The 57,133-nt window shown below is 62.9% G+C and carries 47 protein-coding genes and 2 pseudogenes (1 of these 49 cut by a window edge); 35 read left to right on the top strand and 14 right to left on the bottom strand.

The window, feature by feature from the left end; translation table 11 throughout:
- Both ACGLHT_RS07935 and ampC read right to left on the bottom strand, forming a co-directional pair.
- Positions 1-321: the 5' portion of a hypothetical protein gene (locus ACGLHT_RS07935; protein ID WP_003253895.1), read on the bottom strand. 12 nt of this gene lie to the left of the window's left edge; 321 of the gene's 333 nt are visible here — the first part of the coding sequence; the start codon lies at positions 319-321; its stop codon lies beyond the left edge, outside the window.
- 301 nt (positions 322-622) lie between these two features.
- The gene (ampC, locus tag ACGLHT_RS07930) at positions 623-1,765 is read right to left on the bottom strand and encodes a class C beta-lactamase (RefSeq protein WP_137164165.1); all 1,143 of its coding nucleotides are present in this window, start codon (positions 1,763-1,765) and stop codon (positions 623-625) included.
- A 119-nt stretch (positions 1,766-1,884) separates the two neighbouring features.
- On the opposite strand from ampC, the gene ACGLHT_RS07925 reads away from it, so the two are divergent.
- Positions 1,885-2,877 (top strand): bile acid:sodium symporter family protein, encoded by a 993-nt coding sequence (locus tag ACGLHT_RS07925; protein WP_015270181.1) that lies wholly within the window; start codon positions 1,885-1,887, stop codon positions 2,875-2,877.
- A gap of 170 nt (positions 2,878-3,047) precedes the next feature.
- On the opposite strand, the gene ACGLHT_RS07920 is transcribed toward ACGLHT_RS07925, so the two are convergent.
- Both ACGLHT_RS07920 and ACGLHT_RS07915 read right to left on the bottom strand, forming a co-directional pair.
- Complete coding sequence (locus ACGLHT_RS07920; protein WP_274119924.1) at positions 3,048-3,641, bottom strand: DUF4157 domain-containing protein; 594 nt, start codon at positions 3,639-3,641, stop codon at positions 3,048-3,050.
- Positions 3,628-4,191: a TetR/AcrR family transcriptional regulator gene (locus ACGLHT_RS07915; RefSeq protein ID WP_274119923.1), complete on the bottom strand. Its 564-nt coding sequence runs from the start codon at positions 4,189-4,191 to the stop codon at positions 3,628-3,630. The genes ACGLHT_RS07920 and ACGLHT_RS07915 overlap by 14 nt, the downstream gene beginning before the upstream one ends.
- A gap of 89 nt (positions 4,192-4,280) precedes the next feature.
- On the opposite strand from ACGLHT_RS07915, the gene ACGLHT_RS07910 reads away from it, so the two are divergent.
- Both ACGLHT_RS07910 and ACGLHT_RS07905 read left to right on the top strand, forming a co-directional pair.
- The gene (locus tag ACGLHT_RS07910; RefSeq protein WP_013972478.1) at positions 4,281-5,012 is read left to right on the top strand and encodes an SDR family oxidoreductase; all 732 of its coding nucleotides are present in this window, start codon (positions 4,281-4,283) and stop codon (positions 5,010-5,012) included.
- A 29-nt stretch (positions 5,013-5,041) separates the two neighbouring features.
- Positions 5,042-5,653, top strand: coding sequence for a 2-hydroxychromene-2-carboxylate isomerase (locus tag ACGLHT_RS07905; RefSeq protein ID WP_075045380.1), 612 nt, complete (start codon positions 5,042-5,044; stop codon positions 5,651-5,653).
- 95 nt (positions 5,654-5,748) lie between these two features.
- Here the strand turns inward: ACGLHT_RS07905 and ACGLHT_RS07900 are convergent, their stop codons facing one another.
- The 4 genes from ACGLHT_RS07900 to ACGLHT_RS07885 all read right to left on the bottom strand — a co-directional run bounded on the left by ACGLHT_RS07900 (position 5,749) and on the right by ACGLHT_RS07885 (position 9,248).
- Positions 5,749-6,294: a cupin domain-containing protein gene (locus ACGLHT_RS07900; RefSeq protein ID WP_003248033.1), complete on the bottom strand. Its 546-nt coding sequence runs from the start codon at positions 6,292-6,294 to the stop codon at positions 5,749-5,751.
- Between the two features lie 81 nt (positions 6,295-6,375).
- Complete coding sequence (locus ACGLHT_RS07895; RefSeq protein WP_274119922.1) at positions 6,376-7,581, bottom strand: MFS transporter; 1,206 nt, start codon at positions 7,579-7,581, stop codon at positions 6,376-6,378.
- A gap of 84 nt (positions 7,582-7,665) precedes the next feature.
- Positions 7,666-8,199, bottom strand: coding sequence for a cytochrome b (locus tag ACGLHT_RS07890; protein ID WP_085591230.1), 534 nt, complete (start codon positions 8,197-8,199; stop codon positions 7,666-7,668).
- Positions 8,196-9,248: a catalase family peroxidase gene (locus ACGLHT_RS07885; RefSeq protein WP_075045377.1), complete on the bottom strand. Its 1,053-nt coding sequence runs from the start codon at positions 9,246-9,248 to the stop codon at positions 8,196-8,198. Before ACGLHT_RS07885 ends, ACGLHT_RS07890 begins: the two co-directional genes overlap by 4 nt.
- Positions 9,249-9,372: 124 nt before the next feature.
- Here ACGLHT_RS07885 and ACGLHT_RS07880 point away from each other — a divergent pair, with 124 nt between their 5' ends.
- Both ACGLHT_RS07880 and ACGLHT_RS07875 read left to right on the top strand, forming a co-directional pair.
- On the top strand, positions 9,373-9,894 hold the full coding sequence (locus ACGLHT_RS07880; RefSeq protein ID WP_075045376.1) for a sigma-70 family RNA polymerase sigma factor: 522 nt from the start codon (positions 9,373-9,375) through the stop codon (positions 9,892-9,894).
- The gene (locus ACGLHT_RS07875) at positions 9,891-10,643 is read left to right on the top strand and encodes an anti-sigma factor (protein WP_025339389.1); all 753 of its coding nucleotides are present in this window, start codon (positions 9,891-9,893) and stop codon (positions 10,641-10,643) included. Before ACGLHT_RS07880 ends, ACGLHT_RS07875 begins: the two co-directional genes overlap by 4 nt.
- Positions 10,644-10,768: 125 nt before the next feature.
- Here ACGLHT_RS07875 and ACGLHT_RS07870 read toward each other — a convergent pair whose 3' ends face one another.
- Together ACGLHT_RS07870 and ACGLHT_RS07865 are read right to left on the bottom strand one after the other, a co-directional pair.
- Entirely contained in the window at positions 10,769-11,920 is a 1,152-nt protein-coding gene (locus ACGLHT_RS07870) for an acyl-CoA dehydrogenase family protein (protein WP_003258582.1), read from the bottom strand.
- A gap of 16 nt (positions 11,921-11,936) precedes the next feature.
- Complete coding sequence (locus tag ACGLHT_RS07865; RefSeq protein ID WP_274119921.1) at positions 11,937-13,007, bottom strand: enoyl-CoA hydratase/isomerase family protein; 1,071 nt, start codon at positions 13,005-13,007, stop codon at positions 11,937-11,939.
- A 365-nt stretch (positions 13,008-13,372) separates the two neighbouring features.
- On the opposite strand from ACGLHT_RS07865, the gene mdcA reads away from it, so the two are divergent.
- The 9 genes from mdcA to madM all read left to right on the top strand — a co-directional run bounded on the left by mdcA (position 13,373) and on the right by madM (position 20,835).
- Positions 13,373-15,034 (top strand): malonate decarboxylase subunit alpha, encoded by a 1,662-nt coding sequence (mdcA, locus tag ACGLHT_RS07860; protein ID WP_274119920.1) that lies wholly within the window; start codon positions 13,373-13,375, stop codon positions 15,032-15,034.
- The gene (locus tag ACGLHT_RS07855) at positions 15,034-15,978 is read left to right on the top strand and encodes a triphosphoribosyl-dephospho-CoA synthase (RefSeq protein WP_208209132.1); all 945 of its coding nucleotides are present in this window, start codon (positions 15,034-15,036) and stop codon (positions 15,976-15,978) included. Before mdcA ends, ACGLHT_RS07855 begins: the two co-directional genes overlap by 1 nt.
- A 1-nt stretch (position 15,979) precedes the next feature.
- Entirely contained in the window at positions 15,980-16,279 is a 300-nt protein-coding gene (locus ACGLHT_RS07850) for a malonate decarboxylase subunit delta (RefSeq protein WP_024087234.1), read from the top strand.
- Positions 16,272-17,120, top strand: a complete 849-nt coding sequence (locus tag ACGLHT_RS07845; RefSeq protein WP_208209133.1) for a biotin-independent malonate decarboxylase subunit beta — start codon at positions 16,272-16,274, stop codon at positions 17,118-17,120. The genes ACGLHT_RS07850 and ACGLHT_RS07845 overlap by 8 nt, the downstream gene beginning before the upstream one ends.
- Positions 17,117-17,908 (top strand): biotin-independent malonate decarboxylase subunit gamma, encoded by a 792-nt coding sequence (gene mdcE / locus ACGLHT_RS07840; protein ID WP_024087232.1) that lies wholly within the window; start codon positions 17,117-17,119, stop codon positions 17,906-17,908. The genes ACGLHT_RS07845 and mdcE overlap by 4 nt, the downstream gene beginning before the upstream one ends.
- Position 17,909: 1 nt before the next feature.
- Complete coding sequence (locus tag ACGLHT_RS07835) at positions 17,910-18,524, top strand: malonate decarboxylase holo-ACP synthase (protein ID WP_038409729.1); 615 nt, start codon at positions 17,910-17,912, stop codon at positions 18,522-18,524.
- Positions 18,521-19,441 carry a malonate decarboxylase subunit epsilon gene (mdcH, locus tag ACGLHT_RS07830; RefSeq protein WP_013972873.1) on the top strand — a complete coding sequence of 307 codons (921 nt, stop codon included), beginning with the start codon at positions 18,521-18,523 and terminating at the stop codon, positions 19,439-19,441. Before ACGLHT_RS07835 ends, mdcH begins: the two co-directional genes overlap by 4 nt.
- Before the next feature lie 204 nt (positions 19,442-19,645).
- The gene (madL, locus tag ACGLHT_RS07825) at positions 19,646-20,068 is read left to right on the top strand and encodes a malonate transporter subunit MadL (RefSeq protein WP_003258591.1); all 423 of its coding nucleotides are present in this window, start codon (positions 19,646-19,648) and stop codon (positions 20,066-20,068) included.
- A 2-nt stretch (positions 20,069-20,070) separates the two neighbouring features.
- Positions 20,071-20,835: a malonate transporter subunit MadM gene (madM, locus tag ACGLHT_RS07820; protein WP_274119919.1), complete on the top strand. Its 765-nt coding sequence runs from the start codon at positions 20,071-20,073 to the stop codon at positions 20,833-20,835.
- A 423-nt stretch (positions 20,836-21,258) separates the two neighbouring features.
- Here the strand turns inward: madM and ACGLHT_RS07815 are convergent, their stop codons facing one another.
- Positions 21,259-21,525 carry a hypothetical protein gene (locus ACGLHT_RS07815; protein ID WP_023662334.1) on the bottom strand — a complete coding sequence of 89 codons (267 nt, stop codon included), beginning with the start codon at positions 21,523-21,525 and terminating at the stop codon, positions 21,259-21,261.
- Between the two features lie 640 nt (positions 21,526-22,165).
- On the opposite strand from ACGLHT_RS07815, the gene mnxG reads away from it, so the two are divergent.
- The 19 genes from mnxG to ACGLHT_RS07720 all read left to right on the top strand — a co-directional run bounded on the left by mnxG (position 22,166) and on the right by ACGLHT_RS07720 (position 43,638).
- Positions 22,166-28,012: a manganese-oxidizing multicopper oxidase MnxG gene (gene mnxG / locus ACGLHT_RS07810; RefSeq protein WP_274119918.1), complete on the top strand. Its 5,847-nt coding sequence runs from the start codon at positions 22,166-22,168 to the stop codon at positions 28,010-28,012.
- Between the two features lie 20 nt (positions 28,013-28,032).
- A complete protein-coding gene (locus ACGLHT_RS07805) occupies positions 28,033-30,009 on the top strand; it encodes a cytochrome D1 domain-containing protein (protein WP_137164148.1) in 1,977 nt (658 codons plus the stop codon).
- On the top strand, positions 30,006-30,662 hold the full coding sequence (locus ACGLHT_RS07800) for an SCO family protein (RefSeq protein ID WP_137164147.1): 657 nt from the start codon (positions 30,006-30,008) through the stop codon (positions 30,660-30,662). The genes ACGLHT_RS07805 and ACGLHT_RS07800 overlap by 4 nt, the downstream gene beginning before the upstream one ends.
- Positions 30,659-31,324 (top strand): SCO family protein, encoded by a 666-nt coding sequence (locus ACGLHT_RS07795; RefSeq protein WP_085665553.1) that lies wholly within the window; start codon positions 30,659-30,661, stop codon positions 31,322-31,324. The genes ACGLHT_RS07800 and ACGLHT_RS07795 overlap by 4 nt, the downstream gene beginning before the upstream one ends.
- A gap of 224 nt (positions 31,325-31,548) precedes the next feature.
- Positions 31,549-33,072 (top strand): ABC transporter substrate-binding protein, encoded by a 1,524-nt coding sequence (locus tag ACGLHT_RS07790; RefSeq protein WP_274079799.1) that lies wholly within the window; start codon positions 31,549-31,551, stop codon positions 33,070-33,072.
- 12 nt (positions 33,073-33,084) lie between these two features.
- A complete protein-coding gene (locus ACGLHT_RS07785) occupies positions 33,085-33,726 on the top strand; it encodes a SurA N-terminal domain-containing protein (RefSeq protein ID WP_085588441.1) in 642 nt (213 codons plus the stop codon).
- A gap of 248 nt (positions 33,727-33,974) precedes the next feature.
- Positions 33,975-34,508 carry a response regulator gene (locus ACGLHT_RS07780; RefSeq protein WP_031325917.1) on the top strand — a complete coding sequence of 178 codons (534 nt, stop codon included), beginning with the start codon at positions 33,975-33,977 and terminating at the stop codon, positions 34,506-34,508.
- A gap of 165 nt (positions 34,509-34,673) precedes the next feature.
- Positions 34,674-36,347: a GspE/PulE family protein gene (locus ACGLHT_RS07775; protein ID WP_085692464.1), complete on the top strand. Its 1,674-nt coding sequence runs from the start codon at positions 34,674-34,676 to the stop codon at positions 36,345-36,347.
- Positions 36,331-37,122 (top strand): hypothetical protein, encoded by a 792-nt coding sequence (locus ACGLHT_RS07770; RefSeq protein WP_274119917.1) that lies wholly within the window; start codon positions 36,331-36,333, stop codon positions 37,120-37,122. The genes ACGLHT_RS07775 and ACGLHT_RS07770 overlap by 17 nt, the downstream gene beginning before the upstream one ends.
- A gap of 1 nt (position 37,123) precedes the next feature.
- Positions 37,124-37,666 carry a PilN domain-containing protein gene (locus ACGLHT_RS07765; RefSeq protein ID WP_274079793.1) on the top strand — a complete coding sequence of 181 codons (543 nt, stop codon included), beginning with the start codon at positions 37,124-37,126 and terminating at the stop codon, positions 37,664-37,666.
- Entirely contained in the window at positions 37,653-38,216 is a 564-nt protein-coding gene (locus tag ACGLHT_RS07760; RefSeq protein WP_137164143.1) for a GspMb/PilO family protein, read from the top strand. The genes ACGLHT_RS07765 and ACGLHT_RS07760 overlap by 14 nt, the downstream gene beginning before the upstream one ends.
- Positions 38,216-38,725 carry a hypothetical protein gene (locus ACGLHT_RS07755; protein WP_085615418.1) on the top strand — a complete coding sequence of 170 codons (510 nt, stop codon included), beginning with the start codon at positions 38,216-38,218 and terminating at the stop codon, positions 38,723-38,725. The genes ACGLHT_RS07760 and ACGLHT_RS07755 overlap by 1 nt, the downstream gene beginning before the upstream one ends.
- Complete coding sequence (locus tag ACGLHT_RS07750; protein ID WP_025339365.1) at positions 38,722-40,587, top strand: secretin N-terminal domain-containing protein; 1,866 nt, start codon at positions 38,722-38,724, stop codon at positions 40,585-40,587. The genes ACGLHT_RS07755 and ACGLHT_RS07750 overlap by 4 nt, the downstream gene beginning before the upstream one ends.
- Entirely contained in the window at positions 40,584-41,063 is a 480-nt protein-coding gene (locus ACGLHT_RS07745) for a type II secretion system protein (protein WP_274119916.1), read from the top strand. Before ACGLHT_RS07750 ends, ACGLHT_RS07745 begins: the two co-directional genes overlap by 4 nt.
- A 5-nt stretch (positions 41,064-41,068) precedes the next feature.
- A complete protein-coding gene (locus ACGLHT_RS07740; RefSeq protein ID WP_024087221.1) occupies positions 41,069-41,443 on the top strand; it encodes a type II secretion system protein in 375 nt (124 codons plus the stop codon).
- Positions 41,418-41,945, top strand: a complete 528-nt coding sequence (locus ACGLHT_RS07735; protein WP_274119915.1) for a type II secretion system protein — start codon at positions 41,418-41,420, stop codon at positions 41,943-41,945. Before ACGLHT_RS07740 ends, ACGLHT_RS07735 begins: the two co-directional genes overlap by 26 nt.
- Positions 41,942-42,343, top strand: a complete 402-nt coding sequence (csgE, locus tag ACGLHT_RS07730; protein ID WP_013972855.1) for a curli production assembly/transport protein CsgE — start codon at positions 41,942-41,944, stop codon at positions 42,341-42,343. The genes ACGLHT_RS07735 and csgE overlap by 4 nt, the downstream gene beginning before the upstream one ends.
- Entirely contained in the window at positions 42,340-42,753 is a 414-nt protein-coding gene (locus ACGLHT_RS07725; RefSeq protein WP_135003050.1) for a curli assembly protein CsgF, read from the top strand. The genes csgE and ACGLHT_RS07725 overlap by 4 nt, the downstream gene beginning before the upstream one ends.
- Positions 42,754-42,786: 33 nt before the next feature.
- A complete protein-coding gene (locus ACGLHT_RS07720) occupies positions 42,787-43,638 on the top strand; it encodes a CsgG/HfaB family protein (protein ID WP_274079791.1) in 852 nt (283 codons plus the stop codon).
- A gap of 144 nt (positions 43,639-43,782) precedes the next feature.
- Here ACGLHT_RS07720 and ACGLHT_RS07715 read toward each other — a convergent pair whose 3' ends face one another.
- From ACGLHT_RS07715 to ACGLHT_RS07705, 3 genes and pseudogenes are all read right to left on the bottom strand, one after another.
- Positions 43,783-49,014, bottom strand: a complete 5,232-nt coding sequence (locus tag ACGLHT_RS07715; RefSeq protein WP_137164140.1) for an RHS repeat domain-containing protein — start codon at positions 49,012-49,014, stop codon at positions 43,783-43,785.
- The gene (locus ACGLHT_RS07710) at positions 49,011-54,314 is read right to left on the bottom strand and encodes a hypothetical protein (RefSeq protein ID WP_137164139.1); all 5,304 of its coding nucleotides are present in this window, start codon (positions 54,312-54,314) and stop codon (positions 49,011-49,013) included. Before ACGLHT_RS07710 ends, ACGLHT_RS07715 begins: the two co-directional genes overlap by 4 nt.
- 683 nt (positions 54,315-54,997) lie before the next feature.
- A pseudogene (locus ACGLHT_RS07705) lies at positions 54,998-55,102 on the bottom strand (IS5/IS1182 family transposase); the annotation flags it as partial.
- Positions 55,103-55,292: 190 nt separating this feature from the next.
- Here ACGLHT_RS07705 and ACGLHT_RS07700 point away from each other — a divergent pair.
- Both ACGLHT_RS07700 and ACGLHT_RS07695 read left to right on the top strand, forming a co-directional pair.
- Positions 55,293-56,105: pseudogene (locus tag ACGLHT_RS07700) on the top strand (RHS repeat-associated core domain-containing protein); the annotation flags it as partial.
- A gap of 590 nt (positions 56,106-56,695) precedes the next feature.
- Positions 56,696-56,932: a hypothetical protein gene (locus ACGLHT_RS07695; RefSeq protein WP_137164813.1), complete on the top strand. Its 237-nt coding sequence runs from the start codon at positions 56,696-56,698 to the stop codon at positions 56,930-56,932.
- Positions 56,933-57,133: the final 201 nt, after the last annotated feature.

The following is a 57,133-nucleotide window of genomic DNA, read 5'->3' as shown; positions in this document are numbered from 1 at the left end:
TTCGATCACCTTGACTGCCTGCTGCTCACGGGCAGCGGGCCATTCTTGTTGCAGGGTCTGCAGGACGCGGCCAACGAACTCGGTGTCGGCGGCGGCCTTCTTGCCGACGTAGCCTTGGCCACGGCGGTAGACCTTGAAGCGGGCACGCATGCTGGGCAGGTGCTCTTCGAATTCATCTTCGACGGTGTTCGGTGGCAGGCGGTCGAGGCGCACTTCACCGGTCTGGCTGACCCACAGCAGATGGTCGTCAAGGCTGTCCTTGCGTACGGCGAACAGCTGAGCCAATTGGTCGATAGTCGGATTGTTGTTCAAGTTCATCATAAAGCCCCCATTACCCATTCGTAGGTGATTTTTCACAGTTGGCGCTACCACGGTGTAGCGCACTACCAAGGCTGCTACAGCAGCATCGCAACAGGGGCTTTCTCACGCTGCCTTTTGGACAGTTTCCCTCTCCACGGACGGCCTGCGTTACCGCGCAGGCCGTCTGGAACACCCTTGCCACCGCTCCCGATCAGGGAGACGGCTTCATCATGCCCAAGGGCGATGAACGGCGTCAACCATTTTGTAGTGAATATTTTTGGTCACTACATTGTGTCGTTTTGTTCGACAATCGCTGCCCGCACTACAGCCCGGACAGAATGTCGAAGGCCGCGCGCACCCGGGCTTCGTTCGGGTAATTTCGGTTGGCCAGCAACACCACGGCCAGCTGTTCGGCGGGCACGAACGCGGCGTAGGCGCCGAAACCATTGGTCGAGCCGGTCTTGTTGTACCAGGCTGCCGGCAGCGGCGGCAGGGCTGGATGCAAGCGCGTGGTTGCCTGCGGTTCACGGATCAGCTGCGGGCCGTTGCCATCGACCAGTGTGCCCAGCGTGACCGGGTAGGGGTAACGCTCCCAGCCCAGGCCCTGGGTCATGGCGCCGACCTGGAAGTAGCCCCGCTGGGTGATGGCCGTGGCTTGCGCCAGCGCCGGCGGCAGCCCCTCCGGCTGCATGTGCAGGCGCACATAGCGCAGCAGGTCGCTGGCGCTGGTCTTGATGCCGTAGGCTTCGTCGGCGTAGGGGCCGGGGCCGACACGCACCGGCTTGTCGGCACTGTCGTAGCCTTGGGCATACAACCCCTGGGCACTGGCCGGGACCTGTAGATAGGTGTTTTCCAGGCCCATCTGTTTCAGCAGGCCCTCGCTCATCAGCGTGGAAAACGGCTGATGCTGCGCACGGGCGGCCAGGTCACCGAACAAGCCCAGGCTGGGGTTCGAGTAGCAGCGCTGGGTGCCAGGTTTGGCGCGGGGTTGCCAGTGACGGAAGAAATCGACCACCTGCTGCGGCGTCTGCACCTCATCCGGGAACTGCAACGGCAAGCAGTCGGCACTGTAGGCGCCCAGCTCCAGCACGCTTGCGTCGCCGATGGGGGCGCCGGCGAGGGCCGGGTGATAGCGCTTGGCGGGGGCATCGAGGTCCAGCTTGCCTTCGGCACTGGCCAGTGCGGCCAGGGTGGCGGTGTAGGTCTTGCTCAGCGAGCCGATCTCGAACAGCGTGTCGCGGCTGACCGGCACATTGTCGACCTTGCTGGCCACGCCATAGCTGAAGTAGTGCGCGTGGTTGCGAGCATAGATGGCCACGGCCATGCCGGTGATGCCTTGCTCCTGCATCAACGGGCGGATGATCTGGTCGACCTTGGCCTGCAACTGGTCGTTGGCCTGGGCGGCACTGTAGCCCAGGGTGAGAGTGATGGCGGCTGCAAGTGCAGCCAGGCGGGAGAGGGGCATGAGCGGGTCCTGTGCTGGAGCGTGTCCGTTGAGCGACACCGGTGGGGGTTCCGGCGTTAGCGGCGAAAAACCGAAGACCTTATCGTCTGCCCTTGCACAATGACAAGACGGAAACTGTGATGAAGTATTTGCGCATGTTATTCGACAATTTCACCCTGGCCTTGCTCGGGGTGGTGCTGATTGCCACCGTGCTGCCTTGCTCGGGCGACGGCGCGGTGTACTTTGGTTGGCTGACCAACCTGGCCATCGGCCTGCTGTTCTTCCTGCACGGCGCCAAGCTGTCGCGTGAGGCGATCATCGCCGGTGCCGGGCACTGGCGCCTGCACTTGCTGGTGTTCTCCTGCACCTTCGTGCTGTTCCCGTTGCTGGGCCTGGCGTTCAAGCCACTGTTCGTGCCGCTGGTGGGCAACGAGCTGTACCTTGGCGTGCTCTACCTGTGTGCCTTGCCGGCCACCGTGCAGTCGGCCATCGCCTTCACCTCGCTGGCGCGTGGCAACGTGCCAGCGGCCATTTGTAGCGCGGCGGCCTCCAGCCTGCTGGGTATCTTCCTCACGCCGTTGCTGGTGATGATGTTGCTGGGGGCCAGCGGCGATACCGGTTCCGGCCTGGATGCGGTGCTGAAGATCACCCTGCAACTGCTGGTGCCGTTCGTGGCCGGGCAGGTCGCCCGGCGCTGGATCGGTGCGTGGGTCAAGCGCAATGCGCGTTGGCTCAAGGTGGTGGACCAGGGCTCGATCCTGCTGGTGGTCTACACCGCGTTCAGCGAGGCGGTGGTCACCGGGCTGTGGCACACGGTATCGCCGCAGCACCTGGCCGGGTTGTTTGCCGTGTGCGGGATTTTGCTGGCAGTGGTGCTGTACGGTACCCGGCTGCTCGGCAAGCTGCTGGGCTTTGACCTGGAGGACCGCATTACCATCCTGTTCGCCGGTTCGAAGAAGAGCCTGGCTACCGGGGTGCCAATGGCGCAGGTGTTGTTCGTCGGCAGTGGCATTGGCGCGATGATCCTGCCGCTGATGCTGTTCCACCAGATCCAGCTGATGGTCTGTGCGGTGCTGGCGCAGCGTTATGCCAGCCGTGAGCAGGTGGCTGAAGAAGCTTCTGCGGCGTCCTGACACCTGGCTTGGCCACTGATGCGGTCGCCGTGTAGGAGCGGCCTTGTGTCGCGAAAGGGCCGCAAAGCGGCCCCGGCAATATCTGCTTCAAGCTGAAATCGAGGGGCTGCTGCGCAGCCCTTTCGCGACACAAGGCCGCTCCTACACGGCGACCGCGCAATGACCAGGAATTATCTGGCCTGCCCTGAAACACGCTCGCGCAGCGCCTTGCTTACCTCGCCCTCGATCTTGTAGGCCGGCGCTTCCAGCTCGTCGTAGTTGCGCGTGTAGCGCCGGGCGAACTCTTCCACACCCAGTTGCTGATACTGCTGCACATGCTTGAGCTCGTGTGCCCACAACGCCACGTTGTCCTCGGCATCGGCGGGGCGGCGGAAGATGATCGTGTCGATCAGCGTCACGGCGTTCACGTCGGGGTTCTGCAGCAGCGCATTGGCTGCGCTCATCTGTTGTTCGTCACCCACCCGGAAGCGCGCCGCGTCCAGCACGGCAAAGTCGTACCAGGGTTCGAGTTGCGCACGGATATGCAAAGGGATCGGCTCGACGCCGCTGGCGGTGGCTTCGTCGCGGGCCTGCTGCAGGGCGTAGGTCAGGCTGGACGAAGCCAGCACTTCCACGTCCTTGAAAATCTGCCCGGCCTGCCCGGGGTCGATGGGCGCACAGAAACACCCCATCAGGCACACCTGGTACTGCCCTGGCGGGCAGGCCTGTTCGGCGAGTGCAGGCAGGCTCAGCAGTAGCCCCAGCAGTAGACTAATCCGCTTCATGCAGGGCCTTCTCGACAAAGTGGCTGCTGGCATCCAGTACCTGCGACTGCACGCTTTCAGTGGCCAGCATGCGCCCGACCAGCAAGGCGCCGACGCACTGGCTGATCAGCACCCAGGCCAATTCATCGTCCTCCAGGGTCGCGCTCCAGGCCTGGTGCAGCTCCACCAGCCAATGCTCGGCCACGGCGCGCACGGGTGCTTCGGCCCGGGCAATCTCCACCCCCAATGGCGGCAGCGGGCAGCCACCTTCGGCATTGTGCAGGTGTGCCAGGCTCAGGTACTGCTGCAGGCAACGGCCCAGGCGTTCGCGGCTGGCGCCCTGGTTGGCCAGGCGGGCCAGCGGGCTGTTGCACAGTTCCTGTCGCACTACCTCGGTGAACAGGTCGTCCTTGGACGGGAAGTGGTTGTAGAAAGCGCCGCCGGTCAGGCCGATCGCCTTCATCAGCCCGGCCACGCCAGTGCTGGAAAAACCCCCGCGTTTGGCCAGCGCGCCGCTGCTGGCCAGCAGCCGCTCGCGGGTTTGCTGCTTGTGTTCGTTGGTGTAGCGCATTCAGTTGCCTCTGCAGGCGGGCTTGACGGTGGCGGCGATCATAACATAGCGTTCGTTTACTAAACGATCATTCACCAATGGAGGCAGGCATGACAGAACAACAAAAAGTGGTGCTCGTGATTGGCGCGGGGGATGCTACCGGCGGCGAGATCGCCAAGCGCTTTGCCCGCGAGGGTTACATTGCCTGTGTTACCCGGCGCCAGGCTGACAAGTTGCAGCCGCTGCTGGACGAAATCCGCGCTGCCGGCGGCCAGGCCCACGGTTTTGGCTCCGATGCGCGCAAGGAGGAGGAGGTGGCGGCGCTGGTCGAAACCATCGAGCGTGATATCGGCCCGATCGAAGCGTTTGTGTTCAATATCGGTGCCAATGTGCCCTGTAGCATTCTCGAGGAAACCCCGCGCAAATACTTCAAGATCTGGGAGATGGCCTGTTTTGCCGGTTTCCTCACCGCCCAGGCGGTGGCCCGGCGCATGGTCCAGCGCGAGCGCGGCACCATCCTGTTCACCGGCGCCACTGCCGGCACCCGTGGCGCGGCGGGCTTTGCGGCATTCGCCGGGGCCAAGCACGCCTTGCGCGCCCTGGCCCAGAGCATGGCGCGCGAGCTGGGGCCGCGGAACATCCATGTCGCCCACGTGGTGGTTGACGGGGCCATCGACACCGCCTTCATCCGTGACACTTTCCCCGAGCGCTACGCCCTCAAGGACCAGGATGGCATCCTCGACCCGGCCCACATCGCCGACAGCTACTGGTTCCTGCACGCCCAGCCCCGCGACGCCTGGACCTTCGAGTTGGACCTGCGCCCCTGGATGGAACGTTGGTAAGCCCCTTTCACCGAGCAAGGACCGTAACCATGCACAAGACTGTCGATTTCTTTTTTGACCTGGGCAGCCCGGCCAGCTATCTGGCCTGGACGCAACTGCCTGGCCTGTGTGCCCGCCAGGGTGCCACGCTGCGCTACCGGCCGATGCTGCTGGGCGGGGTTTTCCAGGCCACCGGCAACGCCTCGCCGGTGATGATCCCGGCCAAGGGCCGTTACATGTTCACCGACCTGGCGCGCTTCGCCGCGCGCTATGGGGTACCGTTCGAGTTGCCGCCGGGGTTCCCGGTCAATACCTTGACCCTGATGCGCGGGGCAGTGGGCACCCAGCTGCGTTCGCCGGAGCGGTTCGAGGCGTTGCTGGCGGTGCTGTTCAATGGGCTGTTTGCGCAGCGCCGTAACCTGGGCGATAACGCCGTCCTCGACGACACGCTGAGCCAAGGCGGCTTCGATCCGCAGGCATTTCGCGCGCTGGCGGGTGATGACGAGGTGAAGGCCGCGCTCAGGCACGCGACGGAAGAGGCAGTGGAGCGCGGGGTGTTCGGCGCGCCGACCTGTTTTGTCGGTGACGAGATGTTCTTCGGGCAGGACCGCCTGGACTTTGTCGAAGAGGCCCTGCGTCAGGGTGTCGACAGCCTTACCTGAAGGCGCCCCTCCCACAGGGTTGGCGCCTTCCCTGTGGGAGCGGCTTCAGCCGCGAACACCGGCGAAGCCGGTGCCATCCCCCACGCATAAAGCAATCAGAAATTCGCCGGGGTATTGGCGCTGATGATCTCGGCCTCGTCCGGGCCGATGTTCTTGAAACTGTGCGGCAGGGTAGTGGGGATGTAGTACCCGTCGCCCGAGTTGAGCACGCTCACCTGGCCATCGACCCACAACTCGACGGTGCCGCGGGTGACCAGGCCACACTCTTCACCCTCGGCATGCACGATCGGTTCGCCCGAATCGGCGCCCGGTGCATACAGTTCACGCAGCATGCGCATCTGCCGGCCTTCGACACTGGCGCCGACCAGCAGCATGCGCAGGCCGTTGCGGCCCAGGTCTGGCTGCTCGCCGCCACGGAACACGTAGCGCTCTTCGCGCACCGGCTCGTCGAAACTGAAGAACTCCGCCAGGCTCATCGGAATGCCTTCGAGCAGTTTTTTCAGGGAGCTGACCGAAGGGCTGACACGATTCTGCTCGATCTGCGAGATCGTCGAATTGGTCAGCCCGCTGCGGCGGGCCAGTTCCCGTTGGGAGAGGTTGTTGCGTTCACGCACCAGTTTGAGTCGCGTCCCCGTGTCCATAGCCGCCTTGTAATCAGAGGTGTCAATAATAATGAGCGATGCGCATTAAAACACACTCTGCGCGCTTGCGCGCTGTGCTTGTCAGGCCCGCTGATCGCGGGGCATCGGCCATGACCCGACCAGCAGCAACAGCGCCGCCACCGCCAGGAACGGCAAGCGTGGATCGACGGCATAAACCAGGGTGCCGGCCAGCGGCCCGATCACTGCGCCCATGCCCTGGGCAGCACCGATGGAGCCGGCCGTGGCGCCTTGCTCGGAGGCGTGCATGGCATTGGCCGCCAGCGCCGAAAACGACGGGAAGACAAAGCCCATGCCCGCCGCCGCGACGAAGTAGCAAGCCCACAGCCAGGGCGCCGTGGTGGCCAGCGAGCCGCAGGCAAAGCCCAGGGCCGAAACCGTGGCGCCGACCCGGATCATCTTCAACGGCGGCCATTCCAGCTGGCGCAGCAGCACCTGCGCCAGGATCAGCGCCACACCCACCGTGGTCAGGGCGATGCCGGCGGCCTGGGCCGCCTCGGCAGGGCCCAGGTGCAGGCGGTCGAGGGCAAAGAAACCGACGATGATCTGCGATACCGTGACACTGAGCATGGCGCTGAACGCCACCAGCAAGGGCCGGCGCAGGCGCGGGTCGTTCAGCCGCACCGGGTTGGGGGCATGGCTGTGCGGCAGCGCCTGCGGCTTGAGGGTGAACAGCAGGACCAGAAAGGCACTGGCCGGCAGCAGCGACATGATATGGAACGGCAGGCTCAGGCTATGCCGCGCCAGCAGCGCCGCCAGCGCCGGCCCCACCACCAGGCCGACGGCGTTGGCCGCCCCCAGCGAGGCCATGGCCCGGGCCCGGCGTTGCGGTTCGACATGGTCGGCGATCAGCGCATTGCAGCCCACCGGGATGGCAGCATAGAAGGCGCCGATACAGCCGCGCGCGACCATCAGGCCGATGAAGGCCAGGGTCGCCCCCGGCAGCCAGCGCAGCGCACCTTCGACGAACAGGCACAGCAGCCAGTAGGCAAGGGTGAAACCGGCGCTGCCCAGCAGCAGGATACGCCGGCGGCCCAGGCGGTCTGCCGCGCGCCCCCAGGGCCGGGCCAGCAGCACCCAGACCACGCCCGCCACGGTCACGGCGGCACCGGCTTGCCAGGTGGCCATGCCGAGCTGGCGGGCGATCGGGCCGATCAGCGCGACGAAGGCCATCATCGACATGGTACAGGCCATGTTGGCCAGCAGCAGGGGGCGCAAGTCCAGGGTACTGGCGGGTGCGAGTGTGGCAGGATCCTTTGCGACATTCATAGGGCAGTCCAGGGCGGTGCGGCAAATAGAAAGCCGATCTTGTTGGGAATTATTATCGATTGTCGGCCCCTGGGCTGCCGAGCGTCATTCGCTGCGGCGCAGTGGGCCAGGCCACATGCTACGCAACACGCCATCGCGGCGCACCCACGCGTGCATCAAGGCCGCACCCACGTGCACCAGCACCGTGGCGAACAGCAGGTAGCCGGCCCAGCCATGGGCCTGGCGCAGCACGGCGTACAACTGCAGGTCATGCGGGGCAATCGCCGGCAAGCCCAGCGGGCGGGGGTAGCCACCGGCCGACAGCATGGCCCAGCCCAGCAGCGGCATGGCCAGCATCAGGCCATAGAGCAGCAGGTGCGAGGCCCCGGCTGCCCAGCGTTGCAGTGTGGGCAGGTCGTGCGGCAGGGCTGGGTGGGGCAAGGCCAGGCGAACGGCGATGCGCAGCAGCACCAGCACCAGCAGGGCCAGGCCGGTTGCCTTGTGCAACCCGATCAGCACGGGGTGGCGCGGCGACAGGTCGGCGACCATGCTCACACCGATGAACAACATGGCCAGGATCAGCACGGCCATCAGCCAGTGCAACAGGCGGGCGAGGGGGTGGAAGGCGTCGGTTTTCATGGGTGGGCTCCGGTGCCGAGCGATTCGCGGCTGCGGCGGTTGAAGGATTCCGAGTAGGCGGCCGAACGGGCGGCGAGGATCGGGTCGGCGGAGGCCTGGATGCCCCGGGGCAGGATCAGTGGGTCGAAGTTGAGGTCACGGCAGGCACCTTGCTCGGGGCCGTCGACCTGCTCCAGTACCAGCGTGCCGGCGTCCACGCTGCGTCGTTCGGCAGGCCAGGGGCTGGCAGGGTCGTCCACTGCATCGCCAGGCTCCGCCAGCACCAGGCGCAGGGTCCAGCGCAGCGGCCCTTGGGCCAGTCTTTGCTGCAGGTCGTGCTGCAGGAACTGTTTGTCATCGACTTGGGCAGGCAGGGCGGCAAACGCTGTTTGCGGCTCCAGTTGCCAACGCACGGGGTGGGCTGCACCGCTTGCGTCGATCAGGCGGAAGGCGTTGATGCTGTGGTACTGCGTGCTGGCGAAGCTGTTGCTGGGCTTGTAGCCTGCCGCCCATTGGCGAAACGCCGCGCTTTCGGGGTGGGCGGCGAAGAACGCCTGCAGTCTGCCCGGGTCCGGCTTGCCGGTGGCCGGGTCTGGCGCCCCCGCCAGCACCTGTTCATAGAAGGCTTGTGGCGTGCTTACCGCCAGCACCGGCGGGTTGTTCATGCCGGTACGCCAGACCTGCCCGTCGTCGGTGCTCAGCTCGATGGCCAGGCTGCGCACTGGTATGCCGGTATCCGGCGCGAACGGGTTGGCGCCGCCGATGGCGAAGCGGCCGATCACTGGCACCCGCGGCTGGCTGAACGCCCGTGCCGTGGACAGGCTGGCGGCCTGCCCGCTGGGCTGGAAGTAGCCGCTGACGCACAGGCCCTTGGCGTGGTTCTTGCGGTAACCCGGGTAATGCCCGGCCTGGGCTTCGAAGGTGTCGATGATGCGCTGTGGGGTCAGGCGGGTTTCGCCAAGCCAGCCGGCGGCATAGGCAAAGGCGGCGCCCGCGCCCAGCATCACGGCGCCGATGGCGGCCAGGCGCAGGGCCTTGGCCGGGCCGTGCAGGGGTGAGTTCATGGTCATTGTCCGGTTCGGTGAAGGTGCCGGTACGACGGCGCAGGGAAAAACTTATTCCATTGCCGGGAATAGATTTTCCTCACAGGCGTCTGCCTCTTACACTGACAGCCCCAGAGGCCAGGACTTTGCCATGCATGATCTGGACGACCACCAGTGGCGCGAGCTGCTGGCCCGCCTGCGCCGCTTTGCCGTGTGGCTGACCCGCGAGCCGGGCAGCGCCGACGACCTGGTGCAGGCCACGGTCGAGCGGGCCTTGAGCCGGCGCGACCAGCAACGCGACGCCGATGCCCTGCGGGCCTGGCTGTTCACCATCCTTTATCGGCTGTTCCTCGACGGTAAGCGCCGCGAGCGCCTGCATGCGCGCTGGCTGTCCTGGTTCGGCCGCGCTGAGCGCGACGACGAGCCGGTTGGCGGCAACCTCGAGGCCATTGTCCTGGCCCAGGCCGACCTGCAGGCTTTCGCCCGGCTCACGGCAGAACAGCGTGCGCTGTTGCTGCTGGTCAGCATCGAGGGTTTGAGCTACAAGGAGGCCGCCCAGGCCCTGGGTATCCCTATCGGCACTGTGATGTCGCGCCTGTCGCGCGCCCGCAATGCCTTGCGCGAACTGACCGAGGGCAGCCCCCAGCCCCCGGCCTTGCGGAGACTGAAATGACGCGCCTGATCCCCAGCGAAGACGAACTGCACGCTTATGTCGACGAGCGCCTGGAGCCTGTGCGCCGGGCCGAAGTGCAGGCCTGGCTGGCGGCCAACCCGCAGGCCGCGGCCAAGGTCGAGGGTTGGCGTGCCGACGCCCGCCGCCTGCGTACGGCACTGGCCGGGTTTGGCGAAGTGCCTGGGGCGGCGCAGCTGGACCTGGGGCAGTTGCGCCGGCAATTGCGCCAACGCCGCCAGCGCCGCTGGGCCACGGCGGCGGTGTTGCTGCTGGCATTGGGCGTGGGTGGCCTGGGCGGTTGGCAGGTGCGCGACGCGACCTTGGCGCGTGCCGACCTGCCGATGGCCGATGCCGTCCAGGCACACCGTTTGTTTGCCGGTAGCCAGGCGCTGGATATCCAGGCCAGCGACCCGGGCCAGTTGCGTGACTGGCTGGGGCGCCACTTCAGCCGCGTGGGCCAGTTGCCGGACTTGGCGGGCTACGGCTTCAAGCCGGTGGGCGCGCGCCTGCTGAGCAATGAGCAGGGGCCGGCGGCGCTGCTGGTGTTCGAGGATGGCAAGGGCCAGCGCATCAGCCTGTTCCTGCGCTCACCAGGTGATCAGTATCGGCGCATGCCGGACGGGCAGCGGGTGGATGGCCAGCTGGAGGCGCGGTATTGGTCGCATGGGGCCTACAACTTTGCCCTGGTCAGCGCGGCGGACGATGTGCGCGGGGCGGGGGTGGGGGAGGCGTTGCGGTTGGGTTTGTAACAGATGCGCGGTCCCTGTAGGAGCGGCCTTGTGTCGCGAAAGGGCCGCAACGCGGCCCCAGGATGTCAGCTTCGATGCACAATTTGCTGGGGCCGCTATGCGGCCCTATCGCTACACAAGGCCGATTACAGCGGATAGTGCTTCAACTCCCGCGCAATCAGCATCCGCTGGATCTCGCTAGACCCTTCATAGATCTGCGTGATCCGCGCATCGCGGTAGTAGCGCTCCACCGGGTAATCCTCCAGGTAGCCATACCCGCCATGCACCTGGATCGCCATCGAGCACACCCGCTCGGCCATCTCCGAGGCGAACAGCTTGGCCTGCGAGGCCTCCGACAGGCACGGCTTGCCGGCACTGCGCAGGCGCGCGGCATGCAGGATCAGCAAGCGCGCGGCATTCACCTGCACCTGCATGTCGGCCAGCAGGTTGGCGATGCTCTGATGTTCGTTGATCGGCTTGCCGAACTGCACCCGATCACGCGAGTAGGCCAGCGCCGCCTCGAACGCGGCGCGGGCAATGCCCAGTGCCTGGGCAGCAATGCCGATACGGCCGCCCTCGAGGTTGGACAGGGCGATGGCCAGGCCCTTGCCACGCTCACCGAGGATGTTGGCGGCAGGGATGCGGCAGTTGTCGAAGGTGACCGCGCAGGTGTCGGAAGCGCGGATGCCCATCTTGTGCTCGCTGCGATCGACCTTGAAGCCCGGGTTGTCGGTGGGCACCAGGAATGCCGACAGGCCCTTTTTGCCCAGCTCCGGGTCGGTTACCGCGAAGACGATGGCCAACCCGGCGCGGCGGGCGTTGCTGACAAACTGCTTGGCACCGTTGATCACCCACTGGCCATCCACCAGTTCGGCGCGGGTGCGCAGGTTGTGCGCCTCGGAACCGGCCTGTGGCTCGGTCAGGCAGAAGCAGCCGATCACCTCGCCGGTGGCCAGGCGTGGCAGCCACTGCTGTTGCTGTTCGGCCGTGCCGTAGGCCAGCAGCGGGCCGCAGCCCACCGAGTTGTGGATGCTCATCATCGCTCCGGTGGCACCGCAGCCGGCGGCAATCTCTTCCACCGCCAGGGCGTAGGCGACGTAGTCGGTGTAGCTGCCGCCAAAGTCTTCCGGCACCACCATGCCCAGCAGGCCCAGTTCGCCCATCTTGCGCACCACGCCATCGTCGATCCAGCCGGCCTTTTCCCAGGCCTGGGCATGCGGGGCGATCTCGCCACGGGCAAAGTCCCGGGCCATGTCGCGGATCATGATCTGTTCTTCGCTCAGTTCCAGGTCTTGCATCTGTGTACTCCCGGGCTCACAGGCCTTCGAAGAATTGGTCGACCCGCTGGCGGTGCAGTGCGGCCAGGGTCGGCGGGTTCCAGCGTGGCTGCTTGTCCTTGTCGATGATCAGCGCGCGCACGCCTTCGATGATGTCGCCGTGCTGGAACCACTGGCGGTCCAGGTGCAGCTCCATTGCAAAGCAGTCGTCAAGGCTCAGGTGGCGACCCCGGCGCAGCATCTCCAGAGTAACCGCCATGGCCAGCGGCGAGCGGCTTTCCAGCTGGTCGGCGGTGGCTACCGCCCAGGCGTGGCTGTCGCCAATGCTCACCGCACGCAGTTGCTCGACGATGGCGGGCACGTCGGGCAGGGCGAAGAAGTGGTCGATGACCGGGCGCAGTTTTTCCAGCGGCGCATCGTCGAGCACCTGGGTGCCGAGCTTGGCCAGCAGGTTCTGCAGGTCCTTGAGTGGCTGGTCGCCGAAGTGCAGCTGGTCCAGGCCCTGGTCGAGGGCTGCCAGCTGGTCGCTGGCCAGGTACCAGTCGGCCAGGCCGCAGTACAGTGCATCGGCTGCCTGGATCTGGCCGCCGCTGACCCCCAGGTAGGTGCCCAGCTCGCCAGGGATGCGCGACAGGAAGTAGCTGCCACCCACATCCGGGAAGTAGCCGATTGCCACTTCGGGCATGCCCAGGCGGCTGCGTTCGGTGACCACGCGCAGGTCGCAGCCCTGGGCCAGGCCCATGCCGCCACCGAGGGTGAAGCCGTCCATCAGCACCAGCACCGGCTTGCGGTAGCGGTGGATGGCCAGGTCGAGGGCGTATTCCTCGACGAAGAAGGTTTCATGCAGCGTTTCGCCGGCCTTGAAACTGTCGTGCAGCGAGCGGATATCGCCACCGGCGCAGAACCCTTTCGGGCCTTCGCCACGCAGTACCACGGCGTGCACGTGCGGGTCTTCGGCCCACTGGTCGAGGTGCTGGCGCAGGCTGCGGACCATGTCCAGGGTCAGGGCATTGAGGCCGGCGGGGCGGTTCAGGGTCAGATGGCCGATCTGGTTGCGGACCTCGGCCAGCACATGGTCGGTTGCCGAGGTATGAGCGTGCGCAGTCATTGCGTTCTCCCTGCTTTGTTATTGATTTTCCAAGTGAAGTCTGGAGTTCGCTGGAGGATCGCAGGATCCTGTCATGCGAATTTGCCTTGCACAATCGACAATTGTGCAAGGGCATCGTGCATTTTTGCCCTGCCCGAAGGTAGCGCGCTCCCTGTAGGAGCAGCCTTGTGCTGCGAAAGCGCCGGCATGGCTAAGGACATTCTATGGCCGTCAGGGCCTCTTCGCAGCACAAGGCTGCTCCTACAAAAAGCAAAGCGTCACTGAATCATTAACCTGACAGTAACGAAAGCGCCAGTAGCTTGATTGATCCCCCAACCACCCCAGCCCTAAGGTGACGCCCACGACAGCGAACCCGTGGAGTCACCATGACAACAACCAAGAATCCACCGCCGCAATGGTCGCGGCGGCGCGCCGAAAAGCAGCGCCGCCTTGACCGGGTCCGACACCTCGCCGACGGCGTGGTGCTGCCCACCGAGCGTATCGTCGAAGCCCTGGAACTGCTGCTGGCTCCCGGCGACCGGGTAGTGCTCGAAGGCAACAACCAGAAGCAGGCCGACTTCCTCTCGCGTGCGCTGGCCAAGGTCGACCCTGGGCGCCTGCACGACCTGCACATGATCATGCCCAGCGTGAGCCGCGCCGAGCACCTGGACCTGTTCGAACATGGCATCGCCCGCAAGCTCGACTTCTCCTTCGCCGGCCCGCAGAGCCTGCGCATTGGCCAGCTGCTGGAAGACGGCCTGCTCGAAGTCGGTGCCATCCACACCTATATCGAGCTGTACTCGCGGCTGCTGGTCGACCTGATCCCCAACGTCACCCTGGTGGCTGGCTTCATGGCCGATCGCAACGGCAACCTGTTCACCGGCCCCAGCACCGAAGACACCCCGGCCTTGGTGGAGCCGGCTGCGTTCAGCGACGGCATCGTCATTGCCCAGGTCAACCAGCTGGTGGACCGCGTGGATGACCTGCCACGGGTCGATATTCCGGCATCCTGGGTCGATTTCGTGGTGGTTGCCGACCAGCCTTTCTATATAGAGCCGCTGTTCACCCGCGACCCGCGCCACATCAAGCCGGTGCATGTGCTGATGGCGATGATGGCCATTCGCGGCATCTACGAAAAGCACCAGGTGCAGTCGCTGAACCATGGCATTGGCTTCAACACCGCGGCGATCGAGCTGATCCTGCCCACCTATGGCGAATCCCTGGGCCTGAAGGGCAAGATCTGCCGCAACTGGACACTCAACCCGCACCCGACACTGATCCCGGCCATCGAGACCGGCTGGGTGGAAAGCGTGCACTGCTTCGGCACCGAACTGGGCATGGAAGACTACATCGCCCAGCGCCCGGACGTGTTCTTCACCGGCCGTGATGGTTCGCTGCGTTCCAACCGCATGATGTGCCAGCTGGCCGGGCAGTACGCTGTCGACCTGTTCATTGGCGCCACCCTGCAGGTGGATGGCGATGGCCATTCCTCGACCGTGACCCGCGGCCGCCTGGCCGGCTTCGGAGGTGCCCCGAACATGGGCCACGACCCCCGTGGCCGGCGCCATGCGACCCCGGCCTGGCTCGACATGACCGTGCCGGAAACCATGCTCGAACGCGGTCGCAAGCTGGTGGTGCAGATGGTCGAGACCTACCAGGAAGGCGGCAAGCCCACCTTCGTGGAAACCCTCGATGCCGTGGAAGTGGCCAGGAAAGCCGGCATGCCGCTGGCGCCGGTGATGATCTACGGCGACGACGTCACCCACCTGCTGACCGAGGAGGGCATTGCCTACCTGTACAAGGCCCGCAGCCTGGAAGAGCGCCAGCAGATGATCGCCGCCGTGGCCGGGGTTACCGCCATCGGCCTGCGGCACGACCCCAAGGACACGCAGCGCCTGCGCCAGCAGGGCCTGGTCGCCTTGCCCGAAGACCTCGGCATCCGCCGCACTGATGCCAGCCGCGAACTGCTGGCCGCGCGCAGCATCGCCGACCTGGTCGAATGGTCCGGCGGCCTCTACAACCCGCCTGCACGGTTCAGGAGCTGGTGATGAAAGCACTCGACTTGCAACCGCGTGGGATTCTTCGCGAGCACAGGAATAGTGATGCATCTGGAAGTTGCGCGATCCTTGTGGGAGCGGGTTCACCCGCGAAGAGGCCAGCACAAGCAACCGAATTACCCCTGGCCGATCACCTGGCCGACCTGGCCGTGGAAGCCCTGATCGACGAAGCCGACCTGTCCCCCAAACCCGGCCTGGTCGACCGCCGTGGCAATGGCGCCCACCACGACATGACCCTGGCCCTGATGCATGCCTCGGCCCTGGCCCTGTGGCCATGCCTGCGCAACATGGCCGAAGCCGCCCAGGCCATCGGCACCCTCGGCCAGCCCCTGCGCGCCACCCTGGGCCAGCTCGGCCGCGAAGGCGAGGCGGCGATGCTGGCCGCGACCGGTGGGGTCAACACCCACCGCGGCGCAATCTGGGCCCTCGGCCTGCTGGTTGCATCCAAGGCCCTCGACACCCAGGCCGATACCAACACCCTGGCTGCCCGTGCCGGGCGCATCGCACTGTTCGACGACCCCGCCATGACCACCCAGGACAGCCATGGCCTGCAGGTACGCCGCCGCTATGGCACTGGCGGCGCCCGCGAACAGGCGCAACAAGGTTTCCCGGCGGTTATCGGTCACGGCCTGCCACAACTGCAGCGCAGCCGCGCCGCAGGTGCCAGCGAACCTCACGCCCGGCTCGACGCGCTGCTGGCGATCATGGCCGTGCTCAACGATACCTGCGTGCTCTGGCGCAGCGGCCCGACCGGGCTGGCTGCCGTCCAGCAAGGCGCCCGTAGCGTGCTGAGCGAAGGCGGCAGCGCCACGCTGGCCGGGCGCCGACAGCTGCGCCGGCTGGACCAGCACCTGCTGCACCTGAATGCCTCACCGGGCGGCGCCGCCGACCTGCTGGCCGCCTGCCTGTTCCTCGACAAAGCCGGGAGCCTGTGACATGGAAACCCTGACCTTTCAATTCCCCGCCGCCGCCCCTGGGCGTGGCCGCACGCTGGTGGGCTGCGTCAGCTCCGGCGACCTTGAAGTGCTGATCGAACCCGGCACCGCCGGTAGCCTGCAAATCCAGGTGGTGACTTCGGTCAACGGCAGCGCTGCCCGCTGGGCGCAGCTGTTCCAGCGCCTGTTCGAGGGCCGCACCTGGCCGGCCGTGAACATCGACATCCATGATTTCGGCGCCACCCCAGGCGTGGTGCGCCTGCGCCTGGAGCAAGGCTTCGAGGAGATCGCCCATGACTGATATCGCGCGCTTGCTGCACAGCCGCAGCTTTGTCGAACTGGGCGCCCGCCAGCGCGCCCGCGCCGTGCTCGACCCGGGCAGCTTCCGTGAACTGCTGGGGCCGTTCGACCGGCTGATGTCACCGTGGCTGCCGCGCCAGGGCATCGTGCCCCAGGCCGATGATGGCGTGGTCATCGCCAAGGGCCTGCTGAACGGGCGCAACGCTGTGGTTGCCGCCATCGAAGGCGGCTTCCAGGGCGGCAGCATGGGCGAAGTGGGGGGGGCCAAGATCGCCGGTGCGCTGGAACTGGCCATCGAAGACAACCGCAACGGCATCCCTACCTGCGCCGTGCTGCTGCTGGAAACCGGCGGTGTACGCCTGCAGGAAGCCAACCTGGGCCTGGCGGCGATTGCCGAAATACAGGCGGCGATTGTCGAGCTGCGCGCCTGGCAGCCGGTGGTCGGCCTGGTCGCAGGTTCGGTCGGCTGTTTCGGCGGCATGTCCATCGCCGCCGGCCTGTGCAGCCACTTGCTGGTCACCCGCGAAGCCCGCCTGGGCCTCAACGGCCCGCAGGTAATCGAGCAGGAAGCGGGCATCGGTGAATACGACGCCAAGGACCGCCCCTTCATCTGGAGCTTGACTGGCGGCGAGCAGCGCCACGCCAGCGGCCTGGTCGATGCCTGTGTGGCCGATGACATCGAGGCGTTGCGCGAACGCTTGCTGCAATTGCTCGACGAGCCTTCAAGGGATCGCGCCGGTCAACACGCCTGGTTCCTCGAACGCCTGGCCCGGCTGGGCGATGACTGCACGCAACTGGATGCCGCTGCCGTGCGTGACCTTTACCAAGGAGAAGCCAAATGAACCGTGCCTTGAACTGGCTGCCGGGCCTGGCCGGTGGGCAAGCCTTGCCCGGCTACCCCGCGTCGTTGCGGGTAATCGATGGCGAACTGGACAACCGCCTGGCGCGTTTCATCGCCGTGGTGCCGGACACCGACAACCCGTTCCCCCGGGCGCGCTCGGGCGAAGTCGGCCTGCTGGAAGGCTGGGGCCTGGCCAAGGCCGTGAGCGAAGCGGTCGAGGCTGACCGCCACGGTCAGAAGCGCGCCATCGTCGCGGTGATCGACGTGCCCAGCCAGGCCTATGGCCGCCGTGAGGAGGCGTTGGGAATTCACCAGGCTTTGGCCGCTGCGGTGCAGGCCTATGCCCAGGCGCGGTTGGCCGGGCACCCGGTGATAGGCCTGCTGGTCGGCAAGGCCATGTCCGGTGCCTTCCTGGCCCACGGTTACCAGGCCCAGCGCCTGATCGCCCTGGATGATGCCGGGGTCATGGTGCACGCCATGGGCAAGGCGGCGGCAGCGCGCATCACCCTGCGCAGCGTCGAGCAACTGGAAGCCCTGGCCGCCGAGGTGCCGCCGATGGCCTACGACCTGGCCAGCTACGCCTCCCTGGGCCTGCTGTGGCGCCGCCTGACGGTGGACAACGCCGAGACGCCGAGCAGTGCCGACATCGCCCAGGTACGTGCCTGCCTGGCTGATGCGGTGCGCGACATCGGCAGCTCGAGCGACCTGTCGTCGCGGCTGGCGGGCGAAAACCGCAGCGCCTCGCGCCAGGTGCGCGAACAGCTGCGCCGCCAGTGGCAGGGCGCTTGAGATGAACGCGCCAAGGCCGCACGACCTGCTCTGGGGCATGCCCCTATCGGGCCTGCCTGCTGATGCGCCGCGTTGGGCGCAGGATGTGCTGCTGAGCGGCCAGCCGGTGGTGGTGCGCCGTGCCACCTGTGCGGACGGCTGGGTGGCGGTGGGGCTGCGTGGCCAGGGTAGGGCGCAGCGGTCGGGTGTACTGATGCGGCTGGCCGATATCCGGTGTCAGCAAGGCCCCGAAGCGCTGCGCTGGCAAGCTGAGAGCCCTTGGCCTGCATTGCAGGCCCTGGCCTCGGTCGCCCCGGTACTGGATGCCAGCGGCCTGGCCTGGGGGCCGACAGGTGGGGTGGGGTACCAGATCGCCACTGGTATGGAGGTGGTACACGCCGACAGCGACCTGGACTTGCTGCTGCGCACGCCACAACCGCTGGCCAGGGCGCAGGCGCGTGAGCTGCTGGATATCCTCGATTGCGCGCCTTGTCGAATCGACCTGCAGCTGGAAACCCCGGCGGGTGCCGTCGCCCTGCGTGAGTGGGCCGGCTGCGCCCGCCGCGTGCTGCTCAAGTCGGCCCATGGCCCACGCCTGGTCAGCGACCCATGGGCAGCGATGGAGCGTGCCGCATGAGCAGCCTGTTCGCCTTCCCCGGCCAGGGCGCCCAGCAGGTGGGCATGCTGCAGCGCCTGCCTGAGGGCGCCGGGCAATTGCTGGAAGAGGCCAGTGACACCCTCGGCCAGCAGGCCCTGGCGCTGGACAGCCAGCAGGCCCTGCAGACGACCCGTGCCGTGCAGCTGTGCCTGCTGCTGGCTGGCGTGGCCTGGGCGCGCTGGCTGATGCAGCGCAGCCCCGCGCCGGATTACGTGGCAGGCTTGTCGATTGGCGCCTACCCGGCGGCGGTCACGGCGGGCGCCCTGGGCTTTGCCGATGCCGTGCGCCTGGTTGCCCTGCGTGGCGAACTGATGCAGCGCGCTTATCCGCAAGGCTACGGCATGACCGCACTCAGCGGCCTGGACCTGGCCTGTGTCGAACGCTTGCTGAGCGATACGGGCGGCGAGGTGTATGTCGCCAACCTCAACAGCGACAACCAGATCGTCATCGCCGGCAGCGATGGCGCGATGGCTGCGGTTGCCGCCAGGGCACGCCGCCTGGGCCAGGGCGTGGCCCGGCGCCTGGCGGTCAGCGTGCCGTCGCATTGCCCGTTGCTGGATGGCCCGGCGGCCGAACTGGCCAGTGCCTTCGCCACGGTCGAGCTGCAGCGACCGCGCATCACCTACCTCAGCGGCAGCAGCGCACGGCCGATATTCGACCCACAGCGTCTGCGCGACGACCTGGCCGGCAACATGGCGCGGGTGGTCGACTGGCGTGCTACGTTGCGCAACGCCTATGAGCGTGGCGTGCGCCTGCACCTGGAATTGCCGCCCGGCAACGTGCTCGGCGGGCTGGCCCGGCCGGTGTTCGAACAGGGCAGGGTGGTTGCTGTTGAAGGCACCCGCTGGGACACCCTGGATGCGCTGCTGCGCCAGGAGGTGGCCGACGAACGATGACAGCGACACTGCGGCGGATGGTGACCCCTGTGGGAGCGGCTTTAGCCGCGAAGAATCCAACGCGGTGCATGGCACCGGCTGCGCCGGTGTTCGCGGCTAAAGCCGCTCCCACAGAGTTCAGTTCCATGGGGGCAAAAGCCGCACAAAAGTGTGTTTACGAAGAACAACAACAAGCAACTTCGACACTACCTGAGGACAACAACAATGATCATCTATGGTGTGGCACTGCTGGCGGTCTGCACGCTTGCCGGCGTCATCGTCGGCGACTTCCTGGGCGTGCTGCTGGGCGTCAAATCCAATGTGGGCGGGGTCGGCATCGCCATGATCCTGCTGATCTGCGCACGCCTGTACATGCACCGCAACGGCGGCATGAGCAAGGAATGCGAGTTCGGCGTGGGCTTCTGGGGCGCCATGTACATCCCGGTGGTGGTGGCCATGGCTGCCCAACAGAACGTGGTCACCGCCCTGCACGGCGGGCCGGTGGCGTTGCTGGCGGCGGTGGGTGCGGTACTGGTGTGCGGTGCGACCATTGCCCTGATCAGCCGCAGCCACCGCGGCGAACCCCTGCCGGCAGTGGAGGCCGGCCCCGAAAGCAATGTGCAGGCCGCCCCTGCAGGAGGGCGTTGATCATGTGGCCGATCATTGAAAATGCCCTGGAACATAACGGTTTGATCACTGCCTTTGCGGTGGTGGGCGCGATCATGTGGTTGTCGGTGGTGCTGTCGAAGTACCTGACCTTCGGCCGCGTGCACGGCTCGGCCATCGCCATCGTCATCGGCCTGGTGCTGGCCTGGGTCGGTGGCACCATAACCGGTGGCCAGAAAGGCCTGGCCGACATGGCGCTGTTCTCCGGCATCGGCCTGATGGGCGGGGCCATGCTACGCGACTTCGCCATTGTCGCCACGGCCTTCGAGGTGCAAGCTACCGAGGCGCGCAGGGCCGGGATGATCGGCGCGGTGGCGCTGCTGCTCGGCACGGTGCTGCCATTCATTGTCGGCGCTGCGGTGGCCTACGCCTTCGGTTACCGTGATGCGGTGAGCATGACCACCATTGGTGCGGGTGCGGTGACCTATATCGTCGGGCCGGTGACCGGGGCGGCGCTGGGGGCCAGCTCGGACGTGATGGCGCTGTCGATTGCCACCGGGCTGATCAAGGCGATCCTGGTGATGGTGTTCACCCCGGTATCGGCGCGCCTGCTGGCGCTGGACAACCCACGTTCGGCGATGGTGTTCGGCGGGTTGGCGGGGACGGTGTCGGGGGTGACGGCCGGGCTGGCGGCGACCGACCGGCGCCTGGTGCCGTACGGGGCGCTGACAGCCACCTTCCATACCGGGCTGGGCTGCCTGATGGGCCCGTCGATCCTGTACTTCTGCGTACGCGCCCTGGTCGGTTGACAACAATCTGCTGGACTGCGCAGACCCCTTGCAGGAGCGGCCTTGTGTCGCGATCGGGCCGCAACGCGGCGGCCCCAGCGATATCCGCACCGCAGCCAAGATCTTGGGGGCCGCTGCGCGCCCCATCGCGACACAAGGCCGCTCCTACACCGACCGCATCGGTTTCAAGCCATGCGCAGTACCTGGGAGCAACTGTCTTGCTCAAATTCCAAAAGGTGGCGCGATCTGTGTGGGAGCGGCCTTGTGTCGCGAAATAGCCGCAACGCGGCCCCAGGATTGATGCGCAACAGTTGAAGTTGCTGGGGCTGCTTTGCAGCCCTTTCGCGACACAAGGCCGCTCCCACAGGTACAGCGATAACCTCGAGAGCAATGCTGTACCTGTGGGAGCTGGCTTGCCGGGCGATGAGGCCAGTCGACTCTACTTCAATGCCAGGTGATATCCCCGGCCTGCCGGTGGAACAGCAACTCTGTCAGGGCCTTGGTCATCTGAACATGATGCACCGCATTGACCAACATATTGATGCCGGGCTCGCCGGCGTTGGCGCAGATGAATTCGTCCAGCGTATCTTCGATGCCAGACATCAGCTGAAGGGAGTGGATCAGAGCGTCAACCGAGGGCATGTCCTGGTTGATGGTGTAGAAGGGGCGGGACGTCAGTTTGACGGGTGGGTCGGGGACAAGCTTTTTCATTATGTAATTCCAGCTTCTACTTAGAGGAATGGAACTACCACCTGAATCTTTCTCATGGATTGAAGGTGGCAGCCGTACGCGGGTGTGAGAAAGCCGAGAAGAAGCTAGCAAAGACCCGGCCAGGCGAAAGCCCGCCCACGTACGGCCACCATAGAGGTGCTGCTAGCTTATCTGTCGGGTTCTCATGCCCGGTCACCGGAGCGACCCGGAAACGTTATCCGTGAGGTGTTTCCCCGACAACAGCGATAGTTCGGCAGCGCGCGTAGGATAATTCCTAAGCGGGTTCATTCTGAAGCATTTGGTTTCATGTTCAGAAATGTCTTACAGGTGATGGCTTTGTTGGCTTTGTTGGCTGTGGGGTGTAGGGCGAGAGGTTGGAGTCATGGCTAACATGTGTCCGGCACTACATTGTCGGTGCCAGTGAGATCGAGCGCCGCCCGCGCGGCGCTCGATCTCCCAGGCACTGAAAATCTTGTGACGAGCACCCGCAACCCACCCCCCGTTTCGGGGAAAGCCGCTGGGGAATCCTCCCCAATCTGTTTCGTTTGCCGCTGCAACCTACTGAAAATTAAAGCAATCTGCTCCTGGCATGCACCTTGCTCCAGCTCCACGCAGAGATCCTGTGTCCCGGAGGTGCAGCATGTCCATGCCACTCAAAGGCCCCATCCTGTCATCACTCGTTCTGGCCTTGCTCGGCTGGGAGTCGACCAGCGAAGCCGCCGTGCAGTGCCAGCGCACCCTGGTCGCCAACGTTGTGGCGCTGGACCAGCCACTGATGTTCAACCGCCTTGGCGCGCAAAACGCCAACGGCATGATGTTCGCCCTGCGCGAGGATGTGGTGGACGACAAGATGGTCCCCCTCAGCAGCGGCGGGGCGGCGGTACCGGGCAAGGTCACCCTGCGCCCGGACAAGCGCCCGCGGCCCATCGTGCTGCGGGTGGCCGCCGGTGAATGCCTTACCGTCAACCTGACCAACCTGCTCGACTACAAGGCTAACCCCAACAAGGACGGCATCGAGGCCGAAGAGCCTGAGGGCGAAGAGGAGGGGCCGGAGCTCGAAAATGAAGCCGCCGAAGGCTTCGTCGCCGATGAACAAGTGGCCGAACGCATGGTCGGCTTCCAGGTCAACGGCATGCAGGCGGTCAACAGCATCGCCGACATTTCGGCCTACACCGGGCGTAACGGCAACTTCTTCGTCAGCCCCGGCAGCACCCGCAGCTATACCTTGTACGCCGAACGCGAAGGCGCTTTTGCCGCCACCAGCAAAGCCGCCACCTTCGGCGGCGAGGGCACTGCGGGCAACGTTGCCAACGGCCTGTTCGGCCAGGTAGTGGTAGTGCCCAAGCTCGGCCGCACCTACCGCAATACCCTCACCGAAGAAGAAATGCGCCTGGCCACCACCGGCCGCACCGCCACCGGCCAGCCGGTAATCGATTACGAAGCCCGCTACCCGCAAATGCAACCCTGGATCGCCGAGGGCAAGGCCGGCAAACCGATCATTGCCATGGTCGACGGCAACGAAATCATCAACAGCGAAACCGATGCCATCGTCATGGGCCCCAACCCCGATGGCAGCTTCCCCAAATCCACCTACCCGCTGGAAAACCTGGGCAAGCGCAACCCGGCGCTGCCCAACCGCCTGGAGGCGTTCCGCGACTTTGCCTCGCAGTTCGCCGACGAGGTCGCCGGCACCCAGGCGTTCCCGGGCTACTGGGCCGACCCGGTGATGGGCCACGTACTGGAACCCACCCGCGACTCGTTCATGATCAACTACGGTTCCGGTGGCATGGGCGCGGAAGTGGTGGCCAACCGCCTGGGCGTGGGGCCGATGCACGACTGCCTGTCGTGTGCCTATGAGGAGTTCTTCCTCAGTGCGCACACTGTCGGTGACGTCGGTACCCTGGTGGACGTGCCGGCCAACGTCGGCCTGGAGCACATTCGCCCTGGCGAGGTGCCACCGGCCAGTGCCGTCGGGGTTAAGGCCAGCATGGCCCTGTTCCCGGCGGAACCGGCCAACGTGCACCACAGCTACATCGGTGACTTCACCAAGTTCCGCAACACCCACAACGGCCATGAACAGCACATCTTCCACCTGCACGGCCACCAGTGGCTGTTCAACCCCAATGACGACAATTCCGACTACATCGATGCCCAGGGCATCGGCGCGGGGGTCGGCTACACCTACGAAATCGCCAACGGCGGTGCGGGCAACCGCAACCGGGTGGCGGGCGATGCCATTTACCATTGTCACTTCTACCCGCACTTCGCCCAGGGCATGTGGGCCATGTGGCGGGTGCACGACGTGTTCGAGGAAGGCACCCGCCTGGAAGTGAGCGGCCAGGGCGAGAACGGCTTCCACAGCACCCCGTTCGCCCTGCGCAGCGGCAAGCCGGCGGTTGGCGCGCGGGCCTTGCCCGATGGCGAGATCGTTGCGGGTACGCCGATCCCGGCCATCGTGCCGCTGCCCGGCAAGGCCATGGCGCCGATGCCAGGCAAGGTGGTGGTGGTACCGAAGCTGTCCGAAGAGCTGGTTGCCGCCAATGACGACGACGAGCCCGAAGAAGAAGAGGATGAAGAACCAGCCAACCAGGAGCCGGTTCGCAAGGCCATCGGCTCGCTGGCGCTGGTCGACCGCAGTGACGCCAACCGCAACGCCGACGGCACCTTGAAAAACCCTGGCTATCCGTTCTGGATCGGCGGCATGGAAAGCAGTGTGGGCAACCGCCCACCAACCCCGCCACTGGACATGCTCGACCCGGTCATGGCACGCCAGCTCAAGGAAAGCGGCAAGGCGCTGTGGGCCAACCTTGACCCGAACCAGGTCGATGGCTGGGATGGCGGCCTGGGGCGCCACGCGCTGGACGGCGTATCTGCAGGCGGCGAGGCCGAAACCACCACCACCAAGCTCGATTTCACCAAGGTGGTACACAAGGCCAAGCCCATCTACCTGCCGGAAGAGGGCACCGACGTCGAGCAGGCGGCCATGCAGTTCCATGCCCAGGCCGAACACCCAAGCTTTGCCCTGATCCCCGGCAGCCAGCCGGTGGCCAAGGCGTTCCGCACCAACGGTGCCTTGCCGACTGCCGGCGCGCCGTTCTACGAGCCGTGCATGGATGACCGGGGCAAACGCCTGACCCAGTCTTCCGGGGTAGGCGAGTACTTCAGTGGCGAGAGCCTGTCGGGCGTGAACTTCCGTGGCGGCTCGGCCTTCACCGCCGACCACCCACGCATCTACAAGGGCGCCAACATCCAGTTCGACGCGGTGTACAACAAGGTCGGCTACCACTTCCCGCAGGCCCGCATCATCGCCCTGTGGGAGGACGCCTGGCCGGTGATCACCAAGCAGCGCCCGCCAGAGCCACTGGTGATGCGCATGAACACCTTCGACTGCACCATGTACCAGCACACCAACCTGATCCCGAACATCTACGAGATGGACGACTACCAGGTGCGCACCCCGACCGACGTGATCGGCCAGCACATCCACCTGCCCAAGTGGGACCTGACCGCCGCCGACGGCTCGGCCAACGGCTGGAACTACGAAGACGGCATTCTCTCGCCCGGCAGCGTGGTCGAGCGGGTGCAGGCCATTCGTGCCTACAACGGCTGCACCCAGGGCGATAGCCGCGACGGCACCGCCGCCTGCCCGCAAGCCCGGCAGCACCCATACTTCGGCCGCTTCGGCCGGGCCGACTGGCTGGGCGCACGCACGGCCATGCAGCGCTGGTTCGCCGACCCGCTGGTGAACGTGTACAACGTCGACCGTGGCCTGGGCACCATCTTCACCCACGACCACCTCGGCCCATCGACCCACCAACAGCTTGGGCTGTATGCCACCGTGCTGGCCGAACCGGCCAACTCCACCTGGTACCACGCCGAAACCGGCGAGAAGCTGTACAACCCGGCCACGCGCCAGGACGGTGGCCCGACCTCGTGGCAGGCGGTGATCCAGACCGGTGACCACGATGGCGACGGCAAGAACGACAGCTACCGCGAGTTCTTCCTGGAATACAGTGACTTCCAGCACGCCTATGAGGCCGGTGTGTACGTCGGCGCCGGGCCGGACGGCATCCCCAATGCCCAGTCGTACCCGGCCACCGCCGACAGCTTCCGCTACGCCATCAACCCGCCGGTGCGCGGCAAGGCGTCGAACCTGCTGGAGGCCATCGTCGAGGAACGCGGCGGTATCAACCCCGGTTGCCCAAGCCGGCCCTGCCCGCAGGCGATCTCGGTGGATGACCCTGGCATGTTCGTCGTCAACTACCGCAACGAGCCCCTGGCCCTGCGTGTGTACGACCCGAACAAGGTCGGCCCGGACGGCAAGCGTGGCATGCAGGCCGACGGCCTGGCCGGCGACCTGAGCTACGCCTTGCAAACCCGTACCGACCGCGCCATCCCGGCACTGAACCTGGCGCCCTCGGCGATCACCTCGGCGGTCGGCCCCACCGGCGGCACCACGCTGTTCCCACCGCACATCAACGTGGCCGGCAGCGAACCGGGCGACCCGTTCACCCCGATGCTGCGCACCTACTCCGGTGACAACGTACGCCTGCGCATGCACGCCGGTGGCCATGAAGAGGAGCACAACATCACCTTGCATGGCGTGAAGTGGCTGCAGAACGGCACCGGCTACGGCAACAGCTCCAACTCGGGCTGGAAGGCATCACAGATGATCGGTATTTCCGAACAACTGGGCTTCATGGCACCGGTGTCGATGATCTCCAGTTCGGCAGCCACCAACGGTGACTACCTGTATTCGCTGGATGCGGCACTGGAGGGCTACTGGAACGGCATCTGGGGCATCATGCGCAACTACACCGCGCAGCGTGCCGACCTGTTCCCGCTGCCCAACAACCCGCAGCCGGTGGCCATGCGCAACACCGTGAACTTCGATGGCATCTGCCCGAAAACCACGGCCAACCCCAACGGCATCGGCAGCCGCCCCACGGTCAAGCGCAGCTACGAAATCGTCGCGGCACTGGCCAACGACATCCTCGAGAACCGCAACGGCGTCAGCATCAACGACCCGGCCGGTGTCGGCCAGCATGTCGGCGGACCGCTCAAGGCCAACGGCGGCACCCTGGTGTTCAACAGCCGCAAGACCGCCATACCGCTGGTCAGTGGGGTAGACCCCGAAGATGGGGAACCCTTCACCATCGGTGGCCACAGCGCGCCGCTGCACGACCCGACCGCGATCCTGTACGTGCGCAAGGCCGACTTGGACGCCACCACCGGCAAGCTGAAGGCGGGTGTGCCCGTGGAGCCGCTGGTGCTGCGCGCCAACGCCGGCGAGTGCATCAGCATCACCCTGGAAAACCGCCTGCCACTGGTGATGCCGGACCTGCCCAGCACTGCGGTGATGCACAACGTGGTCAAGCGTGACCGCTTCGACAGCGAGGGTGCCACCGCCTTTGCCAACAACTTGATGCGGCCGTCCAGCCACGTGGGCCTGCATGCCCAGCTGCTGGCCTACGACATCACCAAGTCCGACGGCGCCAACGTCGGCCTCAACCCGGTGCAGACCGTGGCCCCGCGTGCCGGCACCAGTGGCGCCTGGCCGACCCGTACCTACCAGTACTATGCCGGCCACCTGGAGCGTGAAGGCAAGCCGGTGTCGCAACTGGGCCGCACGGTGGACAACATCAACACCACGGCCATCGAGTTCGGCGGCCTCAACCTGACCCCGTCGGACTTCATCAAGCAGCCGCAGAAAGGCCTGGTGGGTGCCATGAGCATCCTGCCGCAGACCGCCACCTGGACCGAGGACGGCGCAACACGGGCCCAGGCCACGGTCAAGGTCACCGGCCAGCCGGATTACCGCGACTTCGTCACGGTCTGGCAGCGTGCGCTGAACATGCGCTGGGCCGACGGCCGCCCGGTGGAGGGCATCAATACCGAAGGCAACGGCGCCGCCGGCGACCCGCAGGACAACGGCAACATGGCGGTCAACTACAAGACCGAACCCCTGTGGCTGCGCTTCGGCATGGCCCCCGACTCACCCTTCGGCCGCGCCGGTGGCCTGGGCTTTGGCGATGTGCCCAACGCCCACATGGCCTACGCCAACGCCCTGGTCGGCGGCGACCCGCAAACCCCGGTGCTGTACGCCAAGCCCGGCCAGCCAGTGCGCAACCATATCGTGATGCCCAGTGGTGGCAGCCGCGGCATGGTCTACCAGCTGGATGGCCACTTGTGGCCGCTGCACAACTACCAGGCCGAGAAGAACGACGTGGACGGCTACCCGCTGAGCCTGCCTGGCATCGGCTCGGTGCGCTTCGGCTACAACCCGATGGCCATGTACATCGGTGCCCAGGAAAGCGTGCTGCCGGCTGCGCACTTCAGCTTCATGCTGCCCAGTGCCGGCGGCGCCAACGCGGTGGCGGGTGACTACCTGTTCCGCGACTACGCCGCCTACGGCAACCTCTCGGGGCTGTGGGGGATCTTGCGGGTGACCAATGAAGCGCCGCCGGCAACGGCACCGGCGCAGTGACGGTAAATGGGGGCGCGAACATGAACAAGAAAACCCGCCTTGCATACATGGGGGTAGCACTGGGGGCTGTGCTGATCGGCCTGGGCGTGGCCTATGAAAGCCTCTGGTGCGATCCGCGCGAGTATTTGCAGGGCTCTGACGACCCGCAGGCCCCGCACCGGCTCAGCCGCGACGGCGTGACCGTGGAGTTCGAGGCCCGGCCGCTGGCGGGGGGCGAGCTGCAGGAGGGCAGCTTCGCCAACATCCGTTTCAAGGTCAGCGACCAGGCCAGTGGCCAACCGCTGTCGGGCATGGCCCCGGGGGCGTGGATCGACCCGACGCAGTCGGCCCCGGAGGGCGACCGCGACCAGAGCTGCAAGGCCCGTGTCGCGCTGTTCCTCAAAAGCAGTATCGGCGCCCGGCCGTTGCTCGACCTGAACAGCTACTTCCTGTTGATGATGAACAAGGACGCCAGCCTGACGGTGATCGACCCGACCGTTTCGGTGGGCGGCGTGACCAGCACCATGGCCCGCATCGACCTGCCTGGGCGGCCCATGGACTGGGTGGCCACCGGTGACGACAAGCTGGTGTTCGTGTCCATCCCGGAGCGCGGCAAGGTCTCGGTGATCGACACCGAAACCTTCACCCGCGTGGCCGACCTGAACGCTGGCGACCAGCCCCTGCGCGTGGCCCTGCAGCCGGACCAGCACCGGCTGTGGGTAGGCAACAACAGCAGCGACCCGGCCAAGGGCGGGGTAACGGTGATCGATGTACCGGGGCGCAACACTCTGAAAACCTTCAACACCGGCGGCGGCCACCACGAAATCGCCTTCAGTGCCGACTCGCGCTACGCCTATGTCAGCAACCGCGACAGCGGCACCCTGAGTGTCATCGACATCCCGGAAATGCGCCTGGCCAAGACCATCAAGGTTGGCCCGCACCCGCTGTCGGTCAGTTATTCGGCGTTGTCCCAGGCGGTGTACGTGGTCGATGGCGAGGAGGGCAACGTGCGCGTGTTCGATGCCCGCAACCACCAGCTGCGCCACACGGTCCAGGCTGCCCAGGGCCTGGGGCCGATGCGCTTCAGCAGCGATGGCCGCTACGGCATCGTGCTCAACACCCTGGAGAACCAGGCCCTGGTGATCGACGCCAGTACCGACAAGCTGATCCACCAGATCCCGGTGGCTGCCGAACCGTACCAGCTGACCTTCACCAAGGGCTATGCCTACGTGCGCGGCCTGGCTTCGCCGAAGGTGAGCATGATCAACCTGGCCAGCCTGGGCGAAGGGCGTTCGCCGATCATCCAGGGCTTCGAGGCCGGCCCGGCGGCGCCACGCCAGGCCGGTGACCTGCCGCTAGCCCAGGGGCTGTCGGTGTCGCGTGACGACAATTCGGTGTTCGTGGTCAACCCGGTGGACAACACCACCTACTTCTACGCCGAAGGCATGAACGCACCGATGTCCGGCTACAACAACCGTGGCCACCAGGCCCGCGCCGCCATCGTCGTCGACCGCAGCCTGCGCGAACTGGCCCCGGGCGTGTACGGCTCGACGGTGAAGATGCCCGCCGCCGGCAAGTTCGACGTGGCCTTCCTGCTCAACCAGCCGCAGATCATCCACTGCTTCAGCACCGACGTGACTGCGGCGCCGAATGCCGGCAAGCGCAAGGGCGCCCACGCCGAGTTCATCGGCCTGGACCGGCCGTTGTCGCAGCACAGCGCCGTTACCGCGCGGGTGCGCATCGTCGGCGACGACGGCCAGCCGCGCCTGGGCCTGAGCGACCTGAGCCTGCGCTACTTCCTGGCGCCTTCGTCCATGCCGCAAAACCTGCAACTGGAGGAGGTGGGCGAGGGCATCTATCAGGCAGCCCTGACCCTGCCCGAAGCCGGCGCCTGGTACCTGCACGTGCAGTCGCCGTCGCTGGGGCGCAGGTTCGCCGAGGAAAACTACACCAGCCTGCGCGTCCTGCCGGCCGCAACGTCCACCGTTTCCGAGAATGACGTGAGGAACCTGCGATGAACGCCAAGCATGCTTGCAAACTGTTGGCCCTGAGCCTGGCTTTTGCCGGCAACCTGGCCCAGGCCCATGGTGGCCACGACCACAACGGCCACGCCGAACAGCCGCCGGCGGTGCGCCAGGAAAAGGCCAGCGTGCGCTTTGCCGATGTCTCGCTGCTGAACCAGGACGGCATGCCGGTACGCCTGGAAAAAGACTTGGTGGGCGACCACCTGGTGGTCATGGGCTTCATCTACACCAGCTGCACCACGGTGTGCCCGGTGGTGTCGTCGATCATGGGCAAGGTCCAGCAGCAACTGGGTGGCCGGGTAGGGCAAGACATTCATCTGGTGTCGATCAGCGTCGACCCGCAACGTGACGACGCCAAGCGCCTGCAGGACTACGCCAAGGCCTTCCAGAAGGGGCCGGGCTGGAGCTGGCTGACCGGCACGCCGTACGCCATCAGCGAAACCCTCAAGGGCCTGGGCAGCTTCAGCGCCGACCTCAGCCAGCACCCGCCGCTGATCTTGGTGGGTGACGGGCGCACCGGGCACTGGACGCGCTACTACGGGTTCACCGACCCGGCAGTGCTGATCGACGAAATCAACCGCCTCGGCGCCCGCCGGGTGCATGCCAAGAGCACGGCCATTGCCGACCATCACGAGGTGCAACCATGAGCCAGGTAAGCAACCGCCGCGTTGCCATGCGCGGTTTTGACTGGCTGGTGCTGGGTGGCTGCCTGTGGATCCTCGCCTCGGTGGCGTTCGCCCATGAAGGCCATGCCCCGCAGGCACCAGAACCGCAGCCGGCCCCGCAGGCGATGACCAGTGGCGGCGGCACCCGCGATGCTCAGACCTGGTTCACCGACACTGTGCTCAAGGACCAGAACGGCCGCGAGCTGCGCTTCTACAGTGATGTGCTCAAGGACAAGGTGGTGATGCTCAACGTGATCTTCACCCACTGCACCGACGCCTGCCCGCTGATTACCCGCAAATTGCGTGAAGTGCGCGAGACCATGGGGCCGCAGCTGGCCAGCCAGGTGACCTTCGTGTCGATCAGCAGCGACCCGCTCAACGACACCCCCGAGGTGCTCAAGGCGTTTGCCGAGAAGCAGGGCGTGGATGGGCCCAACTGGGTGTTCCTGACGGGTGACAAGGCCAATGTCGACCTGGTGCTCGGCCGCATCGGCCAGTTCCTGCCCAGCCCCGAGCAGCATTCGACACAGCTGATTGCCGGCGACGTGGCCGGCAAGCGCTGGAGCAAGATCCGCCCGGATGCACCGCCTGCGGCGATTGCCCAGCGCATGCAGTTGCTGGCACTGCCTTTGGCAGGGCGGTGAGCATCATGCGCAGTACTTCGCCAATGCCGACGCCAAATTTGGCGCGAATCCCGGCGCGAATCCCTGTAGGAGCGGCCTTGTGTCGCGATCGGGCGCGCAGCGGCCGTAAAACCGGCATACCCGGAGTACCTGATGAAACACATGCGCCGGTCCTGCGGCCGCTGCGCGCCCGATCGCGACACAAGGCCGCTCCTACAGGGATTCGCGTCTGTATTGAGGCAGTGCTGCGCTATCTGGCATTCGCATTAGGTATTGCCATATGCAGCGGTGCACTCGCCCTGGACCTGGACCTGACCGAACATGAACAAGCCGGCAAACACCTCTACCGCCAGGGCGTCTCCAGCAGCGACGCACAGTTGCAAGCCCGGGTCGGTGCCAGCAACATGACGGTCCCCGCCAGCGTGCTGCCCTGTGCCAGCTGCCACGGCAACGATGGCCGCGGCCGCGCCGAAGGGGGAGTACGCCCGCCCAGCCTCGACTGGCAGCGCCTGGCGCAAGGCCAGGGCGAACGCGAGGTCAACGGCCGCCGCTATCCGGCCTACACCGACAGCAGCCTGGCCCGGGCCATCCAGCATGGCGTCGACCCGGCCGGCAATCGCCTGGACCCGGCCATGCCACGCTTCGAGCTGACCCTGGCCGACCAGCGCAACCTCACGGCCTACCTCAAGCGCCTGGCCCAGGAGCGCGACCCCGGCGTGGAGGAGGGCGTGCTGCGCCTGGGCACCTTGCTGCCGGCATCCGGCCCGCTGGCCGAGGCCGGGCAGGTGGTGCGTGCGGTGCTGGAAGACGGCCTGACGCAACTCAACCAGCAGGGTGGCATCCACGGGCGACGCCTGGAACTGGTGGTGCTCGACCCGGGCGCCGACCCGGCCAGCGCCGAACAGGCGCTGCAGCAGTTGCTGGAGCAGGAGCGGGTGTTCGCCCTGATCGCGCCATTGGTACCCATGCTCGACCAGCGCCTGGCAACCTTGCTGGCGCCACACAATGTACCGCTGATCGGCAGCACCCCACGCAGCGGCGGCAGCCCACAGATTTTCGACCCGTTGCCCGGCTTGCCCGCGCAATTGCTTAGCCTGGCCGGCCACGCCCGCGCGGCGCTGGGCCTGGCAGCGGGCGACCTGCGTGTGGTGTATGCCGGCAATGAACACGCGGCGTTGGCCGAGCAGGTGCGCGAACGCCTGCAGCAGCAGGGCTGGGCAACACCTGCGGCCCAGGCCTTTGCCGGCCAGGCCGTGGACGGGCAGGGCATTGTCTTCCTCGGCCGTGCCCAGGCCTTTGCCGAACTGGCTTCGGCGCTGCAGTCAGCCGGCCGCCAGCCATACCTGTTTGGCGCCTCCAGCCAAGTGACCGGCGCCGTGGCGCGCTTGCCCGAGTTCTGGTCGCAACGGGTGTTCCTGGCTTATCCCTACGTGCCCGAGGACTGGACCGAACAGGGCCTGGCGACCCTGGCCGGCCTGCAGCAGCGCCAGGGCCTCGACCCCCGCCAGGCGTCGCTGCAGGTCAACACCCTGTGCGCCCTGCGCCTGTTGAGCGAAGCGTTGAAGCAGACTGGCCGTGACACCAGCCGCGAGCAGCTGATTGCCGCGCTGGAAGGCCTGCATGATGTGTCCACCGGCCTGACCCCGGCCCTGGGCTTCGGCCCCGGTCGCCGCCAGGGCATGGCCGGTGCCCATGTGGTGGCGGTGGCCCTGCCCGGGCCGCGCTTTACCGCGGTCACCCCGTACCGGCCACTGCCGGACAGCCCTTGAGCGGAGGTTGTCATGCGTGTTCTGTTGTTGTGCCTGTTGCAGGTGCTGGCCAAGGCAAGCTGGGCCGATATGCCGGCGGCGCGGGTCAACGGTGTGGAGATCGAGACGATGCGCCTGGAGCGCTATTTCAGCGAATATCTGGACGCCCAGGGCCGCGCGGTGGCCAGCATCCGCAACCCGAACCTGTACCAGCGCCTGCGCGATCAGGCCCTGGATGAACTGATCGACAAGGAGCTGTTGTGGCAGGAGGCCCAGCGCCTCGGCATAGCCATCAGCGACGAGCAGGTGTCGGCGCATGTGGGCGAGATCGAGGCCGCGCTTGGCAGCCCGGCAATTTTTGAGCGGCGGCTGGCGGAAGCGGGTTTCGATAGGGCACAGTACAATGAGTACACCCGGCGCGAGCTGGCCGCGCAGCAGGTGTATGCCCAGCTCAGCGCGGTCGCCGCGCCCAGCGAGGCCGAAGTGGAGGCATTTTATGATGCCAATTCGCAAAACCTGCAAGGAGTGCAGCAACAAAGTGACGAGCCTTCGGTCATACGCGAACAGGGCCTGGTTCTGGCCCGGGCCACGCTCATCGGGCAGCGGGAGGCGCAGGCGCGCCAGTCCGTGCGCCAACGTTTGCGTGCGTCCGCTACCGTGGAGATTGCCGACTGAGGCCCCTGATGGCGTTTCCCCAATGCTGGGGAATAACGAAGTGGCAGTGTGCCATCAGTTTCCCCGCATGTGGGGAACGGGGCCGGTGCGCCTGCCCGCCGCGTTGCGGGGAGTGATCGGTGCTCCTGCAAAATCAATGAGTTACGGTTATTCAGCATGACTATTCACGCCTGGCACGAAGCCTGCTCAAGCCTGTACAGGGGCGCACTTCGCAGACCGGGTTACCGGGCAGTTCTTGGGAGTCGACCTTGGTGAACAGAGTATTGGTAGTCGATGACGAACAGACTCTTGCGCAGAACCTGCAAGCGTACCTGCAGGCGCAAGGCCTGGAAGTTCATGTTGCCCACGACGGTGCCAGTGGTATCGAGCAGGCTGCAAGCCTGGCACCGCAAGTGATCGTGCTGGATTACCGCTTGCCCGACATGGAGGGTTTTCAGGTTCTGGAGACCGTACGCAGGAACAGGCAGTGCCACTTCGTGCTGATTACCGCCCACCCCACCGTCGAAGTGCGTGAGCGGGCCGCCGAACTGGGTGTGAGCCATGTCCTGTTCAAGCCGTTCCCGTTGGTGGAACTGGCCCGTGCAGTCTTCGACCTGATGGGCATCGAGCGCCGGCGCAGGGCCACGGACAACCCGGCTGAAGGGTTCGTCGAACGACGCCAGAACAGGAACGAATCGTTCCCCCTGCAGTTGTACGATGGAAGCTGGGTATTGGCCGACCGCCGCCGCAACGGCGCCAAGCCCCCAGGGCCCGACGACGATCAACTGCTCACAGGGGAATAGCGGCGCCCGCACCCCTGGCCGAGCCAGCCTGCGACGCGCCCCTGAGCGGAGTCGCAGGCCATGCCAGAAGCATTCGATGCAACCGTTACGGCCTTATCGCCGGCAAGCCAGCTCCCACAGGATTCGCGTTGCCTTCAGGATTGCGCTGTACCTGTGGGAGCGGGCATGCCCGCGAAGAATCCAACACCATTCTCAGCCTACCCCCGCGACCTCTTGGCCCAGGCCCGCCTGCAAACCAGCGACGAACGCCTGCTCACCCGCCTGGAACAGCTGGCCGGCGACACCCCCGACACTTTCACCCAGCGCCTGGGCCTGACCCTGCATTACCCGGTGCTGGGCAGCCACACCCTGCTGGCCAGCACCCCACGCTTCGACAAGGTCAGCCTGGCGATGTGCCTGAAGCGTGAATTCGTGCTGATCGAGCAGGGCGGCCAACTGCTGGGCGTGTTCGCCGACCCCTTCGACCACGCCCGCCTGGCCTGGATCGACGATGTGCTGCAAGGCGCACCGCTGTACCTGGCCCACGCCGCCGACCTGGCCACCTTCCTGGCCCGCCACGAAGAAAGCTTCCATGCCGTGGACGCCCTTGACCACGACGCCGAAACCAGCAGCGAAAGCGACCCGCTGCAGCGCCTGTCGCTGGCTAGCATCAGCGAAGACCAGAGCCGCGTGGTCAAGCTGGTCAACTCCACCCTGTACGACGCCCTCAAGCTGCACGCCAGCGACATCCACCTGGGCATGACCGGCCAGGGCCTGACCATCAAGTACCGCATCGACGGTGTGCTCAACGGCGCCGGCAAGGCCAGCGGCAGCGCCTTCGCCGACCAGGTGATCTCGCGCATCAAGGTGATGGCCGAGCTGGACATCGGCGAAAAACGCGTGCCCCAGGACGGCCGTTTCAAGGTTGCCGTGGGCGACCGGCAAATCGACTTCCGGGTATCGATCATGCCCAGCATCTTCGGTGAAGACGCCGTGCTGCGGGTGCTCGACAAGCAGGACCTGTCCGACCGGGTCAGCGGCGTGCAGCTGCAGGCCCTGGGCTTTGCCGAGGAAACCCTGCGCGCCCTGCGCCGGCTGGCCGCCGAACCCTACGGCATGATCCTGGTCACCGGCCCCACCGGCAGCGGCAAGACCACCACCCTGTACGCCATGATCAGCGAGATCAACCACGGCGTGGACAAGATCATCACCATCGAGGACCCGGTCGAATACCAGCTGCCCGGCGTGCTGCAGATCCCGGTCAACGAGAAGAAGGGCCTGACGTTCGCCCGCGGCCTGCGCTCGATCCTGCGCCACGACCCGGACAAGATCCTGGTCGGTGAAATCCGCGACCCGGACACCGCGCAAATCGCCGTGCAGTCGGCGCTCACCGGCCACCTGGTGTTCACCACCATCCACGCCAACAACGTGTTCGATGTGATCGGCCGCTTCAGCCAGATGCAGGTCGACCCCTACAGCTTCGTCTCTGCGCTCAATGCGGTGCTGGCCCAGCGCCTGATCCGCCTGGCCTGCCCGCACTGCGCCACGCCGTGCGAAGTCGACGACGACACCCTGTACGGTGCGGGCCTGACCCGCGAGGGCGTGGCCGGCTGGAAGTTCGTCCGCGCCCAGGGCTGCGGCCAGTGTCGCGGCAGTGGCTACCGCGGCCGCAGCGCCATCGCCGAACTGCTGCACCTGGACGACGACCTGCGGCAGATGATCGTCGAGCGCCGCCCCCTGTCGCAAATCAAGAACCTCGCCTGCCAGCGCGGCCTGCGCCTGCTGCGGGCCTCGGCCCTGGACCTGGTCCGGGATGGCCGTACCACTCTCGAGGAGATCAACCGTGTCACATTCATCTGATCGTGGCGCTTACAGATACAGTGCCGTACTCGGCGCCGAAGGTGCAGGCCTGGGTAGCTGGCACGCCAATCACCACCAATGGCTGGGCAGCCGCGACTTCACCTGCGATGCCACCCAACCGGCCTGGGAGGCCGCCGTCGATGCCCTGGCCACGCTGCTGGCCGAGCATGCCGTGCGCGGTGCCCAGTTGCGGGTGCTGCTGTCGGCCCGCTACAGCCGCTTCTGCCTGGTGCCCTGGAGTGATGCCATCAGCCACCCGCGCGAACTGGACGCCTACGCCCGGGCCTGTTTCGAAAACCTCTACGGGCAGCCGCTGGACGACTGGCGCATCGTGCTGTCGCCCGAGCCGGCCGGCGCCGCGCGCATCGCCACGGCGCTGCCCGAAGCCCTGCTGCAGCGGCTGCAGGCGCTGGGCCGGGAAAGCCACCTGAGCCTGCGCTCGGTGCAGCCGTACCTGATGGCCGCCTACAACCGCTGCTCGGCGCAGCTGGGGCAGGGCGACTTCCTGTTCGTCCTGGCCGAACCGCGCCGCAGCGTGCTGCTGCTGGCTGCTGGCGGGGCCTGGCAGCAAGTGCTGGCGCAAGGCTGCGCCGACAGCGACCAGGCCCTGCAAGCATTGATCGAGCGCACCTGCGAGCTGTACGGCGAGCACCTGCCACGGGTCTACCTGCATGCCCCGGGCCGGGGCGAAGTGCCGCAACTGGCGGCGGTGCATCTGTGCCAGCCGGCCAGCGACGCCGACCCGCTGTGCGCCATGTGGCGGGCGGTGGCCTGACATGCGCCGCCTCGACCTGGAATTCCAGCCCCGGCGCAACAGCCCGTTGGCCTGGTCGCTGCTGGCCGTGGCGAGTGCCATGGTCGCCGGCCTGGTGCTGCTGCAACAAAGCTTGCAGGCCGAGCAGGTCGAAGTGGAGGCCAGCGTGCACAGCCTGGAGCAGCAACTGGGCCGTCGCCCGGCCACTGTCGCACCGCTGGGCAGCGCCGCCAACCGCGAACAGGCCGAGCGCCTGGCGCAGATGCAAAGCGTGTCGCAGCAGCTGCAACGGCCCTGGCAGCAGCTGTTCGCCATGCTTGAAGCGCAACCCCAGGACGACGTGGCGCTGCTCAGCCTGGCCCCCGACGCGCGCAAAGGCCAGCTGCGCATCACCGCCGAGGCGCGCAACCTGGAAGCGATGCTGCAGTACCACCAGCGCCTGGAAGCCAGTGCCGAGCTCAGCGATGTGTCGCTGCTCAACCACGAGGTGCTGGCCGCGCAGCCCGAGCACCCGGTGCGCTTCACCCTCACCGCTACCTGGGAGACCGGCCATGCGCGCCCGTGAATCGCTGAACAGCCTGATCCTCCAGGAACGCCTGCGTCGCGTCGGCCCGGTCGGCCTGGCTGCGGTTGCGGTGGGCCTGCTGGCCTTTGGCGTGCTGTGCGGTGGGGTGGTGCCGCAATGGCAGAACCTGCGCGAGCTGCGCGCCGCTGAAGCGGACGCCAGCGTGCAGGTCGAGCGGGTCAGGCGTGGCGAACTGAAGATCGCCATCAAGCCCGAGCAGCAGGCCCTCGACAGCCTGCGCCAGCAACTGCCGGGGCAGCCCCGGGCCAGCGAGCTGATCGAGCGCCTGTACCACTTGGCCAGCGCCGAGCATATCAGCCTGGCGCGTGGCGAATATGCCCTGGGCATCGACCCCAGGACGCAACTGGCGCGTTACCAGATCGTGCTGCCGGTGCGCGGCAGCTATCCGCAGATTCGCGGCTTCCTCAGGGGCCTGCTCAAGCAGTTGCCGACCCTGGTGCTGGAAGACCTGGAGCTGCAACGCAAACGCATTGGCGACAGCGAGCTCAACGCCCGCCTGCGCATGACCCTTTACCTGTCGAGGTCGTGATGAACACACAACGTGCTGTCATCTGGGTTGGCTTCCTCGGCGTGAGCGCGGCGCTGGCCTGGGCCCCGGGTCATTGGTTCGGCGAGGAAGACAGTGTTGCCCCCTTCGCGGGCAAACCCACTACCACAAAATCGGCGGTATCCACGGTCCCTGTGGGAGCGGGTTTACCCGCGAAAGGGCCGGAACAAGCCTCAAGAGATCTCTTCCCGACCCAGCAATGGACCAAACCCCAGGCCCTGGCCACCGTCACCGAACAACCCGTGGTCACCGCACCCGCCGTAGCCGCAGCCCCGACTGCCCCGGCCCTGCCATTCCAGTTCATTGGCCGCATTGGCGACCGCGACGACCTGCAGATCTTCCTGCAGAGCGGCGAAAAACTCTACGTCGTGCGCCAGGGCGACGTGATCGAAGACACCTACCGCCTCGAACGGGTATCGGCCAGCGAGCTGCACCTGGTCTACCTGCCTTTGCATCAGTCGCAGACTTTGTCTGTAGGGAGCGCACCATGAAGTCGTCAAAGCTGTGCAAACCGGCTCCGTTCCTGCTAGTGGCGCTGTGCGTGGCCATTGCCGGCTGCGGCTCCAGCGCGGTACGCAAGGACAGCGACCAGCTGATGAAGGAGGGCCAGTACGAAGCCGGTATCGCCCGCCTGGAAGAAGCCCTGCGCGAGGACCCGCGTGACACCGAGCTGAACATCGCCCTGGCCCACAGCCGCCAGGCCGCGGTCGAAGCGCTGCTGACCCAGGCCGACGCCGACCGCATCCGCCACGACTTCGCCAGCGCCCGCATGGGCTATGGCCGGGTGCTGACCCTGGAGCCGAACAACCGCCGCGCCCAGGAAGGCATCCGCCAGCTGGAGCTGATCCGCACCCTCGACGAGCGCGTGGCGCTGGGCCAGGCGGCGCTGCGCCAGGGCGACCTGTTCGGTGCCGAGCGCTACATGCGCGAAGTGCTGCGCCTGGACCCGCAGAACCAGAAGGGCATTGCCCTGCGCAGCGACATCGAGAACGTGCAGGCGCGCACCGCGCAACCGTTCCCGCAGCTGCGCAGCAAGCTGGAGCGGCCGGTGACCCTGGAGTTTCGCGATGCCAACCTGAAGACCATCTTCGAGGTGCTGTCCCAGGTCGCCGGCATCAACTTCATCTTCGACAAGGACATGCGCCCGGACATGAAGGCCACCATCTTCGTGCGCGAGTTGCGCATCGAGGACGCCGTGGCGCTGCTGCTGGAACAGAACCAGCTGCGGCAGAAGATCGTCAACGAAAACACCCTGATGATCTACCCCGACTCGCCGCAGAAGACCAAGGACTACCAGGAACTGGTCATGCGCACCTTCTACCTGACCAGCATCGACTCCAACACTGCGCTGAACATGGTCAAGACCATGCTCAAGACCCGCGACGTGTTCGTCGACGAACGCCTCAACACCCTGACCATGCGCGACACCCCCGATGCCGTGCGCATGGCCGAGAAGCTGCTGCAGTCGCAGGACCAGTCCAACCCCGAGGTGGTGCTGGAAGTGGAAGTGATGGAAGTGGCCACTTCGCGCATCCTCGACCTCGGCCTGCAATGGCCCAACACCTTCGGCGTGCTGAGCTCCGACGGCCAGCCGGTGAGCGTGCTCGACCAGCTCAAGGGCATCGACTCCAGCCGCATCAGCATCGCGCCGGCGCCGCAGGCCAAGATCAACGCCCAGGACAAGGACATCAACACCCTGGCCAGCCCGGTGATCCGCGTCAGCAACCGTGAACAGGCGCGCATCCACATCGGCCAGCGGGTACCGATCATCAGCGCCACCTCGGTGCCGTCCACCCAGGGCCCGGTGATCACCGAAAGCGTCACCTACCTGGACGTGGGCCTGAAGCTCGAGGTGCAGCCCACCGTGCACCTGAACAACGAAGTGGCGATCAAGGTAGCCCTGGAGGTGAGCAACGCCACCCCGCTGGAAGCCACGCGCCAAGGCACCATCCCGGTCCAGGTAGACACCCGTAACGCCCAGACCACCCTGCGCCTGCACGATGGCGAAACCCAGGTGCTGGCCGGCCTGGTGCGCAACGACCACAACGCCAGCGGCAACAAGATCCCGGGCCTTGGCGACATCCCTGGCCTGGGCCGGCTGTTCGGCAGCAACAAGGACGACATGAGCAAGTCGGAGCTGGTGCTGGCGATCACCCCGCGCATCGTGCGCAACCTGCCGTACCAGAGCCCGTCGGACATGGAGTTCGCCACCGGCACCGAGTCGGCCATGCAGGTGCGGCAGATGGCGCCGTTGCCGCCGGCGGATGTGCCTGGCAATGCCCCGGCCACCGATGCCCCGGTGGTGGAAAGCCAGATGGCGATCGCCCCGGCCAAAGGGAGCCCGCGGCCATGATCGCGCAGCGCCGCATGCAGGGCTTCAGCCTGATCGAGGTGGTGCTGACCCTGGCACTGCTCGGGCTGCTTGCCAGCATGGCCGCGCCGCTGACCGAAACCGTGGTGCGCCGCGGCAAGGAACAGCAGCTGCGCGAGGCGCTGTACCAGATTCGCGACGCCATCGACGCCTACAAGCGCGCGTTCGATGCCGGCTACATCGAGAAGCGCCTGGACGCCAGTGGCTACCCGCCGAACCTGCAAGTGCTGGTCGACGGCGTGCGCGATGTGCGCAGTGCCAAGGGCGCCAAGTTCTACTTCCTGCGGCGCATCCCGCACGACCCGCTGCTGGCGGCCAAGGGTGAGGACGAAGGCGGGTGGGGGCTGCGCGCCTACGACAGCAGCCCCGACAACCCGCGCGAAGGCGAAGACGTGTTCGACGTGTATTCCAAGGCCCGCGGCAAAGGCCTGAACAACATCCCCTACGGGCAATGGTGACAGCCATGAAACGCAGCAAAGGCTTCACCCTGATCGAACTGCTGGTGGTGCTGGCGATCATCGCCACGTTGATGACCATCGCCATGCCGCGCTACTTCAACAGCCTGGAAAGCTCCCGCGAAGCCACCCTGCGCCAGAGCCTGGCGGTGCTGCGCGAGGCGCTGGACCACTACTACGGCGACACCGGCCACTACCCGGACTCGCTGGAGCAGTTGGTGGAACAGCGTTACCTGCGCAACACCCCGATAGACCCGATCACCGAGCGCAGCGATGCCTGGCAGCTGGTGCCACCGCCCGAAGGCGTGGCCGGCGGCGTGGCCGATATCAAGAGCGGTGCCACAGGGAGGGCGCGCGATGGCAGCCTGTTCGCGGAATGGTAAGGCCGACGCCGGCTTTACCTACCTGGGCGTGTTGCTGCTGATTGCGGTCAGCAGCGTGGCCCTGGCCGCCACCGGCACGCTCTGGGCCAGTGCCGCCCAGCGTGACCGTGAACGCCAGCTGTTGTGGGTGGGCAGCCAGTATGCCCAGGCCCTGCGCAGCTACTACCGCGCCTCGCCGGGGCTGGCCCAGTATCCGCAGGAACTGGCCGACCTGCTGCAGGACAACCGCTTCCCGCAGGCCAGGCGGCATATTCGCCGGCTGTACCCCGACCCCATCACCAACAGTGACGATTGGGGCCTGCTGCGCTCGATCGATGGCCGCATCACCGGCGTGCACAGCCGCTCGGACGCCACCCCGTTCAAGCGCAGTGGCTTCAGCGCCGAATGGAGCGGTTTCGATGGGCTGGAACATTACAGCGACTGGCAGTTCGTCGCCGAGCAGGCCTTTACCGAAAGTGCCGGTGGCGTGCAGACCCATGCCGGCCCGGGAGACAAGCCATGAGCCGCCTGGCCGCGCTGTGCCTGGGCCTGCTGCTGGTGGCAGTGCTGGCCACCTCGGCCAGGGCCGGGGACGAGGACGAGATGCAAGGCTTCATCGTCGACAACACCATCTCGCACATCGGCCACGACTTTTACTACTACTTCGCCGACCGCCTGCGCGCCACCAGCCGGCTTGATTTCAACCTGGTGGTGCGCGAACGCCCGGATGCCCGTTGGGGCAGCCTGGTCACCGTGGAATTCGAGCGTGAGGTGGTGTACCGCCGCTTCCTGCCGCCGAACACCACCGAGCTCAAGGACGAGGCCGTTGCAGCAGCCGACCTGGTCAAGCAGCAAATCATCCAACGCAAGTTGCAACGCCTGCTGCAGGACACCACCGATCTGGAGAGGGACGAGCTATGAAGTACCACATACCCCGTTGCATCGCCGCCTGCCTGTTTGCCAGCGCATGTGCCGCCCAGGCCACCGAGCTGGTGTACACCCCGGTCAACCCGGCCTTTGGCGGCAACCCGCTCAATGGCACCTGGTTGCTGAACAACGCCCAGGCGCAGAACGACCACGACGACCCCGACCTCAAGGACCGTTCCTCGGCCTTTACCGGCACCACGGCCCTGGAGCGCTTCAGCAACCAGCTGGAGTCGCGGATGTTGTCGCAGTTGCTGGACAACATCAGTAACGGCAACACCGGCAGCATGGCGACCGATGCGTTTCTCATCGACGTCATCGACGATTCCGGGGCCTTGAGTATCAAGGTCACCGATCGTGCCACAGGAGAAATTTCGATCATTGAGGTCAGCGGCCTCAACCCCTGAGAGGGAAGGGCTGTTTGTCGGGGAGAGAACAACATGAAACGTCTGCTGAGCACGCTGCTGATCCTCACCGCACTAGGCCTGCACGGTTGCGGCCTGCGCGAACCGATGCCCGCCGAACAGGACTCGGAAACCCCGACCCTGACCCCCCGTGCTTCGACCTACTACGACCTGATCAACATGCCCCGGCCCAAGGGCCGGTTGATGGCAGTGGTGTACGGCTTCCGTGACCAGACCGGGCAGTACAAGCCGACCCCGGCCAGCTCGTTCTCCACCAGTGTCACCCAGGGGGCGGCAAGCATGCTGATGGACGCCCTGAGTGCCAGTGGCTGGTTCGTGGTGCTGGAGCGTGAAGGCCTGCAGAACCTGCTGACCGAGCGCAAGATCATCCGTGCTTCGCAGAAAAAGCCTGATGTACCGGAAAACATCATGGGCGAGCTGCCACCGCTGCAGGCCGCCAACCTGATGCTGGAGGGCGGCATCATCGCCTACGACACCAACGTGCGCAGCGGCGGCGAGGGTGCCCGTTACCTGGGCATAGACATCTCCCGCGAGTACCGCGTCGACCAGGTGACCGTGAACCTGCGCGCGGTGGACGTGCGCACCGGGCAGGTGCTGGCCAATGTGATGACCAGCAAGACCATCTATTCGGTCGGCCGCAGCGCCGGGGTGTTCAAGTTCATCGAGTTCAAGAAGCTGCTCGAGGCCGAGGTGGGGTACACCACCAACGAACCGGCGCAGCTGTGCGTGCTGTCGGCGATCGAGGCGGCGGTGGGGCACTTGCTGGCGCAGGGGATCGAACGGCGGCTGTGGCAGGTGGCGGGGGATGCGGGGGAAGGGCAGGCTACGGTGGACAAGTATTTGAGCCAGAATCAGCAGCCTGATTGAGCTTGAGGGCCTCTTCGCGGGTGAGACCCGCTCCTACCGGTGTGTTGATATCCCGGTAGTAGCGGGTTTATCGTGGCGTCGAACCGCTGAGAAGAAGCCGGTGCAGATTACACAATCTATTGTTAATTTCCCACTGTGGTTTTATCAGCCTCGGACGTAAAGTTTAAGATCGGTGTGATTTTGTGGGAGATTTGTATTGGTTGGAAAGAAATAACGTTTATTGTAGGTTACATCATGTAAAGTAGGGTTGCTTTTCAATTTTAGTGATCTCAAATACATACTGTCATGAATGTATTGAGTGGCTTGTTTCACTGCATCCGGATAGGTTATCCAACCGGGGTTTCCTGGTGCTAGGGCGGCATTTGACTTTGTCACTATATGGTTGGCAATGAAGTCGATGGAATCGATGTTGTAGTTGACTGTAAGCTCGCCGACATATGCTTGCGTTACTTTTTTGCTTGCGTCTGAGAAATCCCGAGCGAGAGAATGTGTATTGCCATCTGCGGAGTGGCATATTTTTAGCTGGACGATGTCAATGTCGTCAAAGTTTATCAGGAATTTTCCAGTTGGACCTTTGAGCGCTTTCAGTTCGTTATATAGTTTTTGTCCATCCCAGTAAGAATACCGTTTTAATGTCCGGCCGCCAGTAACTCTTGGGGCGCGATCAGCAATTTGTACTCGCGCTGTGACGCCACCGTGTACGGTTGCTTTGGCAGGTGAACCATGAGCCATGACGATAAGCCGGGTAAGAGGGGCGGTGGATGTGAAGTCACACTGTAGTAAACTGGGGCCCAGCAAATAAGATTGTTCTTTCGCGACCGTTCGTAAATCGGTATCAGTAATGTGGTTGATGGCGTTCTCTACTGCCGCAGTGACAGCACGTCTGCTGCGAGACAGCTTCATTTGCAGAGAGTTAGTGTGATTGATAACGTCTGTAACGGTGTCTTGTATCTGCTTTTGCGCTTGACTGGCGGTATCCAATGCGGTTCGCGCACTGGCGCGATCCGCCTCGATTAGCTTAGCGGTTTCGGCGAGTGCTATTTTGTTTGCTTTCTTCGTGTTTTTAAAAGGATTTAGAGCTGTGAGTTGCTTGTAACAGGCTGGACGATAGTTGTGCTTTTTTAAAAAATCTACAATGACAGCGGTATTGGCACTGCTTTGATTAGGCATCGCATTGACGCGTTTTGTAATAAGCGTCCAGTCGGCCCGAAGTTTCTCCACCTTGGCAATGGGGAGTGCCGCTGCTTGGACTGCAGTCTCGGCATCAATCAGATCTGCGATAAGTTTTGCAGTTTTGGTGTGATGGCTAGAGATAGCGGAGCTTATAGACTTCAGCTCCGCAATAGAGCTTTGTGCGGTTGTCAAAGCGTGCGATGCTGTGGCTTTAGCAATAGTTGCTATTACGTTGTCTACATCCAAGAGTGTCTTGTTCAGGCGCTTAGTGCTTGCAGCCATTCGAGACAGGTTTTCCCCAAGAGATGCCTTTACATTAAAATCGTCGATCCCGATCCATAGGCCACCATTTCCACCTGGGTTGCTGGGGAACAGGATACTGGTGTTATCGAGGATATTTCCGCCCAATCGCTCAATGGTCATTCCAGATTGTGTTACGCCATTGTCAAGCATGTTCGTGAGCGCAGTCGGCGTGGTCGGAAGCTTGGTGCAGAGGGCATGATAGGACTGTGAGGATTTGAAGAGTGCTTTTAGGCCCCCCATTTTTATCGCGTTTCGCAGTTGAACCACTCCACGGCTTGCTCTGCGTACGACTCTGACCAGCCACAGCCCAGCTTTGCCAATACCTTTGGCGCCTGCATCAAGAAAATTGGCTGCCAGAGAACCCCACCCCAGTTTTTTTGAAAGATCCGGGTTAGTTTGCCGCAACGCCAGCTCTGCTGCGCCCAGGCCGAAACTTACAAGGCCAGCAGCAAGCAGTACTGCTCCAGCAGCACCACCCGTGATAACGGACAAGCCAACCGTTAATAGCATGCCGTAAGCGAGTAACGCCCATTCCCACCATGCAGCAGCTTCATGATGGGGTGGCTTGGTTTCGCTGATCATTTGATCCAATGAAAAAAGATTGGCCGATGCCTCCCTCCGGCTAATCATGATATGCCCGCTCGGGTCATGCCAATTTACGGGGTCACGACCTGCGCAGTAGGCCAGATTATTCAGCCCACCGTTTTCAAAGGGGCTGAGACTGTCGCTTTGGCAAAACGCCTGGTGACGGGGATTGTAGAACCTCGAGCCGAAGTGATAACAGCCTGTCACCGGGTCGACGCGTTGGCCATTGTAGCCAAGGCCACTGTTCAACTTGTTGAGGCGCTCCAGAGGCGCCTCACCCCAAGGGGTAAAGCCGACTGACTGACTTGACCAGAGTCCCGAGGCATTGAACGAGTACTCCTCGGCGCTGCTGTTTTGTGGATCCGGAAAAACATACAAGGTCTGACTGTCACCCGTTTCTTCGCCCATTTTGTGAAGCTGTACGATCAAGCCAGCCTCTTCATCAAATGTACGATAGCTTAAAGGTTGATTCTGGCTGTTCAACCAGACCTCGCCACCCAATTGATCTTCGGTGTAATGCAGCACACGCCATTGCTGATTGGCGGCATCCCATTGCCCTGCTAGTCGGCCACTTTCATCGTACTCATAGGTCGTATCAGGTTGATCGTTCAGCGTCTGTGCAACAGACAGTAGTTGTCCTGTCTGGGTATACGTGAACTGGCTGTCGTTAACGTCGTTGAGTGCACTACCATTTTTATCGGTCTGAAAGGAGATGGAAGTGGGTGGTTGGGTACTTCCATCTTCACTTAAAAGCGCGACGGTCACACGGGTGCGTTGGGTGGGATGTGACGGGTCGTCATAAGCATACGCCCGCTGTTCGCCCGCGCCATCGATAAATGTCGTGGTGCAGGTAAGCAGGTTGCCAATAAAGTCATAGGTGTAAGCTTGTTCTCGAATGTGTTTGCGATTGATATCTTCAATCTGGAAACCTTCGGCTGCCTCCACCGTCCAGTGAGTAAGTTCGTTGCGTAGTTTGTCGTAGGAAAAATTTTCTGTGCGAGAGGGTTCGGTGTTTCCATTGCGGAACCATTCTTTTTTCGACAGTTGTCCGGTTTCTGACCAGCTAAGTTTATACCTGCTCTTGGTCGTGCCGTTCAAACTGTAAATACGTTGAACTTCCCTGCCAAAATTATCGTAATCGTAATCGACAGTTAGCTGTTGTCCTTGTCGCAAGTCATCCACGGCCATACGCTTGACCGAACCCTGTGCAGTATAGAGATAGCGATATTCAAAGTGACCGCGGCGTACGCGGCTGCGCCGATTCCTGCCATCGGACCAGACTCGCTTGGCTGAACCATTCGCGAGTTGCACTTGCTCAACATTGCCACGCAGTGAGTGAAGGCTGCATTGCTCATGGGAAACGCCATGTGTCGTCCGGCGCCTGGTCAGGTTTCCAAGCAGTTGCGGGGATAACACCTCTGTGCTGATGCGAGTTTGCAGGTTGGCTCTATGAGCAGGCCGCTCTATGTGTATGGCTTTAGTGAATGCGTTGTAGGTAAACGACGCAATCATTCTTTTGCTGTTGGGGCGCTGCAGGTCGCTATGGAACCAGAAAACCGCGTTGCCATCTGCACTGCTCTCGTTCCACACTCGAATACCGTCTGGGCGCTGGTACCCATTGTCTTCAAATGTGAACGTGCGTAATGAGTCATTGGTGCCCACTGTAAGGGAACACGTTGTACTGTTTGTTTCATCGAAGGCTTGCTGTCCAAGTTGAACTTGCTGGCCGGATGGAGATTTGATGTAAATTCTAGTCGGTTTAGTGTTGAAGCCTTCGAAGGTCCAGGTTGTCGACGTGCCGTCAGGAGACGTTATCTTCGTACGCCGCCCCAGTTCGTCAAAGGTGCTTTTCCATTCCCGGGTTAAGTCGCCAATGGTTTCATTGATTTGTTCGCATTGCCCACGTGCATTAATTATTTTTTCAGTGACTACGCCGGCGGTCTGCATCTGCTGTTGCACATTGTCCCATGTGAGGTGCGACTCTCTGATGGTGACGCATCCGTTGTGATGGTTATGTTGTGTTACTTCCTGGCTGCGTAGTGTTCCAAGCAGTGGCGTGCCTGTAACGGATCTGGTTATTTGGTTTGTTGTTCCGTCTGTTTCGGTTTGCGTGTGCTGTTCGTTAATTTCCCAGAACCAATCCCGCAGTGCGCCAGACAAGCTCACCCCTTTGTTTTGAATGCACAGTCCACCTGCATGATAGTCGTAAGTGCAGCGTTCCAGAACCTCTCCAGAGGAACCATACAAAATTTCTTCAAGGCATACGAAGTCGTTGTCTTTATCGCAGACGTTGACCAGACGTTGCAATTCGCGGCGTACCGGGCGCTGAAGGCCATCGAGCAAAGTGCGCCCTTTGCGACCGTCTGGCCCAGTAGTTGTGACCCAGTTCCCCCCAGCCTCTTGACTCCACTGGTGATGAACGCCTGCCAGTCCGAGGCCATTAGCAAGGCCTGACTGGAAACAATTAGTGTCCCAAGCATAGACGGTACTGGTTAGCAATCGATCAAGTGAATCGTGCGAGCGATAGACCATTGTAGTTGGCCGGCCCAGCTCATCCTGCCTTGACTCACGGAGGATACGGCCGCTACGCCCCGAGCGTATCTGCTGAGTAACAATCGCCGTCAACTCCAGCGCGCCCAATTTCAAGGGCGACTCACCCTTCGTCCACAGCGTGCCGTTGAGGGAATCGACGGTTGTGGTTTCTTTTAATGTTTGAGTGTGGCGTGTTTCACTGTTTTTGTACCACCGTGTTGAGGTTGTCTCGGTCTTGCTCTGTACAGACCCATGGGAGTTTTCTATTTGTTGCAGACTAACTAGCAACCCTTCCCGGCCTGACGCTTTTGTGAGGGTCCACGGTGTGCTGGAAGTGTCTACCTCAACGCCCTCCAGGTTCAGAATAATGTCGGGAATCAGCATACCTTGGCTGTCTCTGTTGGCACGACCGTAGCCAAACAAGGAAACACTGATGTCCGAGCGGCTTCCATCGGGGAACGTCACATAGTTGCACTGTGCAAGAAGCGGAGGGGATAGGGCATCAGGAATCTCGGGGCACGCCAGTGGTTGAGCCAAGGCGGATGTTTCACCTTGCTGAAGCCTGAAGCCTTTCAACAATTGGTTAAGCTTTGGAACCTGATCGCTTCGATCAGGCTTATCCGCACTGGCTTGGGCTGCGTAATAGCAAAGGTGCGTGGTCTGCCCATCATCGGTGACGGCTTTCGTAAGCAGTGCCGTATTCGCATCGTAGGTGAAATGTGTGGTTTCTTTCGATGCCCGCGTTTTGGCACTTTTGGCAGCGTGATCGAGATGAGTACTCATGATTGGCTCTCCGGTGTGACGCTTTTCGCATTGCGGTCGTTCAGGACCTGAGCGCGCAGGTCTTCAAATGTCACCGTTGTGCTTACTGGTTGAGTGGCCAACCGATAGATGACAGCCGGATCGGTGCTGGTGATCGCGTCTGGATAGGTATGGGTCGTCGTCTCGCGAGCAAGTCCCGGCGTTGTTTCAACGGTCTGAGTTTCGACCAAGAAGCCGTTGGTGAGCGTCCAGGTCCGTCGGGTAGACGGACCATGATGATGGGTACCGGTCTCCAGGCTGCGGGTGGCGCTGAAGGTATCGCCTTCCTTCATTGCAAGTACGCTGGTATTACCGTCCCATTCCCAGATATATGTGATTGGGCGTTGCCCTGCGCCGGGCAACAAGGTATGGCGCACCACACGGGAAAGCGGAATGATGCTGTTGCTGACGTCCCAGTCTTTCCACATTGGCGCGTAGCTCACGTACTCGAGTGAGCCATCCTCCTCGGCTACGGAGCACAGCACGCGGTCCAGAACCGCTTCTCCCTCGTAGCCGAACACGACTGATTGTACTGGGGAGGCATCGCGCAGGCCTTGGCGTTTCAGTTGAATGAGCAGACAGTCCTCGATAGTGAGGCTAACGGTATAGGCCTCATCGGTGTCCGGCCAGACGGTGAATTGGCTGGTGTAAGTGCCAGTTGCTGTGGGTGGTTCATGCACTGCCGTTAGCAACTGGATGGAGCCTTCAGCGATGGAGTGCAGGTGTACATGGCCTTTTCTTCCTTCCCATGACAGCGTCAGTGTGCTGCCTTGTGGTGCCGAAATCTGGCTGGGTGTCAGGATGAAGGCCTTGCGATCCATCTCGCTTTCAAGTTTGCCTATTTCGTCGAGTTTGCTTTGGAAGTTACTGCTCTGCTCGGTCGATAGCCCAGACTCGCGGAGCCATTTCTGCAGGTTTTCCTTGATCTTGCGAACCTTCAGAAGGAGCGCGTCTTTATAGTCCTTACTGGCTTCCTGACCGTCGTGGAGAGCGGGCTTGGTCAAGGTCTCTTGGCGGCCGGAGGGGTAGATCACTGTCAACGCTGTCAGGGAAGCAAAGCTGCCTGTGGCGCCTGTCAATGTGACTCCGTTGATGGCCAAGCGCTTGTTGCCTTTTGCCTTATCAATATGATCGGCGGTGAGCGTGATGGTTTGGCCGGTGTACAGCGTCAGCTTGTGTAAACGGTTATCCCAGGCGCTGAAGCGGAATGCCCAGCCATCTCCCAGAGCACTTTCGTTGGCGCGTGTGGCGCAGTAGTGAAGGTTGAGTTCTATCTCCGGTCCATTGCCCGATAACCCGCGGATTACAGCTACGGAATAATGTGCATGGAACAGCCCGGTCTTGGCATCGACACCGTTCTCACTGGCGCCGCTGACATCGTAAACCTCTGAACCTACGGTATTGGCGTAGTCTGCGCAGAGCGTGTCCTTGGGCTTGAAGTCTCGCCCAGCGTAGGGTTTCTGAATCATGAACGGAGCTTGGCCTACTCGTCGCCCTTCGGGAGTTAGGCTTCTACGTGTTGGTACGATGCCTGTTCGGCTGACGCTGCTTGCGCTGCAAATAACTTCGTTCGGTCTGATGTCGGCGGAGCGCGGAATGTAGAGTCGAAAACCACCGTTTGGTGCATTGGCATCGACGAGTAAGTCAGGTGCGAAATCTGAAGTGTAGGAAATGAATCGAATCCCTTTTTCAACAGCGCTTGCAGTGAGTTGCAGGTGAAGGTACTCGGCATTGACCTCATCGATGCGCCCCAACCGTGAGACGAGAGCTGCTTCATCCAGTAACTTGCAGGTTTCAGCGATTCCAGGTGTCGCCAACAAGCCTGCAATTAGCTCTCGACTGCACTCATTTCCCTCAGGTGTGGCCGTAGCGTCATTCGTGTCTGCATCGCGGATATTACCTGACAGGTCTGATAAGCTCAGATCTTTTAAGGAAAAATCTGCTCGGTCAATAATGAAATACTCAGGAAATTCCGAAAAGTTCTCATTCCTGGCAGGGGGTGTTATTTGTTTTTTTGCCAGCGCGTCGAGGCACTCAAGCACTAGATCAGCTTCTGCCGTCAACAAGGACGCGTCCTTGAAAGCGTGCAATATGTTGGCGAGATCGGGAGTATGCTCGCGCGCTTGAGTGAGATGCCGAGTGTGCAGCCGATTGTTGCTTGCGAGTGAAAGAAGCTTCAGCGCGGCGGCAATAGGGAAGTAATCAGGGTTTGGCCTCGCAAAGGCGATAGTCATCTGATAGTCGTTACTTGAAACGCACTCGGTCCAATACGATGTTCCGCGAGATTCGCGCCAGGAATAATGCGGAGGTTGCGAGTTTGTACGTAATTGCCATACATCTTTTTGTGGGTAGGGTTGGTTGCCTCTTGAGAGCTTGGATGCTACCAGTGCAGGAACATTGGCCGAAGGTATATAGAAGTCGAAGTCGGGGCGCTTCATCAGTTCGCGAGTAAACCGTTCGCGAGCTTCTCGTCGATTTACTTCTTTTCGATCTCGCTCGGTTAGAGGCTCATCACCAAAAGCGATCATGCTCGAAAAATGAGTGTGGTAGCTGGTCACATACGCCCGTTCTTCCTCTTTCAACCAGGCGTATTCTTCTGCTTCTTCCCACTGGAAATAATCGCGCACGAAAGTAAATTCAGGGTAAAGATCAGGAAGGCAGCGCGCGGCTGGGGTGAGTTCTTTTTCAATTTGATCGACAATCAGGACACTCTCCAACGCCTTAGGCAGCCACAGCGTATGATTAGACAGATCCATTGCATCAATGACCGGCTGCGGATGTAGGGCATCCAGTGTGCCCCACCGCACGAATTGAGACCCAAGCTGCAAGGCCAATCCCTTAACCCATTGAGCGAGCGACTGGGTTTGCTCTGAATCCGCTGTGAACATCCAGGTTGAAACAGCCTGCTCGTTCCAGCGATCGGTCAGTGCCAAGGTCAAACCTTGCTTATAATCCTGGTACAGCTGCTGAAGCGTGAGTTTTTGACCCGCCAGCGTTTCAAGCGCTGGCTCATAAGTGCCACCTAGGCTGGGAAGGCCCTCTACAATGAATCTTGCAGGTAGTGGCAATAGCCACAGCCACCAACCGTCTGCTGAGTCCGGTTTGCCTTTGTGAGAATAAGCATCCCCGAGCCGTAGGCAATCTCCCAGTGCAGACGTCTGCAGCGTCTCGGCCAGTGAAAGGAGGCACGCTTGGGCATCAGACTCACCTTGCGGGACAGTGAAGCTGAGCGGCGATCCAGGCAACTGCGTGCTGCTGTATTGGTCGAGCATGTGAAACTTTATTTCCTGACCAGCCACTGGCGTAAAGGCACTCACTGCCCGATGCTTTCTGAATGACAGTGCGTCGAGTTCAACCGAAAGGTTGGACTGCTGAGGAATCCAAAGTGAGTTTTCGCTGGGCGCTGCAGTTAGGGTTACTCCATCTTCCGCTAACGCACCTGCTCGCAGCATCCCGTATTGGCTATTGGCATTGAGGTGCTGCTTGTTAATGAAGTCACAAAACCCGTTGGTCCACGTACTTGAAGCGGCATTGTCCGTGGCAATTGAGTAGAGATGGGTTTCATACAGGCGTAGGGTCGTTCGGTCGCGCACTTGTACAGAGACAGTATCGCCCTCGGCGGGCGGATAATCAGGGAGGTTGCAGGCGATAACCTGATTGGCGGTGAAGGGGGCATTGGTGAACAGCCGGCAGTTATCCGCGTAGTACCATAGGCGGTTTAGCCTATGTTTTTCTGATGATTCCAGTCTTAAGAAGTCGGTGGTACGCAAAACTGTATCGGCTATTGCCATCCCGCCGGAATCTGCTAGATAACCCGCGCACATCCACTGGTTACCATCTGCCACTGCCGGCGTCGCATTGAGGGTTGAAAGAAACACCTTTGGCCAGCTTTCCAAGATGTTGTCGTCCGTCGTTGCCTGAGAGGACACAGTCTTGAGAATACGTCCATCGTGTTCACTGATGACCCAGGCTTTTACGCATTCGCCGGGTTTCAAATCGCGATCGGCTAGCAAAAAAACTGGGCTACACCACGTGTGAGCACCGCCACCGATCGTGGTAGGCTCAAACCCCGTCATATTGGGCAACATGTCGTTATTTAATGCGCTGGCGGAAACAGTCCATTGTGCAGCCGGATATAATGCTTCAATTGTCTGCGCGTCTGAAGGCACGGGTTCGGCAGTGAGCTCGATGTCGGCCAGCGTGTAGACGGCTGCGATTTCGGACTCATCGATATCGACACTATCGTATGCTGCGAATTTTGCGATAGACTCGTGCTGCTGGCTCAGCGCGTCAAAGGTTTTTTTAAAGGGGATGCTGCAACCGAAAGTAATGCTGCCTGAATAAACGTCATGTGCGGTGACAAGGCCGAAATAGCCGTAGTGGCTGTCGGTTTTTGCCGGATCGCTTTCCAATAATACCAATAGTGGTCCGGTTTCAGTGGTCAAGTCATCGTGTTCGTAGACAGGCTTGACAGGTTTTGCCCCTGCTTCAAGCAAGGCATTAATCAGGTTTTTTCTTGCTGTACGTGCTTCCGTTACCGCATTGAAATCCGATACGGCTGCCAGCGAATAAATTTTGCGGATGTGTTGAGTAGCGATGTAGATTTCGTCGTCAGGTGCACAGAAATAACTCAGGATGGGATATTTCTCCGCTAGCTCTGTTTTGACGTCCCGGAGCATTTTGTCTGTTGATACGGAGATGTGCTGTGCGTTTGACAGGAAAGGCGGGTTATTATCAAGATAACCCAGTAAGCTATAGTTTTTCAGTTTTCGAAGAATAGGGTCGGTATGTTCGTCATGCGCATAATATCCCCAGGGGGTGTCGATGCTGTCATGGTCTTCCGCGAAATTTTCGATAGGGTGTTTAAGTTCAATCAGTACGGGTGTGTGGCTGGCGGAGATTCGCGCAAGTTCTCCAATGGTTTTTATCGAGGCTCCCGCTTCAATTATGCTAGATAGGAGCTCCTCGTAAACGGCTTCATACGGTTCGTAAATTTCAGGGTTGCAGCTATAGAGCGTGATGACTTCGGGCGCAATGCCATGGATGTCCTTCAGAAGCTCCGTATGCGCTGGACCTAATGCGGATTCATCAAAAACAAAACGTTTGGGGTATTTTCGGCTGCTGTCCTGAGCGGCTGTAACCCCGTCGCTCTCCAGGCTCCAAAAAGTACTGTCGTTTGTATATAGGGCTCGAATTGTTATGTTATCGCCATTTTTTAGTTTGGCTTTCTCGATGACTTCTTTGTTGTAGCCTGTTTTTAATGTGTCTGAGAAACGGCCCATTGAACTATCCTTGATTATCACCATGGGTGAGCGGGCGTTAGGCCCGGTGTGAAAAGCTTTGATGCTCGGTAATGCTGCATTGAAAACCGCCTCGGCATGCTCGTTTACGATCTGTAAACTCCGCTTCCTCGTCTGCTGTAGCTTTGCCTGGCCTGAGTCTCAAGACTTTCACACAGAGCGTAGGACCCTGAGATAAATATGTGGCATGCCCGGTACTGCACATAAAAAACTTCGGTGCCTTGAGCTTTATTCAGTTCTGAGTGTTTGTCACCTAGCAAAAATGTCAGTTACTCTGCTTCGGGAGTTGACTGTCCCGTACGCGCCACCACGGCGTGCTCCAGTTTCTCCAGGTGCGAATCCAGCCATCCACCGTTTTTGCTGGAGCTGGCCAGGGGGGACCTGTAGTGATCTTTATTGAGCAATGAACCATGGGCTGGATTCGGCCAAGGCGGTGATGGAGGCGTTGCTGGATGGGGGAGAGGTAGCGGCTGGTTGGGCGGAAGACGATCTCCGGTGTCTTACGGGCTTGGCGCCAGTGACATTGAGCGCCGGCCGCGCGGCACGATGTCAGCCCCCACCCAAAACCCAAGCCATGCCCCAGCCTTTTCGCCGGGCACCTGACCTCATATGCCCAGCCACTGCTGGCCTGATGGAATGCTGACCTCGTCCAGTAGCTGGGCTTAGATGTCACTGGCTTGTCCGCCAGAGAGGAGAAAACGCAGGGGTGTCCCGTTAGCGTCGCAGAGCATGTGGATCTTGGTTGTCAGTCCGCCGCGACTGCGGCCTAGGTTTTGCGACCTAGCATTTTTGCCAGTAGAAATTTCTACCTGTAGTCATGAATATCTTGATTAAGCTGAAGGTGGAAAATTAACATGGTACTTACCTCGGGAACATTATCTGGCACTTCGCGTGGCATGCTGCGGTCTGGTGCTTTTTCTTATTCACCTTTATGGTGACGTTTCCCGATCATCAAGTCTGCTCGGTTTCAACGGCGAGCGACTAGACCCAAATACCTGTAGCTATCTGCTGGGGAACGGTTATCGATTATTCAACCCTGTTCTGATGCGATTTTGTTCTCCGGACAGTGTAAGTCCGTTCGGGGGCGGCGGATTGCATTCATATGCTTATTGTCAAGGGGATCCTATAAATTCAAGAGACCCGAGCGGGCATGCCCCTGTGCCCCGAGGTTATGATTTTGTAGGTTACCATGGCAGCACACTAAAACATCAACTTTCGTTGCAGAGTAGTGTTCAGCTCAAGTCACGTCCTTTGGTTCGTCATGGCGAGGGGTTTTATTTTACGCAGGACAAAAAGCTGGCATGGCATTATGCTAGGAGAACAAGTAAGCGTGAACGTGGATCAACCCCACATGTGTTTGGTGTGTATGTAAAAAACTTCAAAGAGCTTGAGGCTGGCTCGGAGGTCTTTAATCTCTGGAATGGCAGTGATAGACGCGTCAAGGAAAGCTACCGGATTAGTGCGTCAGCATTTGATAAAGTAATAGTGCGGAAAACATATGGCGGTGCCCTTGTTCGTAGAAATTCGTTTATTAAGTATCCGGAATCTCATTCTCAGGTGGCTCAGGGATATCAGGGCTTCCAGAGCTTCCAGGACTTCCAGGACTTCCAGAATTTCCAGAATTTCCAGAATTTCCAGAATTTCCAGAATTTCCAGAACTTCCAGAGTTACCAGAATTACCAGAATTACCAGAATTTCCTGAACTTCCAGCGCTTTCAAAATTTCCAGGGCTTCCAATTCTCCCAGGATGTTCAGAACATTCGTCGCTTCTAGAACTTTCAATGCCCGCAGTAGCAGAGAAAAAGGCCGGTACGCTCTAGCAGTAAGTATTGAAAGCCCGTTTCATCCATGCCTTACAGAAATAGTCTGATGGGTGATTGGGCTTGAGGGCTTCGTCGCGGGCTTGCCCCCTCCCAGTGTGCCCGGCATGGGCCAAAACCAGTCATCTGTGAATGATGATCAGACTGAGTGACCATCACTGTAGTGAAACGCAAGGTGGACGCCGCGAGGCCAAGCTGAAAGAAACGCATAGCAAAGGCACGACCGTAGGAACACGAACAGGCAGTGAGGCCGGATGTTCATCAAGGCGCACAAGCGCCCGCTATGCGATACAGTTGGCGCTTTTTTGTGCCCGGCTGTTTCGTTTTATGGCGGCTGTGCGTAGGGCGCCTCCGTGCGCGCCGGTTTGCTAGATTCCCGGTCTACCAACCTGCGTACAGCCGTCACCATCTCGTTTGGTAGCGATTTGTGGCGGCTCCAGTGAATCAAGGAGCGACACAATGACAAAAGGCTTACCCGATTCTCCCGTACGCGCCACCACGGCGTCCTCCAGTTTCTCCACGTGCGAATGCAGCCATCCGCCGTTGTTTGCCGTGCGTTCTGGGGTGGACTACGAAGATGCGCTGGTGCATCTATCCACGCTGCTCAAAGGCGCGTTTGCGACCAATCTCAAGGCACTGGAGCTGGCCAAGGGGACCTGTCGTGATCTGTTGTGGAGCAACGACCATGGGCTGGATTCGGCCAAGGCGGTGGTGGAGGCGTTGCTGGATGGGGTGGAGAGACAGCAACTGGTTGGACGGAAGACGGTACCGGGTGTCTGACGAGCGTTTGGGCTTTGTTGGACTCTAGCGGCAGCCGTGATTGACCTCGAGGGCCTCTCTTCGCGGGTGAACCCGCTCTCATACAACACGTGACTCATTGGTTAAGCGAGGTTCTGTAGGAGCAGCCTTGTGCTGCGAAGAGGCCTGTACTGACAAAGCCTGTCTGTTGCTTGTACCGGCCTCTTCGCAGCACAAGGCTGC

Origin of the sequence: Pseudomonas sp. PsB, from assembly GCF_043658375.1 — a bacterium.
GTDB classification, from domain to species: Bacteria; Pseudomonadota; Gammaproteobacteria; order Pseudomonadales; family Pseudomonadaceae; genus Aquipseudomonas; species Aquipseudomonas putida_Z.
The sequence above is the reverse complement of the archived record's forward strand: the minus strand, read 5'-3'. Positions and strand labels throughout refer to the sequence as shown.

What these genes read in the sequence shown, in the direction of transcription:
- ACGLHT_RS07745 (WP_274119916.1), top strand. Translation starts at nt 40,584, where the DNA reads ATGATCGCGCAGCGCCGCATGCAGGGCTTCAGCCTGATCGAGGTGGTG.
- madM (WP_274119919.1), top strand. Translation starts at nt 20,071, where the DNA reads ATGTGGCCGATCATTGAAAATGCCCTGGAACATAACGGTTTGATCACT.
- ACGLHT_RS07910 (WP_013972478.1), top strand. Translation starts at nt 4,281, where the DNA reads ATGACAGAACAACAAAAAGTGGTGCTCGTGATTGGCGCGGGGGATGCT.
- ACGLHT_RS07835 (WP_038409729.1), top strand. Translation starts at nt 17,910, where the DNA reads ATGAACGCGCCAAGGCCGCACGACCTGCTCTGGGGCATGCCCCTATCG.
- madL (WP_003258591.1), top strand. Translation starts at nt 19,646, where the DNA reads ATGATCATCTATGGTGTGGCACTGCTGGCGGTCTGCACGCTTGCCGGC.
- ACGLHT_RS07920 (WP_274119924.1), bottom strand. Translation starts at nt 3,641, where the DNA reads ATGAAGCGGATTAGTCTACTGCTGGGGCTACTGCTGAGCCTGCCTGCA.
- ACGLHT_RS07905 (WP_075045380.1), top strand. Translation starts at nt 5,042, where the DNA reads ATGCACAAGACTGTCGATTTCTTTTTTGACCTGGGCAGCCCGGCCAGC.
- ACGLHT_RS07735 (WP_274119915.1), top strand. Translation starts at nt 41,418, where the DNA reads ATGGCAGCCTGTTCGCGGAATGGTAAGGCCGACGCCGGCTTTACCTAC.
- ACGLHT_RS07750 (WP_025339365.1), top strand. Translation starts at nt 38,722, where the DNA reads ATGAAGTCGTCAAAGCTGTGCAAACCGGCTCCGTTCCTGCTAGTGGCG.
- ACGLHT_RS07925 (WP_015270181.1), top strand. Translation starts at nt 1,885, where the DNA reads ATGAAGTATTTGCGCATGTTATTCGACAATTTCACCCTGGCCTTGCTC.
- ACGLHT_RS07800 (WP_137164147.1), top strand. Translation starts at nt 30,006, where the DNA reads ATGAACGCCAAGCATGCTTGCAAACTGTTGGCCCTGAGCCTGGCTTTT.
- ACGLHT_RS07795 (WP_085665553.1), top strand. Translation starts at nt 30,659, where the DNA reads ATGAGCCAGGTAAGCAACCGCCGCGTTGCCATGCGCGGTTTTGACTGG.
- mdcE (WP_024087232.1), top strand. Translation starts at nt 17,117, where the DNA reads ATGAACCGTGCCTTGAACTGGCTGCCGGGCCTGGCCGGTGGGCAAGCC.
- ACGLHT_RS07870 (WP_003258582.1), bottom strand. Translation starts at nt 11,920, where the DNA reads ATGCAAGACCTGGAACTGAGCGAAGAACAGATCATGATCCGCGACATG.
- ACGLHT_RS07890 (WP_085591230.1), bottom strand. Translation starts at nt 8,199, where the DNA reads ATGAAAACCGACGCCTTCCACCCCCTCGCCCGCCTGTTGCACTGGCTG.
- ACGLHT_RS07755 (WP_085615418.1), top strand. Translation starts at nt 38,216, where the DNA reads ATGAACACACAACGTGCTGTCATCTGGGTTGGCTTCCTCGGCGTGAGC.
- ACGLHT_RS07865 (WP_274119921.1), bottom strand. Translation starts at nt 13,007, where the DNA reads ATGACTGCGCACGCTCATACCTCGGCAACCGACCATGTGCTGGCCGAG.
- ACGLHT_RS07725 (WP_135003050.1), top strand. Translation starts at nt 42,340, where the DNA reads ATGAAGTACCACATACCCCGTTGCATCGCCGCCTGCCTGTTTGCCAGC.
- ACGLHT_RS07880 (WP_075045376.1), top strand. Translation starts at nt 9,373, where the DNA reads ATGCATGATCTGGACGACCACCAGTGGCGCGAGCTGCTGGCCCGCCTG.
- ACGLHT_RS07720 (WP_274079791.1), top strand. Translation starts at nt 42,787, where the DNA reads ATGAAACGTCTGCTGAGCACGCTGCTGATCCTCACCGCACTAGGCCTG.
- ACGLHT_RS07815 (WP_023662334.1), bottom strand. Translation starts at nt 21,525, where the DNA reads ATGAAAAAGCTTGTCCCCGACCCACCCGTCAAACTGACGTCCCGCCCC.
- mnxG (WP_274119918.1), top strand. Translation starts at nt 22,166, where the DNA reads ATGTCCATGCCACTCAAAGGCCCCATCCTGTCATCACTCGTTCTGGCC.
- ACGLHT_RS07805 (WP_137164148.1), top strand. Translation starts at nt 28,033, where the DNA reads ATGAACAAGAAAACCCGCCTTGCATACATGGGGGTAGCACTGGGGGCT.
- ACGLHT_RS07875 (WP_025339389.1), top strand. Translation starts at nt 9,891, where the DNA reads ATGACGCGCCTGATCCCCAGCGAAGACGAACTGCACGCTTATGTCGAC.
- ACGLHT_RS07775 (WP_085692464.1), top strand. Translation starts at nt 34,674, where the DNA reads ATGCCCGCGAAGAATCCAACACCATTCTCAGCCTACCCCCGCGACCTC.
- ACGLHT_RS07785 (WP_085588441.1), top strand. Translation starts at nt 33,085, where the DNA reads ATGCGTGTTCTGTTGTTGTGCCTGTTGCAGGTGCTGGCCAAGGCAAGC.
- ACGLHT_RS07760 (WP_137164143.1), top strand. Translation starts at nt 37,653, where the DNA reads ATGCGCGCCCGTGAATCGCTGAACAGCCTGATCCTCCAGGAACGCCTG.
- ACGLHT_RS07850 (WP_024087234.1), top strand. Translation starts at nt 15,980, where the DNA reads ATGGAAACCCTGACCTTTCAATTCCCCGCCGCCGCCCCTGGGCGTGGC.
- mdcA (WP_274119920.1), top strand. Translation starts at nt 13,373, where the DNA reads ATGACAACAACCAAGAATCCACCGCCGCAATGGTCGCGGCGGCGCGCC.
- ACGLHT_RS07740 (WP_024087221.1), top strand. Translation starts at nt 41,069, where the DNA reads ATGAAACGCAGCAAAGGCTTCACCCTGATCGAACTGCTGGTGGTGCTG.
- ACGLHT_RS07915 (WP_274119923.1), bottom strand. Translation starts at nt 4,191, where the DNA reads ATGCGCTACACCAACGAACACAAGCAGCAAACCCGCGAGCGGCTGCTG.
- mdcH (WP_013972873.1), top strand. Translation starts at nt 18,521, where the DNA reads ATGAGCAGCCTGTTCGCCTTCCCCGGCCAGGGCGCCCAGCAGGTGGGC.
- ACGLHT_RS07885 (WP_075045377.1), bottom strand. Translation starts at nt 9,248, where the DNA reads ATGACCATGAACTCACCCCTGCACGGCCCGGCCAAGGCCCTGCGCCTG.
- ACGLHT_RS07900 (WP_003248033.1), bottom strand. Translation starts at nt 6,294, where the DNA reads ATGGACACGGGGACGCGACTCAAACTGGTGCGTGAACGCAACAACCTC.
- ampC (WP_137164165.1), bottom strand. Translation starts at nt 1,765, where the DNA reads ATGCCCCTCTCCCGCCTGGCTGCACTTGCAGCCGCCATCACTCTCACC.
- csgE (WP_013972855.1), top strand. Translation starts at nt 41,942, where the DNA reads ATGAGCCGCCTGGCCGCGCTGTGCCTGGGCCTGCTGCTGGTGGCAGTG.
- ACGLHT_RS07855 (WP_208209132.1), top strand. Translation starts at nt 15,034, where the DNA reads ATGAAAGCACTCGACTTGCAACCGCGTGGGATTCTTCGCGAGCACAGG.
- ACGLHT_RS07765 (WP_274079793.1), top strand. Translation starts at nt 37,124, where the DNA reads ATGCGCCGCCTCGACCTGGAATTCCAGCCCCGGCGCAACAGCCCGTTG.
- ACGLHT_RS07895 (WP_274119922.1), bottom strand. Translation starts at nt 7,581, where the DNA reads ATGAATGTCGCAAAGGATCCTGCCACACTCGCACCCGCCAGTACCCTG.
- ACGLHT_RS07710 (WP_137164139.1), bottom strand. Translation starts at nt 54,314, where the DNA reads ATGGGCCGTTTCTCAGACACATTAAAAACAGGCTACAACAAAGAAGTC.
- ACGLHT_RS07715 (WP_137164140.1), bottom strand. Translation starts at nt 49,014, where the DNA reads ATGAGTACTCATCTCGATCACGCTGCCAAAAGTGCCAAAACGCGGGCA.
- ACGLHT_RS07845 (WP_208209133.1), top strand. Translation starts at nt 16,272, where the DNA reads ATGACTGATATCGCGCGCTTGCTGCACAGCCGCAGCTTTGTCGAACTG.